Genomic DNA, 56,676 nt, shown 5'->3' with positions numbered 1-56,676 from the left:
TCTTTCGGCAAGACCGTGTCCCACTCCCACCGGCGCACGTCGCGCCGTTGGAACCCCAACGTGCAGCGTAAGAAGTTCTACCTCGCCTCTGAGGGGCGTCACATCACTCTGAATGTGTCCCCGAAGGGTCTGAAGACCATCGACAAGTACGGTATCGAGGCTGTTGTTGCTCAGATTCGTGCACGTGGGGAGAAGATCTAAAAAATGGCACGTAATGACATTCGTCCAATCATCAAGCTGAAGTCCACTGCGGGCACCGGTTACACCTACGTGACCCGTAAGAACAAGCGCAATACCCCGGACCGTATCACCATTAAGAAGTACGATCCGGTTGTCCGCAAGCACGTCGAATTCCGCGAGGAGCGCTAATTCATGGCTAAGAAGTCCAAGATTGCCAAGAACGAGCAGCGCAAGGAAATCGTCGCTCGTTATGCAGAACGTCGCGCTGAACTGAAGCGCATCATCAAGTCCCCGCACTCCACTGACGAAGAGCGCATGGACGCACAGTACGAGCTGAACCGTCAGCCGCGTGACGCGTCCCCGATTCGCGTCCGCAACCGTGACGCTGCAGATGGTCGCCCACGCGGCTACCTCCGCAAGTTCGGTCTGTCCCGTGTCCGCGTTCGTGAGATGGCCCACCGTGGCGAACTCCCGGGCGTCCGTAAGTCCAGCTGGTAAGTCGAGGAGCACCAATGAAGCGCAATCACTCTAACAAGAAGGCGCGGATGGAGCAGTCCCGCCGCCCGAAGAAGAACCCGCTCAAGGCCGCAGGCGTTGAGAAGGTTGATTACAAGGACATTAACCTGCTCCGCCAGTTCATCTCTGACCGTGGCAAGATTCGTTCCCGCCGCGTCACCGGTCTGACTCCGCAGCAGCAGCGCCAGGTCGCTACCGCTGTGAAGAACGCCCGCGAGATGGCACTCCTGCCGTTCACCAGCCGCTAAAGATGGCTGGTCGGCGGGAGCCGATCATTCGAACACCCGCCGAAAGGCCTTATTTACGCGCTGGCCGCATGACGATACATGCGATAACAGCGTAAAACGGACTCAGTCCTTCCCCACCGAGGGGATTGGATTGGGTCCGTTTTTTATTGTCTAAAATATGCACTTATGCCCGCTCTCACCGAAATATTCACCGGCTTTGGTTCCGTCGCAGTACTGATCATTGTTGGCTGGTTGTTTGGGCGCAGTGAGATCGTCGATAAGCGGGCATCTTTTACCCTGAACATGGTCGTGTTCTGGATCGCGATGCCGTGCATGCTCGCGCACACTCTCGCAACGGCGGATTCGGCGAGCATCTTCGGTTCGGCGTTTGGTGTCGCGGCACTGTCGGCGCTTGGCACGGCGGCGTTCTACCGGATTTTTGTGGCGCCCATGTTCAAACAGCGCGGCGCCGATGCTGTGGTCGGCGCGATGTCGACGAGTTACAACAACGTCGCTAATCTCGGCGTGCCCATCGCAGTCGCAGTGCTTCACGACGCTACCGCCGTCGTCCCGGCCCTTATCTTTCAGATTGCCTTCTATGCGCCCGCTTCCATGACGGTGCTGGAAATCCTCACCAACCGCGGCCATTTCCGACCGCGCAATGTCATCATGGCACCGCTGAAGAACCCAATCTTTCTGGCGGCGATGGTGGGGCTTGCGGTTAATGCGTTTGCTATCGAAGTACCTCAGTTCGTAGCGCATCCAGTGGGGCTATTGGGGCAAGCCGCAGTGCCAATGGCACTTCTGGCCTTCGGTATTAGCCTGCATGGCATGCCGTTTATGGAAGCCGGCCGCTCCCCTCGTCGCGCCGTCGTGGTGGCGTCTATGCTGAAGCTTTTCCTCCACCCCGCGCTCGCTCTGCTGTTCGGTCATTTCGTCTTCGGTCTCAACGGGCATGCGCTGCTGGCAGCTGTGATTATCGCCGGCCTGCCGACAGCCCAGAACGTCTACACCTTCGCCTCCCGCTTCGGCCGGAACCTTGAGCAGGCGCGCGATTGTGGCGTGATTACGACGATCGCCTGCTTGCCGACGGTCCTGTTGTTCACCCTGCTATTGAGTTAGGCGACTCTTCCCGACGGCCTGGAGAGAATCTCGTTACCCTTGGAGGCGTGGAGATTCTGAAGACACTTCTCGAGGCCGACCCGTCCGTGCCTCGTTTGACCTGTTATGACGAAACTACCGGCGGTCGTACCGATTTATCGGCCCAAACCCTGGACAACTGGGCCAGCAAGATCGCCAACATGCTGCACGATGAGTTCGACCTCGTCGCCGGAGACCAAGTATGGATTGACTTGCCGTTGATCTGGCAGTCCGCCTGCATCATCCTGGGCTGCGAGCGTGCTGGCGTCACCGTTAGCGATGAGGAGCCGCTGGTCGTATTCACCACTGTCAGCAACGTCAGCACGTGGGAAGAGAAGTTCCCAGATGCCTACCTCGCAGTGCTTACCGACGATCCCTTTGGCCGTGGTGTCGTGGAATGCGGTGATGATATTCCACCGGGAGTCATTGACTTTGGTCCGGAAGTTCGTTTCCACCCAGACGCATATCTAGGCGCAGGCCCGGACTCCGACCAAACCCCCGTTATTGGGGAGAAGTCGGCTGCAGAACTGCTTTCATCTGCTGGCGATTACGCGGACGAGATGCAGCTCACGACCGGTTCCCGCGTCGTTTCCGACGGCTGGCTGGTGCCTGATTCTTCACAGGTCACCGCAGATAAATGGGCACGTAATGTGCTGTCGGCTTGGGTTCGTGGAGGTGCTGCCGTCGTCGTGCGCGGTGGTGATAGCGAGCGTGTCACTGCTATTTCTACGGCCGAAAAAGCCCGTGTGATTTAGTCGCAGCTGTCCCGTCGAGAAGCGCTCTAAGTAGTCGCGATAACCTGGAAACCGTGATTACCCGACCATATATTCTTGCGATTCTCGCCCTCATCAACGTCTTGGGCGCACTGGCTGTATGGGATCTGAGCCCATGGTGGTGGATTCTGATGGCCTTCATCCTCTTCCTGGATGTTGTGGCTATCTATGACATGCTTCAAAAGAAGCACTCCATCTTGCGGAACTTCCCGGTCATCGGCCATCTGCGCTACATGGGTGAGACCATTCGCCCTGAGATGCAGCAGTATTTCATCGAGCGCAACTTCGACGGCGCTCCGTTCGACCGCGATACTCGTACCGTGGTCTACGAGCGTGCGAAGGGGCTGTCCTCGAAGAAGTCATTCGGTACTGAGCGAAAGATTAATGCGCCCGGCTACGAGTACGTCCGCCACTCGATGGCGCCGAGCCAGCACGTCATCGAGGATCCGCGCGTAGATATTGGCGGTCCGGACTGCGCCCAGCCGTACTCAGCGTCTGTCTTCAACATCTCAGCCATGAGTTTCGGCTCTCTGTCCCCTAACGCTGTCATGGCAATGAATAAGGGCGCGAAGCTGGGCAACTTCGTACAGGACACCGGCGAGGGCGCTATCAGCCCTTACCACTTGAAGTATGGCGCAGACCTCTATTGGCAGCTGGGGTCCGGATACTTCGGTGCACGTACTGAGGATGGCGACTTCGACCCGGAGCTCTTCCGCGAAAAGGCTAAGATTCCGCAGGTCAAGGCAACCTATCTGAAGGTTAGCCAGGGCGCAAAACCTGGACTCGGCGGCATGCTGCCAGGTCACAAGGTCAACGAAGAGATTGCGGCTACTCGCCACGTACCAGTTGGCAAGGGCGTGATGAGCCCTCCGTACCACCGCGTCTACTCCACCCCGCGTGAACTTGTTCGGTTTATGGGCACCATGCGTGAGCTCAACGGTGGCAAGCCGGTCGGTTTCAAGCTGTGTGTTGGCTCCCAGCTTGAGTTCCTCGCCGTGTGCAAGGCCATGCTGGAAGAGAACATCACCCCGGACTTCATCATCGTCGACGGCGCTGAAGGCGGCACCGGTGCTGCACCGCTGGAATACTCCGACCGCGTTGGCCTGCCGCTTACCGACGGCCTGATTCTCGTCCATAACGCGCTCGTAGGTGCCGGTCTGCGCGATCGCATTAAGCTCGGTGCGTCCGGCAAGGTCATTACTGGCTTCGATATTGTGAAGCGCATGTGCATCGGTGCTGACTTTGTGAACTCGGCTCGCGGCATGATGATGGCCACCGGCTGTATCCAATCTCAGCTATGTCATACAAACACCTGCCCGGTGGGTGTGGCTACCCAGGATCCGAGCCTGTGGAAGGCCCTGGATGTCGACGACAAGGGTCAGCGTGTGGCCAACTATCACAATGCCACGGTCGCGGAAGCAGCTAGCCTGTTGGCATCGATGGGCCTGAATAGCTTCTCTGAGCTGGGGCCGTCCCACCTGCTGCGGCGCACCAATGAGCAGGTCGGTGAGACCTACGCGGAGCTCTACAACTGGCTGCAGCCAGGCGAGCTGCTGAGCGGAACTCGCTTCCACAACTGGGCCGAAGCCTGGGAGACTGCCGACCCGGACACGTTCCACTACCCCGCAGTTCATATGCGCGGGTAGTTCGGGGCTGGTTGCGCGCCCTACTCACCCATCAGCTTCTTGCGCAGACGCTCGTCCTTCGCCAGAACTTCATCGCGCATGTTGGCCTGGTAGTTCTCCATCGCCACAATGAGCTCCGGGTAACCGGCCGAGAGAATACGCACAGCCAGCAGGCCAGCGTTCTTAGCGCCGCCCACACCGACGGTTGCCACCGGAACGCCGCCCGGCATCTGAACGATTGACAGCAGGGAATCGACACCCTCCAGGTTCTCCAACGCGCGTGGCACGCCGATAACCGGCAGCGGAGTGGCCGACGCAACCATGCCCGGCAGGTGTGCTGCACCACCGGCGCCAGCGATAATGCAGCGCAGCCCCTTGTCAGCGGCGGACTTTGCGTAGTCAATCATGCGTTCCGGAGTGCGGTGTGCAGAGACCACACCTACCTCAAAGGGAATTCCGAACTCAGCCAAGACCTCCGCTGCGGGCTCCATGGTCGGCCAATCCGAGTCCGACCCCATAATCAGACCGACCAGCGGACCGGTTACGTTGGCCAACTTCGGGCTTGCCACCTGGTTTGCTTCAGCCAATGTTGTCTCCTTGAGATAGCAATCTAATTCTTATACAGCGCCAGCCACCTATGCGGTGTAGCCGTCTGCCCACACGCCATCGACGATGTAGCCAGCAGCGAGGTTGGCAACCCGCCGGGTCTCCGCGATGCCTTCCGGGCTTGCGTCGTAGCCGCACAGGTTGACGTGCCCCAGCTTACGTCCAGGGCGCCAATCCTTCCCGTACCAGTGAATCTTCGCTGATGGGAAACGACGCCATACCTCAGCAAAACGCTGTGAAATAGGTACATCCGAGGCCTCATCGCCACCGAGCGTATTGACCATTACCGTCACCGGCGCAGTCGGGCGAGTGGAACCCAGTGGCATGTCAGCAACTGCACGCAGGTGCTGCTCAAACTGGCTGGTCTCACAGCCGTCCTGCGACCAGTGACCAGTGTTGTGTGGCCGCATGGCCAACTCGTTGACAAAAATCTCCGGGTTGCCGTCAGCATCGACGGTTTCGAACAGCTCAACTGCCAGCGCGCCGGTTACTCCCAGCTCGGAAGCGATGGTCACACTGAGCTTTTCGGCCGCTCTCGCAAGGTCGTCGGCAAGCCCTGGCGCCGGGCAGATTGCCTCAACACAGATGCCGTCACGCTGCACGGACTCGAGGACCGGCCAGGCCTTGACCTCGCCCGACGGCGTGCGCGCACACATGGCCGACAACTCACGAACCAGCGCGACCTTCCGCTCGGCCATCAGCGGCACGTCCTTGCCCAGCAGTTCGTCGACAAGCGCACGCAGATCCTCGCGGTCCTTCGGGAACCACACGCCGTGACCGTCGTAACCGCCGCGGCGAGCCTTCAGGCAGACGGCACCGTCAACGCGGTCGAAGAATGCTTCGGCATCCTCGGCGGACTCAATTGCAGCGTAGGCAGGTACTGGAGCGCCCAGTTCCTCCAGGCGCTGGCGCATCAGCAGCTTATCCTGCGCGTACAGCAACGCCGACGGCTGAGGCTGAACCGAGTAGCCCATCTCGGTCAGCTTGTTGAGGAATTCGGTGGGAACGTGCTCATGGTCGAAAGTCACGGCCTGCGCACCGGCGACAGCGCGCTCAACATCTTCCCAGACGTGGTAGTCGCCGATGATAACGTCCGCACACACCTGCGCTGCGGAAGCATCCGGCGAACCGGCGAGCAAACGGATGGACTGTCCCAGCTCAATGGCCTCAGTCTGCATCATACGAGCCAGCTGACCGTCACCAATCACCGCCACAACCGGCACGCCATCAGCATGCGCGGGATGCTGCGCAGCAGTTAGCGCTGCAGCGGAATTAGAAGTGGAATTAGTGGAGTTTTCAGGGGTATCCGAAGCAATCACACCCCTGATTGTAGGTTATGACCCAAAATTCTAAGTCAACCGGGAGACCAACTTAGCCACCTTGCGGGAGCTGGGAATATCTTCTACAGCCAGCGGCGGGCCGAAACTGCGGGTGTGCAGATACAACACGCCGCCCTTGCGATTGACCGCACGCACCGAACGCAGATCAATCGAGACCACCTGCGGGCGCAGAATGCCGCGGCGCAAAATAATCCGCCTATCAGTCAGCACAAACCGCTCCCCCAGCCAACTTAGTACCGGACGAACGACGCGCCAGAGAATAAGCCCCAGCCACGCGAAGAGCAGCAGCTGACGCACACCTTGCAGATCTCCCGGAGCAATCCCAGGGCCGTCGATAAAACCAATCAGCAACCAGCAGACGCCCGTGATAACCATGAGTTCCAAGAGCGGCCACACCAGCCGACCAAAAGTTGGATTGGTGTCCAGCAGAATTGCCTCGCGCGTGTCCAACTCATCATCGGGAAAGGCCATACAGCACTACCCCCGCTCCGAATCAGCCTGCGGGGACGCATAGCCGCCGTCAGTGGCACGAACATGGAACACGTCACCGGCCGCAACAAAGTGACTTGTGCCAGCTTCATCGGTGACGATCAATTCGCCGTCGGCACGCACGCCAACCGCCTTGCCCACCAGCACGCGATCCCCCGGCAACTCCACGCGCACGTTCGAACCGATGGTCGCGCACACCGCCTCGTAGTCCCGCAGCAGCTCCGCATCGCCCTTTCGCCACTGCGCTTGACGACGTCCCAGCGCACGCAGCACACCAGCGGAGATGTCGTCGCGGTCGAGGTTTTCCGCTCCCGCCAGGTATAGCGAAATGGCGTGTGGCACCGGCAGCTCATCTTCCTGCAGGGAAACGTTGATGCCGATTCCCGGAATGAGAATTGGCGGTGTCAGCGACGCGGCCTCCACCAGAATTCCGCAGAGCTTACGACCGTCAACCAGGACATCGTTCGGCCACTTCAGGGAAACGCGTTCAGGCGCAAGACCCGCAACTTCCACAACAGCATCGACAACTGCGAGGCCCGCGACTAACGGCAACAGACCCAGTTGCTCGGGTGCGAGCCCTTCCGGGCGCAGCAGCGCGCTGAGTGCAATGGACGCACCCTTCGGGGCCGTCCAACTACGACTCAGTCGACCGCGACCTGCGGTCTGCTCCGAGGCGATAAGCGCACTGAGATCTGCCACCTGCCCCAGTGCCGCCTGTTTCCGAAGATCAGCGTTGGTCGAACCAGTGGTTTCGACAACCTCAATGGAATTCCAGCCCGGCGCGGCTGCGCGCACACGCGTGGCGTCAAGAGGCTTGCGGGAAGCAACAATCCTGGGGTTGGTCATGCACAGCAGTCTAGCGCCATGGCCGGATTCACTGAGTCGTGACCTTTCTCAAGAGCTCGACAGCGTGAGAATCATCACAGCTCGCCTGCTTTACTATTTTCCTTCCCAAACACTACATTCCATAACATGACTATTTCCTCACGTTTGGCGGCGGAGCAACACACCACCGCTTTTCTCAATGAAGACCTTCTACGCCGACGCACTGCTGCACTGACTCCGATGGGGTCGCGGGGCTACGACAAGCTCAAACTGACTGAGCGCATGAATGCCCGCGAGCGCATTGACTACCTGCTGGACGAAGGATCTTTTGTCGAATTTGATGCGCTAGCCCGCCACCGCACTACCGCATTTGGGATGGAAGCCAAACGCCCCGTGACCGACGGAATCATCACCGGCTGGGGAACCATAGACGGCCGTGAGGTCTGCATCTTCTCTCAGGACGGCACAATCTTCGGTGGTGCACTCGGAGAGGTCTACGGCGAAAAGATGGTCAAGATTCAGGAACTTGCCATCACTACCGGCCGCCCCCTTATTGGCATGTACGAAGGCGCCGGCGCCCGCATCCAAGATGGCGCAGTCTCACTGGACTTTATTGCCCAGACGTTCCACCACAACGTTCGCGCCAGCGGCGTCATTCCGCAGATTTCAGTCATTTTTGGTGCCTGTGCGGGCGGAAATGCCTACTCCCCAGCACTGACGGACTTCGTTGTCATGGTGGAGGAAAGCTCCCGTATGTTCGTCACCGGCCCTGACGTAATCGAAACAGTCACTGGCGAAAAAATCAGCCAGCACGAGCTCGGCGGCGCCGACACCCATATGGAGATCGCCGGAAACTCCCACTACACCGCCACTAGCGAGCAGGATGGACTCGACTGGGTCTGCGATTTGCTGGACTACCTCCCCAACAACACAACCTCCCCCGCGCCCAGCTGGGATTCCGATGCCAGTGACGAAATCACCGACACTGATCGCACCCTCGACAGTCTCATTCCCGACAGCCCATCCACGCCGTACGACGTGCATGAAGTCATCTACGCGCTTTGCGACGATGCGGAGTTCCTGGAAATCCAGGAAAACCGGGCAGCCAATGTCGTAATTGGCCTTGGCCGTCTCAATGGTCAATCTGTTGGGTTTGTCGCTAATCAGCCCATGGAATTCGCGGGCTGCCTAGATATCGATGCAGCGGAGAAGGCCGCGCGATTCGTCCGAACCTGCGATTGTTTCAACATTCCACTCGTCTTTCTCGTAGACGTACCCGGCTTTCTCCCCGGTTCAAATCAAGAACACCAGGGAATTCTGCGCCGTGGCGCTAAATTGCTCTATGCGTATGCAGAAGCAACCGTTCCTAAAATCACCGTCACCATGCGCAAGGCCTATGGCGGTGCTTATTGCGTGATGGGGTCAAAGGGGCTCGGCGCGGATGTAAATCTGGCTTGGCCGACGGCACAGATCGCCGTGATGGGCGCCTCTGGCGCAGTACGCTTCCTCCATCGTGCCGAGATTCGAACCGCCACCGAAGCAGCTCTCGCAGCAGATCCAGCGGCCGATAGATTTGGCACTCCCGAGAGTGTGAAAGAACTCATTGCTGAACTGGAAATGGGATACGAGCAACACATGCTCACGCCTTATCGTGCCGCCGAACGGGGGTTAATTGATGAAGTCATCCTCCCCTCCGAGACACGAACTCGAGTGATAAAAAATCTGCGCCTGCTAACTTCAAAGAAAGTACCGTGGCCTGCGCGCAAGCACGGCAATATTCCACTGTAAGAGCAGGCTTTTTGCTGTACAACGAGCTAGTCATTACCCCTACTTTTGTTAACAGCGATTGCCCCCCCCAACTACCTCCCCCCGTTTTCGAAACGTAAACTAGTTGGTATGACGACTGCCGCAAATACATCAACCGGTGAAACCCCGGATTTGACCACTACTGCTGGAAAGCTGGCCGATCTGCGAGCCCGTCTCGCAGAGACCCAGGCTCCAATGGGCCAGGCCAGCATTGACCGCGTCCACGACAAGGGCAAGATGACCGCTCGTGAGCGCATCGAGTTCCTCTTGGACGAGGGCTCGTTCGTGGAGGTTGACGCTCTCGCACGTCACCGCTCCAAGAACTTCGGCCTCGACGCCAAGCGCCCTGTCACTGACGGTGTTGTGACAGGCTACGGCACCATCGATGGCCGCCAGGTCTGTGTCTTCTCGCAGGACGGCGCCATCTTCGGTGGCGCGCTCGGTGAAGTCTACGGTGAAAAGATTGTCAAGATCATGGATCTGGCCATCAAGACCGGTGTCCCAATTATCGGCATCAACGAGGGTGCTGGTGCCCGCATCCAAGAGGGCGTTGTTTCCCTCGGCCTCTACTCCCAGATTTTCTTCCGAAACACCCAGGCTTCTGGTGTTATTCCACAGATCTCCCTGATCATGGGCGCCTGCGCTGGTGGCCACGTCTACTCCCCGGCTCTGACCGACTTCATTGTCATGGTCGATGGCACTTCCAAGATGTTCATCACCGGCCCGGACGTTATTAAGACCGTCACTGGCGAAGAGGTCACACAGGAAGAGCTGGGTGGCGCTGGTACTCACATGAGCACCTCCGGTACTTCGCACTACACCGCCGCTGATGACGAAGACGCTCTGACTTTCGTTCAGGAATTAGTCAGCTACCTGCCGTCCAACAACCGCGCTGAGGCTCCTCGCATGGAGGCTGAGCCGTTCGAGGGCTCCATCGCTGACAACATCACTGAGACTGACCTCGAGCTCGACACGCTGATTCCGGACTCCCCAAACCAGCCGTACGACATCAAGGACGTCATCACCCGTCTGGTCGACGACGAGGACTTCCTGGAAATTCAGGAGGACTACGCACAGAACGTGGTCATCGGCTTCGGTCGCGTGGAGGGTCGCTCGGTCGGTTTCGTCGCCAACCAGCCGATTCAGTTCGCTGGCTGCCTCGACATCAAGGCATCCGAGAAGGCGGCTCGCTTCGTCCGCACCTGTGACGCCTTCAACATTCCGATCATCATGCTGGTTGACGTTCCAGGCTTCCTGCCGGGCACCAACCAAGAGTTCGACGGCATCATCCGCCGTGGCGCCAAGCTGTTGTACGCATATGCTGAGGCCACCGTCCCGAAGATTACCGTCATCACCCGTAAGGCCTACGGCGGAGCTTACTGTGTGATGGGCTCCAAGGACATGGGCGCTGACATCAACCTGGCATGGCCGACCGCTCAGATTGCGGTCATGGGTGCTTCCGGCGCTGTCGGCTTCATCTACCGCAAGGAGCTCAAGGCTGCTGCGGCCGAGGGCAAGGATGTCGTCGCACTGCAGAAGGAGTACGAGGCAGAGTACGAGGCCACCCTGGTCAACCCGTACATGGCTGCTGAGCGCGGCTTCATCGACGCCGTTATCCCGCCGAGCGAGACCCGCGGCCAGATCATCGAGGGTCTGCGTCTACTGGATCGCAAGGTTGTTAACGTACCCGCCAAGAAGCATGGGAACATTCCGCTGTGACCGATTCCAAAAACCCCCCAGCAACCGAAGACAAGGACGCCGCTACAGCCCCGGCTGCACCGTTCATGTCCGTCCTCAAGGGCAACCCGTCTGACGCTGAAACTGCCACGCTCGCGCTTTTGTTCGCAGGTATGGCAGCAGCCGGCGGCGCCCCAGAGGACCGCGGCCCGCGCAACAACTGGGGTCGGCTGGAAGAGGGTTTCCACCAGCCGCACCAGCACGTACCGGGCACGTTCCGCAACGTCCATTTCTACTAGTACAGCTACCGCTTAGCGCGTAGTCGTTACCGCACGCTAGCTGCGTCGATTCGCTAGCACAAAGCGCCACCATCGGGTTTTCCGATGGTGGCGCTTTGGTTTTTGTTACTGCCTTAGCCTTGACCACTGCTTATTACTAGCGTTGTTCACCCAGCGACTCGCCATCAAACTCGTCATCGAGCTCCCGGTCCAGCCGACGCTGATCACGGTTGCGAGCTACCGGCCACACCACCTTGAACAGGAAATACACAAACGCCAGACCGATGGCAGCACCCACCACAGCGCCGGCAATGAATCCCCACGATTCCGATAGTGCCCCACCAGCGCTTGCCTCAGAGAGCAATTGCACTCTGATAAAACCAATCAGCCACAGCCCAATGACGGCTACGAGTGCTGCAATCTCGCCTTTTGTAAGACCATTAATCTTCGGCATTGGCACTTGACGTCGCAACCACCGCTGCGAAAACAGGAGTCCAACCAGCGGCATCAAGATGATTGCCACTGTCACGCCCACCATCTTTGGCTCTGGAATGAGCCAAATCAGTACCGTTGCAAGCACGTAGTTAGCCCACATCATCATTGTGAACCCGTACGTGTAGGACTTATGCAGCAACATCTGCTGATACTCATCGTCCACCGTGGCGCTGTTGCGTTCAATTACGACATCCGCATAGGACATTGTCAGTATCCTTCCTCACCAAAAATTTCTTCGACTGTTTTTCCCAGGACCTTGCAGATACGCAACGCCAAATACACCGAAGGCGAGTAATTTCCCCGCTCGATATTTGCAATGGTTTGCCGCGAGACCTCCACCTGCGCGGCTAAATCCGCTTGGCTCAGCTCCAACCAGCGTCGGTATCTCCTGACCTGGTTCGAACGTTCTTCCCCACTCATCTGTGTACTTTCTTTAACTTGATGTCCACTTTACTTTACATCACTAGAAGGCAGCTGCCATCTAAAAAAATCTGCCTGTTCTTACAATCGGGCCAACCCCACGCATGTTTGCCACAAAAATTAGGCTTTACGATTCCGCCCTCACTAAAATCACTAACTATGAGCAGCCCCCGAATCGTCTTGGCTTCCACTTCCCCTTCGCGACTGCACATTCTCCGCTCTGCAGGCATCGAGCCCATCACAGTAGCGCCCAACGTCGACGAGGATGCCGTAATCACAGCCCTTCCGGACGCATCGCCGGTACGCATCGTCGAGGAACTCGCGCAGGCCAAGGCACACGCTGCCTCTCCGGCCTACCCCAATGACATTGTCATTGGCGGGGATTCAATGCTGCTTCTCGACGGGCAGTTGCAGGGCAAGCCCCACACGGAAGAAAAGACCATTGAGCGCTGGCATCAACAGAGTGGCCGGACGGCTGAGCTGATTACTGGTCACTGTGTCGTGACACCAAAGGGCGAGCACCTTGAGGTGGCGATTACTTCCCTCGATTTCGCTGAAGTCCCAGAAGAGGACATCCGTGCCTACGCTGCGACGGGCGAGCCGCTGAAGTGCGCTGGCGCGTTTACTTTGGAGGCTCTAGGCGGCTGGTTTGTCGATGGCATCAATGGCGACTCATCCAGTGTGATCGGACTGTCGCTACCTGTCGTGCGCCGAGCTCTGTATCGCTACGGCTATTCGGTCTCCCAGTTCTGGAATCGGTAGGCATCGCAAGAACCGTCGAAAAGCAAAAACCGCACCAATTTGGTGCGGTTTTCCTAGCTGTTGAGACTACTTGTTAGCAGCCTCAACGCGCTTGATGGCCTCCTGAGCAACAAGCTCCTGGATACCCATATCCAGCTCGGAGGTGAAGCCAACACAGGAGCAGTTGATCTCGCCGAGAACGTAGGTGTCCTCGCCGTTCTCGCCGTCTGCCAGCATGAAATCAGCGGTCCAGATCAGCGGGATATTGTCGCCACCGAGGTTCTCGGCAATGACCGGGCGAGCCTCAGCAAACATGTCGATGAGGTCCTGCCACTCTTCCGGCTTGTTGTAGGTGTACTTCGCGCCAGAGAACAAGGTTGCGGAGAAAGCGTCGCCGCCCTCGGCCGGCTTCTTGTGAACCACGAAGACCGGGTGCGGGCCGACCAGCAGAATGCGAATTTCGCCTTCGGTGATGCGCGGCATGAAGCGCATGTCCACAAGCATGCCGTTATCGCCGATGATGTACTGGTCGCAGAAATCCATGAACTCGCCGAGCTCACGAGTCTCAGTGTGATTGTCCACGGCCTCGGTGCACTTCAGCTTGGTGTTTAGCGGCAGCGGGGTGCCCGGCTCAACGTTCTTAGCAACCTCTTCGTCAGCGATGCGCACGCGCCAGATGCCGGATCCGGTGGAGCCACGGTTCTGCTTAAGGACGCGCTCGCCGTAGGACAGGGAGGTCGGGAAAGTGCTGTGGAATGCCTCGACGTCGTAGTAAGCAGCGGTGTCAGACGGAACCAGGTCAGTATCCTTGAGCTTGACCAGTGCGTCCTTTGCGCCGTAGGCCATCATCTCGCCCGGGGTGGACATACCAACCAAACCAGCGACCGAGAGACTGGTCAGAAGCTCGAAGTAGCCCCTCTCACCACCCGGGATGTTGCCCGGGTTTACGCGGGAGATGTAGCCGTCGAAGTTCTGGGAGACGTAGTCGTACAGGTCGTCCTTCCACTCCGGTCGGTAGTAGACGACCTCAGCGGACCAACCGGCTTCGCGGATAGCGTTGACGATTGGCATGGTGTCCTTGCGGTGTCCGTCGAAGTACTTGTCCGAGCCGCCCTCGATCTCGAATACAACAATGTTCTTGTGCACAGGCACTCCTTTTAAGAAAATACATGGACTTCCGGCACTCAATTGTCTCCGTAACGCAGCGAATACCCAGGCAGATAGCCCATTTCAGCCCATTTTCCAGTGATACGAATCAACACAGTTTTTGCGCTAACTCTCAGCTAAATTTTAGGGCACTACCTGGACTCCAAGCGCGCTGAAAACACTGCTTTTACCCCCAACTGTGAGGCGTATCCCAGGGTGGCCGCGGACGCAATTGTTGCCGTCGGAAAGCGCTCACACTGGGGACTATTCCGCCGTTCGCCACGCGACCCGTAAACTAGATATGCAATTGACGATAAACGTCAGAAAGTCCCACCCACCCAACTTGCGCCAAGGGAGTATCCGATGGCTGTTCCGCACGACCCGCACCCCCAGTTCCAGCAGTACGCCCACCCTGAGCGCCTCGTCTCTAGCTCCTGGCTTGCTGCCCGACTGGGCTCTCCCGGTCTGCGCGTTGTTGAATCCGACGAGGACTCACTGCTCTACGACATTGGACATATTCCGGGCGCGGTTCGCATCGACTGGCATCACGACCTTAACGATCCCGTGCGCCGCGACTATATCGACGCCGAAGGCTTTGCCGAGCTCATGCGCGAGAAGGGCATCTCGCGCGATGACACCGTCGTAATCTACGGCGACAAGTCCAACTGGTGGGCCGCCTACACACTCTGGGTCTTCGAGCTTTTTGGGCATCCCGACGTGCGCCTGCTTAACGGTGGCCGCGATGCCTGGATGACTGAAGAACGAGACACGAGCTTCGAGGTCCCCAATTACCCACGCACTGACTACCCTGTCGTCGAGCGCGACGACAAGACACTGCGCGCCTACTTCAGCGATACACGTGAGCTCATTGGAAAGGCTCCGATTATCGACGTGCGCACTCCGGAGGAGTATGCCGGTGCACGAACCCACATGGTCGATTACCCACAGGAAGGCGTCCTGCGTGGTGGCCACATTCCAACCGCGGTAAACATTCCATGGAATCAGTCCGTTCACCCGAACTCGCGTTTCCGCGATCGCGAAGAGCTCGAGCAGATTTACGCGCACGTCCAATTTGAAGATGAGGCGATTGTCTACTGCCGCATCGGCGAGCGCTCCGCGCACACCTGGTTTGTACTGCACCACCTGCTCGGCCACGAGAATGTTCGCAACTACGACGGCTCGTGGGTTGAGTGGGGCAATATGATTGGCATGCCCATTGCCCACGGTTCGGAGCCGGGAAGCCTGTAGGCGATCGACGCAACCGGTGGGCGCTTCCCCCACCGTTTTTCCAGCGTCAGCGGCTGACGCTACACCGGAGATTTAGTTTCCCCCTGCCGCCCCCAATCAAGGGGGCGGCTCTTGCACTCTTGGGTGATAATTTTAACCACAAACCTAGGTTTTTGGGCGGAAAATAGCCACTTCAGCTGCCCCCATAACCACTTGAACGCTGCTCAAGACCACAATCCCTACCCCCTTATGTAGCGAGCAAAAAGAGGTTGCTTACCGCACCTGTGACACAATGGAGACATTGGGTCACACGCTGTTAGCTACCGCGTGGTGAACCGCATTGCGGTTCACCACTCAGTTAACTGCAGTGCTGCTTGTGATTCCTACAAATGACTGTCGCAACCTTGCCCCGAGGGCCAATTCTCGGGGTGCCCACGAAAAATGGAGGATTTCGTGTCCGAGCAGACCACTGAAAAAATCACGAAGGTTCTCGTCGCCAACCGTGGCGAGATTGCCGTTCGCGTTATTCGCGCTGCGAAGGACGCCGGCATTCCTTCCGTCGCCGTTTACGCTGAGCCGGATGCGGACGCTCCTTTCGTGACCATGGCGGATGAGGCTTTTGCTCTCGGTGGCACCACTTCCGCTGAGTCCTACCTAGTTTTCGACAAGATTCTGGACGCCGCAAAGAAGTCCGGCGCTAATGCCATCCACCCGGGATACGGCTTCCTGTCGGAGAACGGCGACTTCGCTGAGGCTGTTGAGAACGCTGGCCTGATCTGGATTGGCCCGTCACCAGAGTCCATCCGCGCCCTGGGCGACAAGGTCACCGCTCGTCACATCGCGCTGAAGGCTGACGCTCCAATGGCTCCAGGCACCAAGGAGCCAGTTAAGGATGCAGACGAGGTCGTCGCGTTCGCTAAGGAGCACGGTCTGCCAATCGCCATTAAGGCCGCTTTCGGTGGCGGTGGCCGCGGCATGAAGGTCGCACACAAGATGGAAGAGGTCGCCGACCTCTACGAGTCCGCTACCCGTGAGGCCGTTGCGGCCTTCGGTCGCGGTGAGTGCTTCGTAGAGCGCTACCTGGACAAGGCACGCCACGTCGAGTGCCAGGTTCTCGCTGATAAGCACGGCAACGTCGTTGTCGCCTCCACCCGTGACTGCTCGCTACAGCGTCGTTTCCAGAAGCTCGTCGAGGAAGCACCCGCTCCGTTCCTGACCCCAGAGCAGGATGAGCGCCTGCGCCAGTCCGCTAAGGACATCTGCCGCGAGGCTGGCTACTACGGTGCGGGCACCGTTGAGTACCTGGTTGGCGCTGACGGTCTGATTAACTTCCTCGAGGTCAACACTCGTCTACAGGTGGAGCACCCGGTCACCGAGGAAATTACCGGCCTCGATCTGGTCCGCGAGCAGTTCCGCATTGCTGAAGGCAAGGAACTGTCCATCAAGGAAGACCCGGAGATGCGCGGTCACGCTTTCGAGTTCCGCATCAACGGCGAGGACGCCGGCAGCAACTTCATGCCGGCTCCGGGCACCATCACCAAGTACGTCGAACCGTCCGGCCCGGGTGTCCGCATGGACACCGGCATCAAGGAGGGCGACGTCATCGGCGGCCAGTTCGACTCCATGCTGGCCAAGCTGATTGTTTGGGGCGAGACCCGCGAAGAGGCCCTACGCCGCTCCGCTCGTGCTCTGTCCGAGTACCAGGTTGAGGGCCTGGCAACGGTCATTCCGTTCCACCGCCACATTGTGGAGAACCCGGCGTTTGTCGGCGATGGCGAGAAGTTTGACGTCTACACCAAGTGGATTGAAGAGGAATGGGACAACCCGATTGCTCCGTACGACGGTGACTCCGACGCTGACACCGACACCGTTCCGGCTCAGAAGGTTGTCGTCGAGATCGACGGTCGCCGCGTCGAGGTAGCCCTGCCGGGCGACCTGGCTCTGGGCGGCGGCAACGCTGGTGCCAAGAAGAAGAGCAAGAAGAAGCGCGCTGGCGGTTCCAAGAAGGCCGCTTCCGGTGACGCTGTGGTTGCTCCGATGCAGGGCACCGTCATCAAGGTCAACGTCGAAGAGGGCCAGGAAGTCTCCGAGGGTGACACCGTGGTTGTCCTTGAGGCCATGAAGATGGAAAACCCAGTCAAGGCTCACAAGGACGGCGTTGTCACGGGTCTGGCTACCGAGGCTGGCTCAGGTGTCGGCAAGGGCGATGTCCTGATGGAACTGAAGTAGTTCTAAAGCTCTAAGCGGGGCTGGTTGCGATGGGATTCGCAGCCAGCCCCGCTTGATTCTTTTCAGCCCCTCCCCCGGCGCCCTTAAACACTGTTCAGGACGTCTAGAGTGGACGGTATGGAACCCATGGAAGTAAATGCCGGCCGCTTCTACTGCCGTCCGCTGCGCCACGATTCCCGCGTCGATGACGCCCCGGTCGCAACCCAATTACTCACAGAATTGGCCCCTGACTCCGTCGCCGAGTTCCTTCGGAACTCCACCACCGAGTGGGAAAACGACACCGCCTACCGCTTTGCGGTTGCTGAGCAGACGAACGTCGAGATGCTCGCACTAGCAACCGTCGAGGTCATCAATGCCGACCACGTCAGCATCACCGTCCGTCCCGCAGGCGATCCCGCACGCGTGTTGCCTAACGACGATCAGGTCCTCACCAAGGTAACCGTCGCCGACGGCGTCGAAGCCGCCGAAAAAGCCCTCCACCGATGGGCAGAGGGCTTCTTGGGCAAGAAAGTCAGCTAGCCGAACTGGCACCGCTGCGACTGCTCAGTCCTAGGCGCCGGAACGCAGCAGGTAGATATCCATAATCCAACCGTGCTCCGCACGGAGCTTCTTTTTCAGCTCCGCAATCTCTTCGCCGACGTCGCCAACGCGACCACGGCGGAGCGTCTCCAGCTCCGTTCCCAGGAATGCACCCCAGAGAATCTCTTCCTCCGGGTCCGCGTGCTCGAGCCAGGCTGCACCGCCATCGAGCATCACCACCGCATCCATGCCAGGCGCACGCTCCCCCAGGCGCCGACCAGTGGTAATCAATACCGGCTTACCAATCTGGTTCAGGCACTCTCCATGCGCTGCGGTCAGCGCGGAAATCGCCGTCACACTGGGGATAACTCGCGAGCGCACGTCCAGCCCAAGGTCGCGGACGCGCTGCAAAATCCGCAATGTTGAGTCATACAAGGAGGGGTCACCCCAGACCAAGAACGCACCGCGGCGCTTGCCCTCTCGTCCGAGGTGAGCGGCGAAGGCGTCGGCAAGCAGCTCTGCACGGCGCTGATGCCAGTCACGGACGACTGCGCCGTAGTTATCGGGCGTGCGGTCACGTGGCGGGTCGGGAACGGTAACGAGTTCGACATGCGGCGCATGCTTATCGACGATCGCCTGTCGCGCAGCCAACAAGTCCGCTTTGGCATCACCCTTGTCGAGAGCAAAAACTACGTCGACATCAGCAAGAGCGCCGATAGCCTCGAGCGTAATGTGGCTCGGACTACCGGCGCCGATTCCGATGACGTCTACATCGACATATCCGCTGTATACAGGGCTCTCGGCCTGAGTGCGGGCGGCGTCGTTTCGACTAGTGATTGGTCGGATCTCCCTCGTAACCGAACTGTTCAGCCATCTCATCTGGAGACAGGCCAGCCATCGAACCCTGGAGGTTAGCCGAAGCGGCCTGCTTCAAGTAAATCTCGCAAGCGTTGGCCATGTACTTGGAGTCGTACACGTTCATCTCCAGAATCGGAGTCAAAGAGCCATCATCTTCCATGCGCGAAACCAAAAGGTGCGGCTTGTCCGAGTCCGTGGTCATGGAGCACTTAATCTTGACACCGTTGACATCCGTGAAAGTTGGCTTAATCATATTGTCATCCTCCTCCAAAACAGCGACCGGAAAATAAGTAGCGCTGTTGCGACCGCAAGCGCAAGAAAGTCGCTCGTTATAAACCATGTTAGCCAGATTCCGGGCGGCACCGCCGAGCACAAAAGCACATGGGGGTAATAGCGAGCTTCCTGCATGTTTGCGTGTCAGGTCGAGGACCCAATTGCCACTAGAGCTCGCAGATGCGTTAAAGTGATGAAGTAATTTTCCGGCCGCCGAGAATGTGTTTTCACGGCTGTTTTACCCGGAAGATGATTGCCCTAGTAGCTCAGTGGATAGAGCACGGCTCTCCTAAAGCCGGTGTCGGAGGTTCGATTCCTCTCTGGGGCACAAATACCCTCGTGACCTTTTACATATAGGGCGCGAGGGTTCTTTGTTTTTCTCACGACCGGCCACTACGCCCCCTCCTGAGAACGCATCACCCAGCAATTTCCAGAAACACTTGTGTTAGGCTTACCTAATCACGTGGCGTGTAGACTTCCGCCAGTACAAAACAGCCCAAGACTTGTTGAAGGACAGTGACAACTATGGCTGGCCTAGCTAAAGCAGCAGCACCGAAGCGTAAGCCCCGTAAGGCACACGAGGCAACAGTTACTGGACGTCGCCAGATTTCCCCAGACCTTGTTCGTTTGAGCATGAACTCGCCTGCATTTGTGGGCAAGGAGCTGGAGTTTACCGACCATTACATCAAATTATTGTTTGTGCCAGAGGACGCTGATTACTCCTGGCCGTTCGATATTGCGAAAATTCGCGCCGAACAGCCGCGAGACAAACTGCCAATCACCCGCACATACACTCTGATTAATGTGGACTCCGAAACCGGCGACTTTGACGTCGACTTCGTCACCCACGGCGATTCCGGCCTGGCTGGACCGTGGGCACGCGTAGCCGAAATCGGAGACAAGCGTGGCTTCTTAGGGCCAGGAGGCGCATGGGGACCTGCAGCAGAATATGAACACTTTGTACTCGCCGGAGACGAGTCCGCAGCGCCAGCTATCAGCGCCGGACTGAAGCACCTCCCAGCAGGCACGACCGCAACCGCATACATCGAAATCGAGTCCGAAGATCGGAAGTTTGAGCTCCCAACCCGAGAGGGTGTGGAAGTCCATTGGGTCCTCCGCAACGGCGCAACCCACGGCACAGAGCTATCCCGCGCAGTGCGCGAGGCGGGCATTCCAGAAGGTAAGAAAACTAGCTGGTTCATCCACGGTGTCGCCGAGATGATCAAGGAATTGCGCCGCTTCCTCTTCGTCGAATCTGAGATCCCGAAGAAAGACGTTTCCATTTCTGGCTACTGGCGTATCGGTATGACCGAAGACCAGTGGCAGTCTTCTAAACGAGAATTCAACGCTGAGGTTGAGGCCGAGGAGGAAAGAGCCAGGGCCTGACGCTTGCTCGAACGTTAGCGCTCGCTACGCCTTTCAACAACGACGCGTTTTCCTGCCAACCAGTCGAATGGGTGCCAGCGGCAAACAGCAACCCAAATCATCAGGACACCAAAAAACAGTTCAACGTTTGGCTCAAAACCCGTAGGCAAGAAAATCAGCGACAATAGGTAACAATTACGTACCGCTGCCCGCCAACCTCTGTGCCAAGAATCGTCTCCTGATTCGAGCTCCGATGTTCCCTCTGGCTGAGCGACTTCGAACGGAGTTGCCCCAGAGTCTGCTTTCCGCGCTGGAACAACGTGTAGCAAAAATGCGCTTTTACCAAACGTCTGTTCACCGCGAGCCTCTGCAACCACGCGCACAAAGAAAAAGACAGCTGGGAATATGACACCATACAAAATCCTGAACTCTGGCGGACTCGGCAGCGCCCAGTTCGCCATGGCTGCTTCCCACGCAAGTTTGCCAAGTGCCATAATGATGGCAACAAAGATTCCTACAAGGAACGAATCCAGTATCCACGCGCCACTGCGCCGAGCGAACAAATCCGCATTACTCTTTACGGGGAATCGATTCGGGGTGCGCCGATACATGGGACACACGCTATCAAAACCACTTATGACTTCACAGACGAATTGCCTTTCCCTACCGCACCCGTTCTGCCACGATTAGAAGCATCCAGTATGCAAATCGAAAAGTTGACTGTATAGTTGCCGGTTGAATCAACCTATCTATTGGGTGTCAGCAACTACCTTGCCAATAACTTGGCAAGTTCCCCTATAGCTGGCACCCCCAGTGGTTTTTCAGGAGACGCCGCCCCAGAAAGCCGAGAATTAAACCACGCGACGCAGGCCCGAGAAGCCCAGAAAGTGAGATGGATGTGAATACGCGAACTCAGCTGTCAGCCGTACAGCACCCTAAACTCACTGCCGTCCGGCGCAAGAACCGCCGGCAGCTGGCGCTGGCCTGCTGCTTCCTCACCTTCGCAGCCACGGCCACCAGCTGCGCCAACAGCGAAAGCGAGGAGGTTGCCGCGACGCAAACCTCGTCGTCAAGCCAACTTACTACGGTGTCGACGACGAGTTCGCCGACGACGACCGGACCAAAGGTTCGAGAAGGCGGTACGCCGCGCATCGGGCAGCTGTGCCCGAACCAGACCGGGGAAATACGAATGAGCGCCAACGGCCAGAATCTTGAATGCGCACAAGTCGGCGAGCAGGAAGTATGGACGGTGCTGCAGCAAACCCCCGCGAACCCGACATCGCAGCAAATGTGGATTTCCACTACTCCGACGACCACTGAGCCACTGCCTCAGGAACCTGAGCCGACGACTCCGAGCGAGAGCACAACGGAGACAAGTGAGACGGAGAGCTCGACGACCTCTGATACTTCCACGCCGCCCGATACTTCAACGACTCCGACAACCTCCGGCGAGCCGACAGAATCGGAATCGGAGCAGGAAGAGCAGCCAAGCGAAGATAATCATGGGCTCACCGGCCTGTTCCGCTAGGTTCGTCTCTGGCTGCGAGGTTCGTCGGCTCGGGACTTAGTTAGGTAAGGTGCGCTAGCTCGCCCTAAAAACCAAAATCCGCTGCAACAATACTGCAGCGGATTTTTTATTTACCCAACAGATACGAAGAGACGAACCTGAACAGATCTGAGCCCGCCACAATGCGGCGGAGCACCCGCGCTCCCCTACTTGCGGTGACGGCGATTGTAGAACGGCGTCGGAACGACGGTGGCGGTAATGTCGGCGCCTTCAACGGTCAGCTCCGTGCCAGTGGAGGACTGCCAACGCTGAACGTATGCAAAACCGATGGGGTGCCCCAAAGTCGGCGACACCTTGGCGGAAGTCAGCACGCCAACCTCGTTACCTTCCGCATCAATGAGCTTGGTGCCACGCTTGGGAGCTTCATCACCGGAGAAACGCAGACCAACCAGTAGCTCCTTCGACTGCGGACGATTAATCAGTGCGTTGCGACCAATAAACTGCCCCTTGGTCGGCCCCATGATGGACTTCAGGCCGGCCTCCAGCGGAGTGCGGTCGCGAGTCAGCTCGTAGCCATAGAGCGGCATACCAGCCTCAAGACGCAGGGTGTCGCGGCAGGCCAGACCACACGGCAGCAGGCCGAGGTCAGCGCCGTTGTCAGCCGGATCCTCCGGGTTTTCCACCTTGCCACCTGCTGCAATGATTGCACGCCAGACCTCGACGGCGCGGTCAGCCGGCGGGAAGATCTCGAAGCCGTCCTCACCGGTGTAGCCGGTTCGGGCAACAATCATTTCCACACCTGCGACCTCGAGCAGAGTGCAAGAGTAGTAGTTCATGCCATCGAGAGTCGCGTGCAGATCCTGTGGCAACAGACGGCGCAGAAGCTTCGCAGCCTTCGGCCCTTGAATGGCCAGGAGCACATTCTTGTCATTCATGCGCTCAACCTCGACGTTGTAGCCACCAACGCGCTCGCGCAGCGTCGAGTACACATCTTCAGCGGCTGCGGCATTCTGCACCAGCATGAATTCGTGACTACCGAGGCGGTAAATGATGAGGTCATCAATAATGCCGCCGTCTTCCTGCACAATCATGGTGTACTTGGCACGACCCAACGCCAGCGGCTTGATTGCCGAAATCAGGGAGTGTGCAAGGAACGCCGCCGCATCCTCACCAGTGACGCGGATGATACCCATCAGCGACAGGTCGAAAACACCAACGGCCTCACGCACTGCGTTGTGCTCTGCAATTTCCGAAGAGTAGCGGAACGGCACTTCGTAGCCACCAACATTGCGCATTTCTGCGCCAAGGCTTACGTGCTCATCATGCAGGGCGCTACGGAAAGAATTGTTGTTCTCAGAAGCGCCAGAATTGTCAGTCATACACACTCCAATTATTGCGGTGGGGCAAACCAGATTGTTACCTTCCCACCTTATATCTAAGACTCCGTGCTCGCTTCCGCGAGCCCCTGCGGAGCCAGGGCAACAGGCCCGTCCATTAACTATCATGCACTGATTCGCACACGCTTGACGACGACCCCGCGGCCACCACAAAGGCCCCGCTACCAGTGACGATAACGGGGCCCTTGCATTTGTCTATTCAGTTAATTGCGATTGGCTGAGCTGTTCGGGCAGCGTTGCCAGCCAAGGACGCAGTGGTTATTAGTGATCAACCGCAGCCTCGGTGCCAACACCGGTCAGGGAGCGAACTTCCATCTCAGCTGCCAGGTCATCGAAGTTATCCGGCTTGCCCATGTAGGTGGCGATGATGCCAGCCAGGAACGCCAGCGGGATTGCGAGCAGACCCGGCGACGTCAGCGGGAACCAGGAGAAGTCAACCGACGGAATCATCGAGGACTCGCTGCCGGAAACTGCCGGGGAGAAGATAATCAGAACCAGCGAGGCGATGACACCGGTGTACATGGAGGCAACTGCGCCTGCGGTGTTGAAGCGCTTCCAGAACAGGGACATCAGGATGGTTGGTACGTTTGCGGATGCTGCCACTGCGAAGGCCAGCGACACCAAGAAGGCGACGTTCTGCCCCATGGCCAGGATGCCGAGGATAATGGCGACAACGCCCAGCACGATTACGGTAATGCGGGAGACACGAACCTGCTCGGCTTCCGTGGCCTGTCCCTTGCGGATCACGGCCTGGTAGAGGTCCTGGCCGACAGACGCGGAAGCGGTAATTGCCAGACCAGCGACCACGGCCAGCACGGTAGCGAACGCCACTGCGGAAATCACTGCCATGAAGATGGAGCCACCGATTTCGAAGGCCAGCAGCGGAGCTGCAGCGTTGGCTCCGCCCGGGGCGGCGTTGATTCGGTCCGGACCAACAAGTGCGGCGGCGCCGTAACCGAGTACCAGGGTCAACAGGTAGAAACCACCGATGAGGATGATTGCCCAGGTCACGGACTTACGAGCTTCCTTTGCAGTCGGCACCGTGTAGAAGCGCATGAGCACGTGCGGCAGACCAGCAACACCGAGGACCAGTGCCAGGCCCAGAGAGACGAAGTCCAGCTGCTGAACGAAGGAGCCGCCGTACTTCAGACCCGGCTCAAGAATGGCGGAGGCTTCGTAGCCCTTCTCGGCGATGTGATCCGAGCTCGCGTGCATGTCCACTGCGTCCTGCAGGAGCTGGGAGAAGTTACCCTTAACGCCAACCAGGATGATCAGGGTCATGATGATGACAGCACCGACCAGCAGGACGGCCTTAATCATCTGCACGTAAGTCGTGCCCTTCATACCACCGATGAGAACGTAAGCAACCATGATGATGCCGACGACCGCGACAACGATGGACTGCTGAGTGGAGTCGTGAATGTTGAGCAGCACGGCGACCAGGGAACCTGCACCGGCCATCTGCGCGATGAGGTAGAACAGGGTCACCGCGAGGGTCGAGATAGCAGCCGCAGTACGTACCGGGCGCTGCTTAAGACGGAAGGACAGCACGTCGGCCATGGTGAACTTACCGACGTTACGCAGCGGCTCTGCAACCAACAGCAGCGCGACCAGCCAGGCTACGAAGAAGCCGATGGAGTAAAGGAATCCATCGTAACCAGTCAGCGCGATGGCGCCGACGATACCGAGGAAGGAAGCCGCCGAGAGGTAGTCACCTGCAATGGCAAGACCGTTTTGGGTACCGGAGAACTGTGCACCACCGGTGTAGAAGTCCGATGCTCCCTTGTTTCCGCCCTTGCCCACTCGAGTAACGATGAACATGGTCGCAACAATGAAGGCGACGAAGACCGCGATGTTGAGAATCGGGTTACCTGCTGCTGCAGTGTCATCTGCAGCAAAGAAACTGGTCAGCATGTCTATGCCTCCTTCTTTGCGACGATTTCAGCGATTTCTCCGCTTTCCAGTGCCTCGCGCAGCTCTGCCTGCATCGGCTCAAGCTTCTTGTTGGCGAAGTTGATGTACACCCAGGTGATGGCGAAGGTGGTCACGAACTGGAGCAGACCAAGGACGATGCCCAGGTTGATATTGCCCAGTACGGGAGTCGCCATGAGGTCTGGCGCGAACGTCGCAAACAGAACGAATGCGATGTACCACACCAGACCTGCGACGGTCATCGGGATGGCGAAAGAACGGAATGTAGAGCGGAGCTCTTGGAACTGCGCTGAGTTTTGCACGTAGCGGTACTCGGCCGCCTGTGGCTTATGCCGGTCTGCCGGCAAGGGAGTTGCGGACACGGGCTAATCCTTTCCAGGAAGTTATGCAGGTGTTCGTAATGAGGTCCAGCACAGCCACCCCGAGGGTGTGCCATGCACCACATTTTTCATTATGTGTGGAAACAAAGTTACCTGGAACACAGTTAGCAAAGAAGTTAAATGCGGCTAACTACTTCTCAGCGAGCCTTAAGGCACCCCCAAAAACGCCATTACCTGCATACTTAGGCGCCGTTTTTACTACCCCCATTTACGCCGTTGTACTCGTGTTCTCCGCTTCTTCCGGCAATGGCTTACTCTGACGCCACCACCACAGCGCTTCGATAATGACCGCGCCGATGGCCCCCACGATCAGCGCGGGAATCAACAGCTCCCGCCCTACCCAGTACAGATTAAGCACTGTGGCCACTGAACGAACCGAGAAGATGAACAGGTAGGCTCCTGCCGATACCGCCAGCAACAGAACCTTCCACCAGGTGTATGGCCTAGCCACGACCACCAAAACCCAAAATGCCGAAACAATCAGCACAATGAGGGTCGCAGTAGACGCCTCCCCTCGTGCCTCATCGCTGGCGTCGACTCCCGGGTTTGCCCACAACCAAAACATGAAGGTCAACAACCCCACCGTGATGCCCGCCGGTATCGCTAAGCGCAACACGCGCCGCACGAAACCATCGCGCGCACGCTCCAAGTTAGGAGCCAACGACAGCACGAACGCCGGGATTCCAATTGTGAACCAACCCGTAATCGTCACGTGAATCGGCTCGAATGGATAATCCATCCCCCACAGCCCCACAGCCAGCGCCAGCACCACCGAGTAGATGGTCTTCGTCAAAAAGAGGTTGGCCACACGCTCGATATTGCCAATGACGCGACGCCCCTCCGCCACAATCATCGGCATCATGGCGAAGCGATTATCCAACAGCACCAACTGCGCAACCGAACGTGTCGCCGGCGCCCCATCCCCCATAGCCACGCCCAGGTTCGCCGCTTTCAGCGCCAGCACATCATTGACACCATCACCGGTCATCGCCACATGATGCCCCCGCGACTGCAGCGCATGAACCATATCGCGCTTATTCTCCGCCGTGACACGGCCGAAGATCTGCCGCGACTCCACAATGTCTGCGAACTCGTTGCGGATCTCGGTGGGCTTGGCTTCGCTATTCTCATCGCGGCTGACCGGAAGCTCAGACGCATCGACAGGATTGTTAGCCCCCTCCATTTCCAGCTCACGTGCAACAGCCCCCACGGAGCGGTCATTGTCACCAGAAATGACCTTGACCTCGATGCCTTCTTCATAGAAGTAGGCCACCGTGTCCGCCGCATCGGAACGCACCTTCTGCCCCAGCACGACAAGTGCGACTGGCTCCAACTCCACCTCGCCACTCTTCCGCAGCGCACCGCCGGGCAGGTCATCTGCCCCAACTGAGGTCCGCGCGAGCAGGAGCACACGAAGTCCTTTCTCCATAAGCTCCCGAGCTTTCTGCATGCCGACCGCGGAGTCGTCGACAAGCACATCGGGCGCGCCGAAAACCCACGTCGCACCGCCGTGATACGTCAGCGCCGACCACTTATTCGCCGAGGTAAAGGGGCGGGTTTTGGTTTGTTCATGCTTTACGACGTCCCCTGCGTCCGCAAGTCCATCGAGCAGTGCACGAGCCGTTGCGTTGGGGCGATCGTCGAGCTTGCACAGATCGATGAGTGCGGAGTCGACCTCATCGCGGGAGGTACCGTCACCCGATACGATGTCGACTTCCACTAGCTGCATCGCATTTTCGGTGAGCGTGCCAGTTTTGTCGACACACACGGTGTCGACACGCGCGAGACCTTCGATGGCGGGCAACTCATTGACCAGCACGCGATGTCGCCCCAAGCGCACCACCCCAAGGGCAAATGCGATGGTGGTCATGAGGACAAGCCCCTCAGGGACCATGGGCACCAGCGTGGCGACCATCCCCAGCAGCGCATCGTTGAAATCATCGCCGGCGACAAAGAGCTGCGTATAGATTGCCAAGGCGCCGACGGGAATGAGAATCCAGGAAATGTAGGTCAGGATCTTGTTGATGCCGCGGAAGAGCTGGGAATCAGTCAGCGTGAATTTGTTGGCCTCAGCTGCGAGCTTGGCGGCGTAAGCCTCCTTGCCCACTTTGGTGGCCTGATATCGCGCCGACCCCACCACGACCGAGGAACCCGAGTAGACCATGTCCCCAACGCTCTTATCGACGGCATCGGATTCACCGGTGAGAGAGGACTCATCGACAGCCACGTCAGAGGCGTAGCGGAGAATACCGTCAACGACGATTTGGTCACCGGGACCAACCTCGATGAGATCGTCGAGGACGACGGACTCGCGGTCGATCTCGCGAGCAGGCTCCCCGTCGCGAATGACCATGGGTTTTGCACGGCCGACAATGGAAAGCTTGTCCAGTGTGCGCTTGGCACGCAGTTCTTGGATGATGCCGACGATAGAGTTGGCGATAATCAGCAGACCAAAGGCACCGTTGACGATTGAGCCGGTATAGAGCACGACTGCGAATAAAACAGCGAGAATACCGTTAATCCGGGTAAACACATTGGCACGGATAATGTCCCACACACTGCGCCCGGATGTTGGCGGCAGCTCGTTGACGTGCCCCAACTCGATGCGTTGCTGGACCTGCTGTTGAGTAAGACCACTGTCGGGAGTTTTCCACGAGCCCATGCCTGCCTACCCTATTCGCCTAATTGCTGAACCTATTCGACCTATTTGCCAATGAAATTTGGTTCGCGCTTTTCGGCTCGCGCCTTCGATGCCTCCGCAGCATCCTCGGAAGCCCACACCGTGTTGTAGAGCTCCTGCTGGTAGTCCTTCAACGGGCTATGCGTCTCATCGTCGTTGAGCACTGCCTTGTGGTAGGCCAGCGACAGGGGCGCGTAGGTGGCGATACGAAGCGCTACCTCCTCCGCCTTGTCCGGACCACCGAGGTAGGAAGCCAGACCGCAACCGCGGGCGGCTTCCTGATCCATGCGCTCGGCCGCCAACAGAATAGTGCGGGCACGGGCACCGCCGACGAGGACGCGCACGCGGCGAATTGTCCAGGCATCGACAGCGATACCGAGCTTGACCGGCGGAATCATAAACCAGCCGCGCTCACCCACGACGCGCAAATCGGCCGCCATCGCCAGCTGCATCCCAGCGCCGACAGCCGGCCCCTGCACATCCGCTATAACCACCAGACGGCTGGCCTCGATTGTGCGCAGCATTCGACGGAGCTGTTCGTGGAAGGAATCTTCATGGTGCTGGCCACTCAGGTCGGCGCCCGCACAGAAAGCGCGGCCTTCGCCGCGCAGCAGGATAACGCGCTGCTCTGGAACCTCAGCGGCAGCTTCCACCGCATCGGCGATGTCACGACACACGTCGGCAGTCAGGGAGTTGCGCTTATGATCTCGGTCGATGGTGATAGTGACAATTGCGCCGTCGGCTTCGACGCGGATTTCAGATGCTGGGTTCGTCATAGCATTTAGGCTACCCGCGAAACACCAATAGTGATGGGGCTATAAGCAAATCTAAATTCGCTTATTCGTTGCCGAATACCCGCGGGTCGCCGCTCAGGCGCCCGTCGGCACGCGCCATCGACGCAATCGTTTCCATGTCCTCGTCGGTGAGTTCAAAGTCGGTGACCTGAAAGTTCTCCTTGATGCGCGACGGCGTGCCCGACTTCGGGATGGCCACGATGCCACGCTGAAGGTGCCAGCGGATAGCAACTTGGGCGGGAGTTTTACCCAGGCGATCTGCGATTTCAGCAATCGGCGAGCCCTCAAAGTACTTCGCGCGCCCCAACGGCGACCAAGCCTGCGTGACAATACCGCGGCGACGATCATCTACAACCTGCTCATCCTGCGGGAACTGCGGATGCAGCTCAATCTGATTGACCACCGGAACCTCGGAGAGCTGGTCGAGGACCTCTGGGTAGAAGTTCGCCACACCAACCGAGCGAATCAGCCCCTCGCGCTTGAGCTCTAGCAGCGTGTCGAAGCACTGCCCAAACGTCCCCTGCTTCTCCACCGGCCAGTGCACAAGCACCAGGTCAACATAGTCAAGGCCGAGCCGCTCCAAAGATGCCTGCACGGATTCGCGCGTCGCCGCCGTCTCCTGCGCATCGTTCCAGACCTTCGTGGTCACGAAGATATCTTCACGCTTTACGACGTTCGCAGCGACCGCATCAGCAATACCCTGCCCAACCCCTCGCTCATTGCGATAGAGCGATGCGGTGTCGATGTGGCGGTAGCCGATTTCCAGGGCGTAGCGCACGGATTCGCGCGCCTGCTCATCGTCAAGCTTGTAGGTACCGAACCCCAGAATCGGGATGGCGTTGCCATCGACCATTTCCACGTTGGCAATTCCGGTTGTCGCTGCATCGTACTTCAGATTGAGTGTGGTCATGCCAACCGAGTGTACGGACTGAAAATTTTTTAGATTTTTTCTACCCCGCTGACCTGCGGTTTAGAAAGGTGAGTGCGCTTCATTTTGTTGCAAACAGTTGACGTAGCGTTGTGTTTATATAACACTTTGGAGTGTGTCCCCAAAGATTAAACCCAAAGAACCGATATTCAACAGAATTTCAGTGCTGCGGGCAGAACACGGACTCAGCCGAGCCGAACTAGCCAAACAAGTAGAGGTCAATCCTCAAACGATTGGCGCGTTGGAGCGAGGTGACCACTACCCCAGCTTGGATCTGGCATTTCGCATCTGCGCGGTGTTCGATCTCCCCGTTGAGGCGGTGTTTTCTCGCGAGGAATTCAAGCCCATGTCCTCTGCCCTATACCGAAAGGAAAGCTAACGATGCCAGCTATTCGGACTGAAGACGCAACACCGAACTTTTTCGAAAAGCTAGAAGCCCGGCGCGAAGCGAAGTACACAAAGCGTGTCGAGCAGATGTCGAGCTGGTTGCCCAAGTGGCGCAACCAGGCGGCGCGGCGGAAGCTGGTCATCGCATTCGAGGTGTGCCTTGTGCTGATGCTGCTGAGCGGCATCGCGCTTCTCGGTAGCCTGACCGATATTTTCCCGGGATGGCTTTCTCTGCTCTGGCCAGTGATTTCCCTCATTATGGTCGTCGTCTGGACCAGCCTCAACATCACAGTCGACATGGTTGACAGCGCACCGACCTCGCTACTGGACGAATACCAGCAGGAACAGATTCTGAACCTGCGGGGGCTGACATATCGCTGCTTCACCTACTTCGGCTTGGTGACCTTCCTCGCTCTCGTTCTGGTGGGCACCTATGTCCTGAACGCGCAACCTGACTGGGGACACTACATTCCGTACAGCTTCGGAATCTTCGGAATTATCGCTTTCCTCTACATTTCCACGCTGCCCACCGTCGTCTACGCCTGGAATCTGCGCGACGACTAGTACGGGCTCAAAAACTCATATCCCTCCTCTGCCCTTCACTCCTCAATCTAAGGATCACCATGAACAGCCTCATTATTGACGGGCTTGAGAAGTCCTACGGAGACCTGCAGGTTCTCCGTGGCATGAGCTTCCAAGTTCACCCTGGAGAAATCTACGGCTTCGTCGGCTCTAACGGTGCCGGCAAGACCACCACTATGCGCATTGCCCTGGGCGTGCTGGCCACCGATAAAGGCGAGGTACGCATCGGCGATACCCCGATGAATGACTCGCTGCGCCGCACGATTGGCTACATGCCAGAAGAACGCGGCCTCTACCCAAAGGATGAGGTCCGCAAGCAGCTGATTTACTTTGCTCGCATACACGGTGTGCCCACCAAGCGCGCGGAATCCAACGCCGACAACTTGTTGGAGCGCCTCGGTCTCACCGAGCGCGCCAACGACAAGGTCGACACGCTCTCGCTCGGCAATCAGCAGCGCGTGCAGCTGGCAGCCTCCCTCGTCCACGACCCAGAAATACTAGTCCTCGACGAGCCCTTCTCTGGTCTCGACCCAGTTGCGGTCAAGGTGATGAGCTCCGTACTCAAGGAGTACGCCGACCGCGGCACCCCGATTGTGTTCTCTTCCCACCAGCTCGACCTTGTCGAGCGCATGTGTGACCGCGTCGGCATCATCCGCGACGGCCGCATGCTCGTGGAAGGCACTGTTGATGAGCTGCGAGCACGGGGCCCACGGGCTTTCGTCGTCAAGCTCGATGGTGCGCCCCAGGATTGGGCGACCTCCGTCGAGGGCGTGACAAGCGTGGAGCGTGATACCCATGGTGCCACCGTCGTTCACCTCGATTCCAACGCCCCCGCCGACACCGACCAGAAGCTGCTACACAGCGCGATGGCAGCGGGAACGGTCCGTTCGTTTGGACCTCTGCAAATTCCACTTACCGAGCTCTACCAGGAGGCCGTACAGCAATGAGCACCAACACTTACAACGCCTCAACGGCCGTCAAGACTGTTTTCGTCCGCGAACTCCGCGAGCATCTGCTGAAGAAAAGCTCGCTAATCACGCTCATCATCATGGCAGTGGCGGCCGTCGGCGGTATCTTCGTTGCCGACTACATGACCTCCAAGTCCGATAATGACACCGTAAAAATCGCGGTCGTCGGAGAAGCGCCGTTCGCGGACTCTCTCGCCGACGCTACCGCCGAAATAAAGGATGCTGAAGGCGCGGATGCCGCAGCCGGCGCATTTGCCACAGCATCGCTCTCACCGTTGGAGATTACGTCCGCGGCAGACGACAAGGCCGCTCGCGCTGCCGTCACCGACGGCGACGCCGACGCCGCTCTCGTCCCCGACACCGCAGAAGGCAAGGAGGGCTCGTGGAAGCTGCTTGCCGACGACGCCCCATCCTGGCTGGCCCCAATGCTGCAGGAATCGCTGCAGAAACAAAATGAAGCCATGCTGCTCAGCGAAAACGGAATCAACCCCAGCGAGTTTTTCTCCAAGACTCAAAGCGCAGCCGTGTCGGTGGAGTCGCTGGATGAAGCCAAAGACGAGAAGATGCCCGCAGTGGTCATCACACTGATTGGTGTGATGGTCATGATGACCGCCATCCTCGTCTTCGGCGGCGCGGTGGCCACCAGCGTCATCGAGGAGAAGTCCTCCCGCGTCATCGAGATCATTCTCTCGACCGTTCGCCCGGCGCACCTGCTGGCTGGCAAGATCCTCGGCGCCGGTCTGGCTGGCATCATCATGATGAGCGTGCTGACCGCCAGCGCCGCAGTTGCCCTCATGATTACCGGATTGGCGGAGAGCTTCGATGTGCCGTGGTCCGCAGTCTGGCTGCTGGTCCCGTGCTTCATCCTCGGTTACTTCTTCTTCGCCGCGCTGTATGCAGCCTCCGCATCCTTGGTCAGCCGTATGGAAGATTTCCAGGGCGCACAGATGCCGGTACTGGTCTTCTCGCTGATCACGATGTATGTTCCGCTGTTTGGCTGGAGCAAGCTGGACTCTACCGTCATGCAGATTGCAGCGTGGATTCCACCGGTTTCCATCACCACTGCCCCGATGCAGTACGCCGTTGGCAACTTCTCCGCACTCCAGTTGGCGGCTTCGCTGCTAATCATGGTTGTGGGAGTAGCCGCAGTCATCGCACTCGCCGCCTGGATCTACCCGCGCAATGTCCTGCGCACCGGTGCCGCGGTCAGCTGGAAGAAGGCTCTGACAGCCAAGAGCTAGCCCCAGCCCTGCCCAAAAGAGCGTGGCTCCTTCGGCCACGGTCACCTAAAACCGAATAATCGTCAATCGCGTAGTTTGCTCAGCGCACCTTATAGGCCTTTGCGCAGCGCACCTTATAGACCATGGTCCGCCGCAAACTGCGCGATTTTTCCTGTCTCGCCATAGGAGGTCTGCGCCCCCACGCCTGTCGCCGCATGAGCCGAGACCACCGCCGCAAGACGAGCTGCCGTCACCACATCATCGCCCGCGGCCAACGCGGTGAGGACCGTACCCATGTACGCATCACCGCAGCCCGTGGTGTCCACGACCTCGATGGGCAGCGCTGGAATGCGAGTGACTGCCACCTCGCTTTCCGACGTCCTCAAGACCGCAGACCCCTCCCCGCCAAGTGTGACAATGGCCGTGGAAATCCCGTGTTCGTCGGCAAGCGCGCGCCCAACCGCATCCCACTGACCGTGCTCGCAACCGGCGACCGCGCGCTCGGAGCCGATGATGGCTGCGAGTTCGTGCTCGTTGACAATGAGGACATCGACCAGCGCGAGCAGATCCTCACTGACCGCCCGAATCGGCGACAGGTTGAACACCACCGGCACACCCGCATCGTGGGCAATCTGTGCGGCGGCCAGGACAGCCTCATCACAAATCTCCAGACACAGACCGAGGCACCCAGCCCGCTGAATCTTGTCCGCATGACTGCGCACCATCTCAGCATCGACTTCACCATTGGCGCCAGCGGAGATGACAATGAAATTCTCCGCCGCATCATCAACGACAATCATGGCTGTACCAGTGGCAGAGTCGACGGTCTCAACTGCAGAGATGTCCACGTGAGCGTCGGTAAGCGCGTCGCGCAGCAACTGCGCATTGGGATCCGAACCGACCGCGCCGACCAGTTCCACGGCCGCGCCCAGTCTTCCAGCCGTCGCCGCCTGATTCGCCGACTTACCGCCCGGCAGAATGCGCAGAGGACTGCCCTCGATAGTCTCGCCACCATGCGGCAGGCGCTTCACGGTGACGGTCAGGTCTGCGTTGATGGAACCGACGACACATACGTTTGGCCTCTGTTCAGCCAGCTCGGTGAGGCGCTCAGTAATCGGCATTGGTTCGACTCCTCGGTAGTGCGGACACGTTTTTTCCGACAATAGCGCTACCCCTTTCCGCCCACCATCAACTAAGCCGGTTTACCCCTTGTTTACTACCGTGGAGGTATGGCTAGAATCAGCGCCCAACAAGTAATAGATACCGTCCTCGACCACGGAAGTTTCACCTCCTGGGACGGCGCGCCCGAGCATGGCAACATCGACGAGTCCTACCGCGGCACACTGTCCCGAGCCTCTGAGAAGACCGGTCTCGATGAGGCCGTTATCACCGGTGAAGGCACCGTCGGTGGCAAGCGCGTCGCCGTCATCTGTTCTGAGTTCGGCTTCCTCGGCGGTTCTATCGGCGCCGCAACCGCTCGTCGTATTATTCGCAGCATCGAGCGCGCGACTGCGGAGCAGCTGCCGCTGTTGCTCTCCCCGACCTCGGGCGGCACTCGCATGCAGGAGGGCACTGCGGCGTTCGCGCTCATGATCTCTATTACCACCGCAGTGGCGCGCCACAAGGATTCTCACTTGCCATTCCTGGTGTACCTGCGCAATCCCACCACCGGTGGTGTCATGGCGTCGTGGGGGTCGGCAGGCCACTTCACCTTCGCAGAGCCCGGCGCACTTCTCGGCTTCCTCGGCCCGCGCGTCGTCGAGCTCGCTACCGGCGAACCCATGCCCGAAGGCGTTCAGACCTCCGAGAACCTGTTCAAGCAGGGCATTATCGACGGCATCATTCCGCTCGAAGGTCTGCGCGGCGCTGTCCGCCGCACCATCGACGTGCTTGCCGACGGAGACCCCAGCGAACCCACCCCACCGCCAGTAGCAGCCATTGATGGTCGCGATACCTGGGAAGCTATCCTGCGCACCCGCGATACTTCTCGTCCAGGTGGCGGCGACATTATCGATGCCCTTGTCGACTGCTCCGTGCCGATTTCCGGCACTGGCGATGGCCACAAGTCGCTGTCGGTTCGGGCTCGCCTGGCGCGGATTGGTGAGCGGCCGGTGATTCTGGTCGCCCAGGATCGCCATAATCAGCCACCCCTGGGCACGCATCCAATGGGTCCGGGTTCTCTGCGTTTTGCCCGCCGTGCGATGCGCATCGCGGAAAGCCTGAACATTCCGCTGGTCACGGTCATTGACACCCCAGGCGCTGAGTTGACCAAGGACGCCGAGGAAAATGCCATGGCCGGCGAGATTGCCCGCACCTTGACCACGCTGGTGAACTTGAAGGTTCCGACCGTGTCACTCATTCTCGGCCAGGGCTGCGGTGGCGGTGCGCTGGCCATGCTGCCCTCTGACCGCGTGCTGGCAATGCACGATGCTTGGATGTCTCCGTTGCCGCCGGAGGGTGCTTCGGCGATTATCTACCGAGACACCGAGCATGCCCCGGAAATGATGGAGGAGCAGGGCGTTGGCGCCGAGGCCATGCTGAAGACCGGGGTCATCGACGAGATTGTGGCCGAACCTGAGAATCCGGCCGAACTGCCCCGCCGTGCTCTGAGTGCTATCGAGCACGCCCTCTGGGAGCTGGAGAAGAATCCGGCTCGCGTTGGCCGTGAGCAACGTTTCGACCACTACCGTCGCTTCGCGCTGGGTGAGTAAGGGGTCTGGGCCTGGTTTGGGGCTGGCGTGGGGCTGGTTTGGGGCTGGTTTGGGCCTTCAGCCCCCACCCCAACCTCAGAAAGCAAGAAAGTGACTGAGTTTATGACACTTTTGGGCAATTTTTCACGCCTGAAGTGTCATAAACGCAGTCACTTTCTTCGCCGGAAATCCTGCAAACCGCCGACGGAGGGATGGGCAGGAACCGCGAAGCGAAGCTCAGCCGGCCAACAGAGCTAGCATGCGGACTTTTACTTAACGTCCAACAGGTCGATGACGAAGACCAGGGTCTTACCAGACAGGAAGTGTCCTGCACCAGCCGGGCCGTAAGCTTTCTCCGGCGGGCAAATCAGCTCGCGACGACCGCCGACCTTCATGCCCGGAATGCCTTCCTGCCAACCGGCAATCAGGCCGTTCAGCGGGAACTCGATGGACTGGCCACGGTTCCAGGAAGAGTCGAACTCTTCACCGGTTTCGTAGTCAACACCCACGTAGTGGACCTCGACACGAGCACCCGGGGTGGCCTCCTTGCCGTCACCGACAGTGAGGTCGTTGATGACGAGTTCCGTCGGAGCCGGACCGGACTTAGCAGTGAGTTCTGGCTTGGACAAGACAATCTCCTATCACAGTTGGCTTTTTCACAGTTGGTATTCAGCCCAACGTAAATGGACCCAACTTAAATGGGGTTTCTTAGAATTCTAGGAAAAATAAAAGGCGCGTACCAACCTTTCGAAGGCTAGTACGCGCCTTTTCGCGTTTTCAACGCTGGACTTTTCTATGCTGAGTTACCTGCGAGGAACCCCCTACGCAGTAATCGCTAGAAACCTTAGCGCTGGTCGCGCGGAACGAAGTCACGCTCGGTCTCGCCGGTGTAAATCTGGCGAGGGCGGTTGATCTTCGATGCCGGGTCAGTGACCTGCTCGTTGAACTGAGCGATCCAGCCCGGGAGGCGGCCGATGGCGAACAGGACGGTGAAGAAGTCCGTCGGGAAGCCCATGGCGCGGTAAATCAGACCGGTGTAGAAGTCAACGTTCGGGTAGAGCTTGCGGGAGACGAAGTAGTCATCAGCCAGTGCAATCTCTTCCAGCTTCATAGCCAGATCCAGCAGCTCGTCGCCGCCGAGGTGCTGGAGCACCTCGTGAGCGGTCTTCTTAGCGATAGCTGCACGCGGGTCGTAGGACTTGTAGACGCGGTGACCGAAGCCCATCAGGCGGACGCCCGGCTCCTTGTTCTTCACGCGGTTCATGAACTCGGTTGCGTCGCCACCGTGGTTCTGCTGGATGTCCTCAAGCATCTCCAGAACAGCCTGGTTAGCGCCACCGTGCAGCGGGCCAGACAGAGCGTTGATACCAGCAGCGATGGAGACGAACATGGAAGCGCCGGAGGAAGCGACCATGCGGACGGTGGAGGTGGAGCAGTTCTGCTCATGGTCAGCGTGCAGGATGAGCAGCTTGTCCAGAGCGTCAACCACTACCGGGTCAACCTCGTAGTCAGCGGTCGGGTAACCGAACATCATGCGCAGGAAGTTCTCGCGAGCGTTCAGGTTGTTGTCCGGGTACATGTACGGCTCACCCTTGGATGCGCGGTAAGCGTATGCAGCCAGCATCGGGACCTTAGCCATCAGGCGAACCGCAGCCAGGTTGCGCTGCTCTTCGTTCAGCGGATCCAGCTCGTCCTGGTAGTAGGAAGCCAGAATGTTGACCGAGGAAGCCAGGGTCTGCATCGGGTGTGCGCCACGCGGGAAGATGCTGAATGCGCGACGGAAGTCCTCGTCCAGCAGGGTGTGGTGACGAATGTCGTGGTTGAACTGCGCAAGCTCTTCCTCAGACGGAAGGTGGCCGTGAATCAGCAGGTAGGAAACCTCGTTGAAGGTAGCCTTCTCAGCCAGCTGCTCAATCGGGTAACCGCGGTAGCGCAGGATGCCGTTACCGCCGTCGATGTAAGTGATCTTGGACTCGGTAGAACCGGTGGCGGTGTAGCCCGGGTCGAAGGTGGTCAGTCCAGTTTCCTGGAGCATCTTGCCCAGTGCGATACCGTCGTTACCCTCGGTTGCCTTGACGATGTCCATCTCGAACTCGCCGCCCGGGTAGTGGAGTACAGCCTTGCCGTCTTTAGTAGCCACAACTTCCCTTTCACAGAAAAATTCTTCTTAACGACTCCAGAGTGCGGGGGAAGCAGGCACAGCGGAAAACAGCATGCTGCCTCCCAACTCCACGCCACCCCTTCGGGGTCGCATTGTTTTCAATGATTCAATTATGCGCGACATTTGCGTTCCATTGCATCTTGCCCAGTGAAAAAAGTTTGCTTAGTTCACATCGACCGTGTCGTAACCATAAAGAACCGACACCTGCAGTGGATTAGAACACACAATATCAAAGAGTGTGAGCAGTGCAACACCCTCTACCCCATTCGGGCAGCCTGGGCTTACCCAATCTTGACCCCTCTTCACCCCGAAATGCAAATGGAAAAACGGGTTTATTACGTTGTCACTGCTCATTTACTAATCAGGAGGTCAGGAGCACATTCAACAGCCAATGTCTTTAAAAGTTCAAAAGCCATCGAGCCGACGCCCGAAAACACATCGACTAAATCCACAATAATTCACCCCTCGCCGCCCGCCCGAGGCTCCACACCGCCAAGTTTTCAGCACCAACAAAACTGGAAAAAATTCTTCGCAAACTTTGCAAATACGCCAATCCACCCTGTTTTGTTATGCAAAGTACGGAAGCGGGGGCAATTGAACCCCACCCTTTTGCTATAAGTACCCCCGATTACCGCTAGAGTTTGAAGACAACGGCTGTATATCAAGCTTCACTTTGAATGCACTTTGAAAGGTTGCGCCTCATATGAGCGATCAATTCCCAGTCCTCCCTGAAGAGTTCCAGCCCGGCGACGGCCGCTTTGGTTGCGGTCCGTCGAAGGTTCGCCCGACACAGATTCAGGCAATCGTTGACGGCGGTACCTCTATCATGGGTACCTCCCACCGTCAGCCGGCAGTGAAGAACGTTGTTGGTGAGGTTCGCGAGGGTCTGGCTGAGCTCTTCCAGCTTCCGGACGGCTACGAGATTGTCCTGTCCCTCGGCGGCGCAACCGCTTTCTGGGATGCTGCCACCTTTGGGCTCATCGAGAAAAAGTCCGCTCACCTGACTTACGGTGAGTTCTCCTCTAAGTTCGCCAAGGCCTCCAAGATGGCTCCGTGGCTCGACGCTCCGCAGATCATCGAAGCAGAGCCGGGTTCCGCACCTGAGGTTGTCGCTGGCGAAGAGGACGTTGACCTTATTGGTTGGGCTCACAACGAGACCTCCACCGGCACCATGGTTCCGGTCACCCGCCCGGCAGGCTCCGAGGGCCAGCTCGTGGCTATCGATGCCACCTCCGGTGCCGGCGGCCTCCCGGTCGACATGTCCCAGGCTGACGTCTACTACTTCTCCCCGCAGAAGTGCTTCGCTTCTGACGGCGGCATCTGGTTGGCCGCAATGTCCCCGGCTGCCATCGAGCGTATTGAGAAGATCAATTCTTCCGACCGCTTCATCCCGGCTTTCCTGAACCTGCAGACTGCCGTTGATAACTCCCGCAAGAACCAGACCTACAACACCCCGGCCGTCGGCACTTTGCTGATGCTGGCTGATCAGGTCAAGTGGATGAACGCCAACGGCGGCCTCGACGGCATGGTTGCCCGCACCACCGAGTCCTCCTCCCACCTCTACAACTGGGCTGAGAACCGCGCGGAGGCAACTCCGTTCGTCACCGATGCTGCAAAGCGCTCGCTGGTCGTCGGCACCATCGACTTCGAGGACAACATCGACGCCGCACAGATCGCCAAGGTTCTGCGCGCCAACGGCATCCTCGACATCGAGCCTTACCGCAAGCTGGGCCGCAACCAGCTGCGCATCGGTATGTTCCCGGCCATCGACCCGGAGGACATCCGTCGTCTGACTGGCGCTATCGACTGGGTTCTGGATAACGGCTACGCTGCAAAGTAACAGCCAAATACCGGCCTCAGCCGCATAACTCCCGCGCCACGCGCAAGGGCATTGCCCCATTTGTCCGTGACGCGGGAGTTTTGTCGTTTACCATGATTAGTGAGCATTACTTATAACGTCGACCAACAAGGAGGTTCTCGCATGAGGGAGCTGAAGCCCGTTCTGGACGGCGATGTGACCGATTCACTGATTCTCGTTCCCGCCGATACCACCGAGCAGGAACGGCAGGAGGGACTTCGCTTCACGCTGCCTCTCGACGAGAACCTGCGCACTTTCCTGGTCGAGCACTTCGAGCTCGCCGATGCCGCCGGTTCCCCTGCTGCAGCTGATTCCGCATCGCTTGCCGACGGATCCAGCGCCGCCACCGCCACTGCCAGCGGTAGCTCTGGGGAGAGTGCTACCGCAGAGAGGGGCTCCACCGACGGAAGTTCCACTAGTGACAGCACAGCGGAAGCCACCACCGCAAGCGGCGACGCGGCCGAAGGCAACGAGACGACCGGCAACTCCGCTACAGCAGGCGGGGCACCGAAGAAGATTCCAACGGCGCCGAAGCCAGTTCTGGAAGAGCCCCGCGTAGTTTTGTCGCCGCGCGAAATCCAGGATCGCATTCGCAGCGGCCAGACGGTCGAGGAGCTCATCGAGTACAGCGGCATGCAGCCGCGCAAGATTGAGTCCTTCGCCTACCCGGTGCTTGCAGAGCGCGCACGTATTGCGGAGCTCGGCAAGCAGTCGAAGCCACGTCGCATTGATGGCCCGGCCAAGTTGTCCCTGTGGGAGATTCTCGCCACCGCTTTTGCCGCCCGTGGCCAGGAACTCGCCGATGCCTCGTGGGACGCCTACCGCGACCCGAGTGGACAGTGGATTGTGACGGTTACTTGGAATGTCGGCCATACCACCAACGTGGCCGAGTGGAGTTACCAGGCGGAGGGACTTTCCGCGCTCACCATTGCTCGCAATGAGCTGGCAGCAGAGCTGATCGACCCCGACTTTGCCCGCCGCAACCGAGACTTGGCTCCGCAGGCCAATCGAGCTGCTGATACCGCGGATACCTCTGAGATGCCAGCCGCATGGCAGTCTTCGGCGGAGCCGCAGCGAGGCCACGGGGAGCAGGACGTTCCGTCGCAAAGCGATGACGCCGACGACGATATTGACGAGACGGAGTTCTTGCAGCACCCGGACGCGGAGCAGCCGAAGCGCAAGAAGAAGACTGTCATGCCGTCGTGGGAGGATGTGCTTCTCGGCGTACGTCCGAACGGCCCGAAGAAGTAGGAGTTTCCCTCGACAATGAGCTCCATGACCAGTGGCAACGCTTCTGATTTCGAATTCTCCGCGATTCGCCGCGGTGTAGTCACAATTTGGTTTATCAGCACCAATGACCCTGCTGCGGCCCTGGAGACAGGTGTTCAGCACGACCGCGGTTTCGGGCGTCGTTTCCTAGCTCTCTATGACTCAACGCTGCCGGTAACACCGATTGGTGATTTCCCGCTCAACCGCTCGGCGGAAACCGGTGACGGTGAATACTACATCGGTGGATTTGAGGGCGTTGCCGTACTGCAGACGGTTCTCGATGATGTCTCGCAGCTGTCCAAGCTGTCGCCTCGTCTGCGCCAGGAGATTGCCGCCACGGACGTCTACGCGAGTGTGTCGAATAAATCCACGGGCTTCGGTGCCTTTGCGCATTGGCACGATGGTGAGCTCAAGCGTGCTTTCTCCGCTACTCGCTACCGCACACTGGAAGACATCGGTCTTCCCTGCCCCGCAGAGGGCAGCTTCTGGGCGGGCAAGCACCGCCCGCTGCCCGACGCTTTCGAAGATACGGGTTCACGTCCACGCGAGGGGGTCGGTTTGCCGTTCGTTCCAGCAGAGCTTGCCGACGCCGTCATCACCGACTGGCTCGGATTCGACCCGCATTCGCCCGCTACCGATATCCCTGTTAGTGGTTTTGCGGTGGATGGCCGTCGTGCGGCTCCCGGAGCTTCGTATTCGACGTCTCGTAGTCCACGCGGGCTAATGGGTGAGCCGGGTTCCTCCGAGTCTGGCGCAGAGCTTGACCGCGCCTACGACGACTACGAAGTTCACAACGCAGAGCCGAACCGAGACTTTCTGGAGGAGCTCAGTCGCTTTGGGGCTAAGGCCAAGAACTTCGCTGGCCGCACCTGGCGGCGGGCGCGAGGCAAGTTCGGGAAATAGTTTCTACCGCCCTGCGCGCTGCGACTGAACGCGCAGTCGCTCGTAGAACGCGATCGCCGCGGAGGTAGCCACATTCAGGCTGTCAGTTCCCGGTGACATGGGAATGCGAGCACGCACATCGGTGGCTGCCATCGCGTGCTCGGTAAGCCCCTGCCCCTCAGCGCCAACGAGAATCGCGACCTTGTCCGTGTCCATGGCATCCCACAGGTCCACCGTGCCCGCAGGGGTCATCGACACCACGCGGAAGCCCTGCTCTTTGAGCTGGTCCAGGCTTCGCTGCCAGGTGGTCGTAGTACCGGGCAGAGTCGCAAATGGGACTGTCAGCACATGCCCCATGGAAACGCGCACGCTGCGGCGATACAGCGGATCGGCGCAGGCCGCGCCGAAGACGACCCCATCCACGCCCATGCCCGCCGCGTTACGGAACAGGGCTCCGATGTTCTCGTGGTCACCGACTCCCTCCATCACGGCCAAGGTGGTGGCTCCGCTCAGAACTTGGTCCACCGATAGCTCCGGCGCGCGGTCAGCGGTGGCCAGAAGGCCGCGGTGAAGATCAAATCCGGCCGCTGCAGCCAGAACCTCGCGGTCGAGTTCAAACCAGGGCACCGTTTCCGCAATAGCGGCCTCGCTCGCGGTCAGTCCGTCGGCAAGCGATGCGAGCTTCTGGCGAGTACCAAAGACTGCGCGGAGCGGAAAGCGTGAGCGCACTAACCGCGGCACAATGAGCGTGCCTTCGGCGATGACCAGCCCCTTCCCACCGGGCAAATCGGGGCGGGAATCGGACTTGTTGAGGTTGCGGATGTCATCGAGACGGCTGTCGGCGGGATCGTCGACGACGATGGGCGCAAAGCGTTCGAGGGATGCGTTGGTACTCATGGAAACTCTTTAGCCGCCCAGCAGAGCGGTGAACGGATCGGCGGCGAAGTAGATGATGAACAGGCCGGAGACAATCCACATCAGCGGATGTACGGACTTGGCACGACCCGAGAAGATAGCCATCGCAGCAAAGGTGATGAAACCGATGCCGATACCATTTGCAATCGAGTAGGTAAACGGCATGGTGACAATAGTCAAAAATGCCGGCAGTGCGATGTCGAAACGGGTGAAATCAATCTCGGTAATCTGCCCGATCATCATGGCACCGACGATGACCAGCACTGGCGCGGCAGCCTCGATGGGCACGATTTCATAGAGCGGGGTGAAAAACATCGCTGCCAGAAAGAGGATGCCGGTGACAATGTTGGCAAGGCCAGTGCGTGCACCATCGGCGATGCCCGCTGCGGAGTCCACAAAGACGGTGTTCGACGAGGAGCTGACTGCACCACCGACAATGGCACCGGTGCCTTCGACAACCAGTGCGCGCTTCATGTCCGGCAGCACACCGTCTTCATCGACAAGTGCGGCCTGCTTGCCCAGACCAGTCATCGTGCCCATGGCATCGAAGAAGTTCGCCAGGACCAAGGTAAACAGCAGCATGGTGGCGCTGAGGGCACCGACGCGGGCAAAGGATCCGAAAAGATCCACAGCTCCAACGAGGGACAAGTCCGGCATGCCGCCTACGCGGTCCGGCAGAGTCGGTACCGCAAGATTCCAACCGGTCGGCACTGGCTTGCCATCAGCGAAGGAGGGGCCCGCATCCGTCAAGGCCTCGACTGCGAGCGCAATGATGGTATTCAGCACGATGCCGATGAACAGGCCACCTGGAATATTGCGGACAACCATGATGCCGCAGATAATCAGCCCGAGGACGAACACGGCGGTCGGCCACGAGGCAATCTGACCATTGATGCCGAGCTGCACCGGAACAGTCGTGTCAGCGGCATCGGGAATACGGCGAACCAGGCCACCGTCGACCAGACCAATCATGGCAATGAATAGGCCGATACCCACACTCATCGCGGCCTTCATATCGGACGGAATCGCGTGGAAGACAGCTGTGCGGAATCCGGTCAGCGCCAGCAGCACGATAATCACGCCGTCCAGCACGACCAGGCCCATCGCTTCTTCCCAGGCCAGCCCCTCGTTAGCAACGAATGTCACGGCAACCAGGGTGTTGATGCCCAGGCCCGTCGCAATGCCGAAGGGGTACTTGGCAAAGAGACCAAAAGTAATGGTCATGACACCCGCGGCGAGCGCGGTGACAGCGGCGACCTGTGGTATCCCCAGGCTATTGCCGTTGACATCCTCGATATTGCCGAGGATCAGCGGGTTGAGCAGAATGATGTAGGCCATCGCGAAGAAGGTCACTACGCCACCGCGAATCTCGGTCACGGTCGTCGAACCGCGCTCCGTGATGTGAAAATAGCGGTCCACTGCCGAAAGATGGCTCCCCTTCCGTGCAGGCTTGGAGTCCTTCGCCTCATCTGAGGATGTTGCAGAGGTGGACGTACCTTTGTCCATTTTTTATGCCTCTCTAGAGTCTCTTTACTATCCGTGTCACGTGTTTATCCGTGTCAGAGCGGAATTTTTGTGCCGAAAACCGTAACGGTGCAGTCTCTGGGGCCACGGTGGCGTCGAAACTGCACCTTCTTCGTCATCGCGTTTGCCTAGGTGGAAAGCTACAGGTGGGAATCCTGGTAGGGTTCCGCCACCGGTGCACCCTGCCCCGTTACTTCCGGGATAGCTGAGTGAGCACCGCAGCCGTGGTCAAAGCTTACGGCCGTGGCATCGAATGTCCATTCGTTAACGCACACGCCCCAGTTCTTACCGAGCGGCCCGGTCAGCGGGACCATAAAGGCGCAGGTTCGGCAACGGTGCAATGCTTCCCGAGCAAAGTCACTCTCGGGGCCGGTATCGCCCTCTTCCCAACGCTGCTCGGTGTCTTCCACACCACGCGCCGACAAGGTGCGGGTCTGCAAGTCATCGCCGTCGAGTCGCTCATCTCCCACTGCAGCCGGCAACAAATCGCGTGGACCGAGGTCACCGGGGCGCAGCCGCTCCTCGTAGGGCACCCATTCAGGCGCCTGCAGCGCGGTTTCGCCAGGGACAAGAGCCACTTCACTGACCGTCGCCTGTTGAGTGCCCGGCGCGCACGCGACCACCACATGCCACTCCCAGCCCCTGTATCCGGGCAGGTCAGCCGCAAAACGATGCACCGCAACGCCCTCGCCTACGACACTTACACCGGTGTGCGCGCCGGCAGGCCCCTCCCCGAGCTCTTCAATCGCGGTACGGGCAGTGTCGACCGCCTGGTGATTCATCACCTTCCCCCGTCGGCGGCTGTTTCGGGAACGTCGTCGATTTTCAGTCACGTTTCCTATCCTAGAGTGAAGCTATGGACAGATTCCCGTCGGGCGATGCAAAACTCGCCCGCCCTTTCCACTCATCACGCTTTACGACGGTCCGAGCTGCCATCCTCTCCGTGGCAACTGCCGCCCTATTGGCCGGCTGTGCGGCTGAAACTGGTTCAGGTGGCGATCCCTCAGGCGAGGCCCCTTCTAGTGGAGCTAGTGCGGACTCGAACTCCGGCACCGCCCCAAGGTCGACTTCGGCATCGGTTAATCCCTCCGAGCTGGTCGGTGCCGATAAGGTGCCGGGGCTCGGTGACGTTCCGACACTGAAACTGGCCATCGAGCAGTCCTATCCTGTCTTGGCTCCACCACTTCCCACGGAGAAGAATGTCGCTGCGCCTTTTGTCCAGGGCCTTGAGTTCGAACCCGATGGTTCTTTGTTGATGGGCACCGGCCTCTACGGTGAGTCCCAGATTTACCGATTACCGCAGTGGCTCGACAACTCTGCAGCCGAGCCGACCAACGTGGAAGATTTACAGCCTGAACTCTTCGGCGAGGGGATTACCCGTCATGGAGATACCGTGTGGCAGCTGACGTGGAAGGAAGGACGCGCCATTGAACGCGACGCGGCTACTCTCAAGCAGCGTCGCGAGGTTCCCTTCGACACCGAGGGCTGGGGCGCGTGCTCCTTCGATGACACCATCGTGACCTCCGACGGCAGTGGCACCCTCACTTTCCGCGCCCCCGATGACCTCTCTTCCCAGCGTCAACTGGCGGTCACTGCAGCAGGTACAGAGACAACGTGGCTCAACGAACTCGAGTGCGTCACTGTCAACGGCGACGCAGCTCTGGACGAAGTGCCGGACGAAGTACCAGCGGACACGAGCGATTCAAACAACCAGAGCAACGCGGACGGACCAAACTCCCCGCAATCGCACCGCGAGATTTGGGCCAACGTCTGGCAGAGTCCATTCATCTACCGCATCAACCCGGAAGACGGAAAGGTCACAGGCATCGTCGATGCCACCGAACTCTTCCGCGACTTGTACGCGCAGCTCTCCCCAGCAGAGCAAAACAGTATTGATGTGCTCAACGGCATTGCTCTAATGCCGGATTCTTCCTCTACCTCCCCCAATGGCCCCCGCCAGTTCCTGCTCACAGGGAAGAAATGGCCCACGGCCTACCGTGTTACCGTGAGTGAATAGCAGTATCTGGCCCGAAAACGGCTAGTGTGACTGAACGTAGCTTCAATTCCGTTACGAATGTCGGGAAGTGAGAGTTGATGGGATCGAGTAGGCGCCGCTGGCAACAGAATAGTAAGGCGTTCATGGTTGTCGGCGCTATTGTCGTGGTGGGTCTTGTCGTCACCGGCATTGTCCTTGCTGTCAATAAGTGGACCAACCAGGCAATCGACGACCCGCACGCGCTGTCCATCGAGGTCATTCAGGACGGCGAAACCACAGAGGTTCTTCCCTACCGTGTCTGCGACCTCTTTGAGAAGAATGCCTGCACCACGACTGAGGCCAACGCCGCCAAGATTTCTCTGGGCGAGCAGGAGACAGCTGAGGTTAACGTCGGCTCCACTGTTGGCTCTAACTCTTGGACTCTGCAGCGTTTCTTCTCCGACGATGCGGTCAACTCCACCTCTCGCAAGGATCCGGGCGAAGCCACGACCGAGACCATCGCCGGCTCCGCAGCTGTTGCCGGCAAACGCACCCCACTCGGGGTCGTGGAGGTTTCCACCGCGCTCATCGGAAAGAACTCCGAGGGTGAAGAGACCACCTACGGTATTACTTGGTCGATCGTCAACGAACCGTCGTAAAGCACAGCAAAACGCCCGCTCACTGAGGTTATCCACCTTCGTGAGCGGGCGTTTTTCACATCTTCTACCGACTTACGAGTCCAGCTCGCGCGCGACCGCACGCAGGACTTCAGCCATCTGGTGGCCGTCCTTACGCTCCGGGTAACGCCCGGCGCGCAGGTCACGCTGCACCGTCGACTCCAGCATGGAAATCATGTCCGAAATCATGCCGTTGAGATCGCTGGGGCTGTGCTTCTTTGCTTGACGACGGGCTCCTGCGCCCCCACCTGCCCCGCCACGGCGGTGACGGGCACCGCGCGGTCCCTCGTCGAGCACCTTGATCCGGAGGGCCTGCGGGCCTGGGCGGCCGTCAGCGTAGTCGTACTCCAGGCGCTGACCAGTTACGAGTTCTTCCACGCCTTTCGGCAGCACGTTCTTGCCGATGTAGACATCTTCACCGTCCGGATTCGAAACGAAGCCAAAACCGCGATCCTTGTCGTACCACCTGACCTTACCGATGGGCACTTTCCACCTAACCTTCCCGTGCCCTGTGACTGGGGGCACTCAACCTCGTTCCCCTTGTGCAGCGGTGACTGCCCTTCAGGGTCTTCGGATCGGAGATGCAATTCTTCCGCATTTGCCACCGTCCTCGCACGCACAAACGGCCAGAGTTAGAGGCTCGCTCGGGGCGAGCTTGGCCAGACAGGACCGCGAGGATATGCCAGGCCGGGTGCTGTCTTAATGGTGTTCCTTTAATTAAGGTGCGACCAAAACAGGACGCACTCCAACGGGGAACACATTATTTATTACTGCTTACTAGTGCGAAGTGGCGGCAGCGGTAGCGGCGTGCATGTGCACGTCACCTCCGATTACCTAAAGAACTCAATTATACCCATAGATGGGGACATAAAGGGAAGACGGATCTGCGTGAAGCGAACACTCTCGCGGATTGACGCACCGAGACGGCAACTAACTGCCAGCGTTGGTTCTTTATGGCTATCTCTTATGGCCATCCTTCTCAGTGCATGCGGCGCGCCAAAACCGGAAAAATAACAAGACGATAACGTGAGCTTTATCACATTTTGAAGTTTTAACTTACACAACACCAATAACAGTCACGTCTCTTACCTGCAGTTTCACCTACTTTTATGCATATTTCCCACCTGCGCTCAAAATTAAGAATCCGGCGATTCGCGTGACTATTTCGTTATCAACCGCTACGGTGTGCAATCGACGCGTTTAACGGACGAAGTCGCATAGATCGCCTTCATCTCACTCCAGTGCGATGACATCGGCCCGTTATCAATAACGTGAAGAACTTTCCATAAGAGTGAGATGGGGTTGCATTAGCCCCACTGGCGCCACAAAGAAAATCGACGAAAAGGAAATTTTCATATGGCTCGCCACGCAGCTAAGACCAACACCTTCGCTTCCACTTCGGCAAAGGTTGCACTGACCGGCGCAATCCTCGGTGCCGGTGCCGCTATCTTCGCACCGACCGCTTCTGCAGCTCCGGACTCCGACTGGGACCGCCTGGCACAGTGTGAGTCCGGCGGCAACTGGCACATCAACACCGGAAACGGCTACTACGGCGGTCTGCAGTTCTCCGCAAGCACCTGGAACGCTTTCGGTGGTAACGAGTTCGCTTCGACCGCTGATCAGGCTTCCCGCGAGCAGCAGATTTACGTTGCTGAGAAGGTCCTGGCTCAGCAGGGTTGGGGCGCATGGCCGGCTTGCTCCGCAAGCCTGGGTCTCTCCTCCGGCCCGACCGATCGTCCGCACCCGAGCCAGGGCTCCGCTCCTGTTCGCGCACAGGCCGCTCCGGCAGCTGCTGCTTCCGACTCCAAGACTGACCTGGTCCAGCAGTTCGCTGACCGCCTGTCCAACGTCGACAGCCTGTCCGACGCTCAGGCACTCATCGCTGAGTTCCGTGCACTGACCGGCGAGGTTGAGCTCCCGCAGGAACTGGTCGCAGCCATTCCGTTCGACCTGTCGAAGCTGCAGGGTCTGATTTAAGACTTTCGAGCTAGCCAGCTCATCACAGTAGCCCCGAGGGTAATCCCCCTCGGGGCTACTTTTTGGCTTCCGCAGGTTGGCGGTACCGACCCAACGCGAGTTAGTGACTGCGTGAGTTACTGCCTGCGTTTATGGCTAGCGACCGCGTGCCAACGCGAGTTAGTGACTGCGTTTATGACAAAAATGGCCCGAAAAATGGCTTGAAAGTGTCATAAACTTACACAGTTTCACATTTGCAGCCCGCATCCATGGGGCCATTCCGGTGGATTGGCCAAAAAACTGGGCTTGAATAAGCCCCCGCCCACTTCAAGCCCCCACTTCAAGCGCCCCTACTCAAGCCCCCGCCCCGAGGCCACTGATGTGAAAACCCGCAGCCATGGCTGAACTAGCAGTCACGGCTGCGGGCCTCCAGCAGAAGTAGCTCTGCTAAGAATCTAAAAGATTACTTGTTAATCACCGTGGTCGGGTGCACGTAACCCAGAGTCTCCGGATCAACCGGGAACTCAATGTCGCCGAAAGGCGAATCTGCACCAGCGTGGTGAGCAATCAGTTCAGTAACAGCGTGCTGACCAGGCTCGAGGTCCTTCGGCCAGCCGGGATCGACATAGGATTTCTTTGCAACGTTAGCCATGCTGAGATTATCCCAAAAATTTTCTCCCCAGTCACCTTCTCCCCTCCTTAAATCTCACTAAAGTGGGGATTGTCATGACTAGCACCACCCCCTTTGCACTCTTTTCCGACTGGCTGGCAGGTCAACCAGACCAATTTGTGGGCACTATCCTCAGCAATCGCCCCGATGCGCTGTCGCCACCGCCGAAGTCTTCCCAGGTGCTAGCGGCAAGGCTCCAGCTCCGCGCTTCTGTCTCCCGCGCGCTAACCAAACTGCCCGCACTGGAGCTCGCCTGCATTGAGGCCGCCGCCGACCTCGGTGCTGACGCCGAACCCGTCACTGCGGACGCCCTCATCGACTACATTCTCGACTTACTCTCTCGAGCAGAGGTTCCCGCCAATCAACGGCCCACGGCCACGCATATTCGGACAAGCCTCGATACCCTGCGCGAATACGGACTCATCTGGGGCAACGGTCCCGGCCCCCGCGGCACCTTCACCGGCAAGTCCACCCGCAAGAAACCTCTGCCCTGGCAGGACTACTTCTGTCTCAGCGATGAGGTCGCCACCTCGTTGCCACCTGGCTGGTATCTTCTGCCCAATCCCGATGGCCCAAGCCGCAGTCAGCTACGCACGGCACTCACCGAGGTTACAGACAGACAGCAGCGGCTTCTGGACACCCTCGCCAACTCCGGAGGTCTCGGCGTTACAAAGGACGCTCATCCGGATGCCGACCCTTCGCTGCCGGTCCCAGCGCTCATCAACGCCGGCCTGCTCGAACGCATCGACGAGGGCACCGTCCGCCTGCCCGCCACCGTTCGCGCGCTTATGCGTGGAGTCGGGCTTGCCGACGACGACGTCCCCCTGCGCCCCGAAACCCCCGCTACCCACGTGATTGCCAGCGGTAACGACCGTGCTGCCGCCACTGCCTGGGAAACTTTGCGACAGGCGACTGACCTGCTGGACTTGCTGGGAACCGACCCCGCGCCGACATTGAAAAACGGTGTCATTGGAGTGCGGGAAACCCGCAGTCTCATCGAGGAGCTCGGCGTCGACATCTCGGAGTTGGCTCGCGGCGTGGCTAACCTCAGTGCAGCGGGGCTGGTTCATGTCGGCACTCCGCATCCGCTGCCACTGCATGACACCGGTGGTGACTATTTCGCCCCCACGCTGGCAGCCGACGGCTTCCTCGACGCCGATCTGGTTGACCGGTGGGTGAGTTTGACGGTCGGCACTCGCACTAGCGACGCAGCTCCCTGGCGGGTCGACCAGCTCAATGAGGAAGGCAAGCGCATTGCTCTACTCTCCCCACAAGCTCGGCTCTCCGGGGTACCGTCAATCCGGGAAATGGTGCTGGCCTGCTGTGCGCAGGTGGCGTCGTCGGCAAGCGACAACGACATCGTTGCTCTGACTGACCTGCGTGAATGCGCCGCCTACTACTACCCGATTACCAACGCGAGGTGCACGGACGAGACGCTCAGTGGCGTGGTCGACGAGCTGGTCGCCCTCGGCATCGTCGTGCGGGACCCGGGCGTGGAAACGATTTCCGTCGGCCTTAGCGAGGTTGGCAAAGCCATGGTCGCGCTCATCGAATCCGGCACCGCCGAGGCCTTCGACGATCTGCGTGCCGCCTGCAACAACCTCTTGCCGCCGAACGCCTCGTACCTGATGGTCCAGGCGGACAACACCATCGTCGTACCGGGCCCCGCATCCCCGGAGATGGAACGCGTGCTCAGTTCGATTGCGCAGCTGGAATCTCCCGGCCTCGCCAGCGTCTACCGTGTGACCGAAGACAGCCTCCGCGATGCCCTCGACGCCGGCATCAACGCCGCCGATATCTCGGAGTTTCTTTCGCGCTACGCCGTCGGCGAGGTACCGCAGTCCATTACCTATTTGCTTGACGACGTCGCCCGCCGCCACGGTCGTCTCCGCGGTGGCCCCGCAGCTTCGTTTATCCGCTGTGACGATCCGGCCCTGCTGGCCTCATTCCAGAGTCACCAGGCTGGGCAAAGCCTGGCGTTGCGGAAGATTGCCGAAACGGTGCTAATTAGCCAGGCCCCGCTTGCCCAGGTGATTGAGACCGCTAGAAATGCGGGCTTTTCCATCATCGCCGAAGATGCAGAGGGTTTGGTGCTGGATCTCGGTCGCGCTCCCTGCCGCATTGAGGCGCCAGCTCCGGTGCCTACTGCGCGTACAACGATGCCCGAACCGGAACGCATCAGCCAGGCGTTGACGGCTATTGCCGATGGCAACCGTGCTGCTGAGCACGCTGGTAGTTCCAGTGGCACTGCAGCCAGTGGCAACACTGCTGGGGTCTCTGGCTCGGCTGCGGATTCGGCGACAGGTACGGGCACGGCTGCCGGTGCCAGCGCTAGCACCGGTGGCACGAGCGACTACGCCTCCGGCACCGAAGCGTTCAAGCTTCTGCAGCGCGCGGCTCGCCATGGCGACGACCTGTATTTGAGCTACGTTGACCGCAACGGCAAACCCGGCCGCAAGCGCGTGCGCCCAGTCACCGTCTCCGGTGGGCAGGTCGATGCTATCGACCCGGCCACCAGTCAAGTGCTGCGCTTCCTGCTGCATCGCATTACCGAAGTACATCCTGTCGACTAGGCGGCGGGCGCGCGGACCGTCGTAAAGCGATGCAGAAGCGAATGTGGCGGTTCGGGATGATTCGAGCCCGTGCCGCATCTTCTGCGTAATCGTGGCAGAATTGACCTTTAGCTTATTTTTGGTCGAATGTCTGCGAGGCGAGGAAATAATGGGTTTCGGCACGGGTCCGCTGATCGTCCAATCGGACAAGACGGTGCTGCTGGAGGTCGATAATCCGGAGGCGGATGCGGCACGCGCGGCGCTGGCACCGTTCGCGGAGCTCGAACGTGCTCCTGAACATGTGCACACCTACCGCATCACCCCGCTGGCGCTGTGGAATGCCCGCGCCGCCGGTCACGACGCGGAGCAGGTGGTCGATGTCCTCGAGCGCTTCTCCAAGTTCCCCGTCCCACAGCCGCTGCTTATCGACGTCGCGGAGACCATGGACCGCTACGGTCGCCTGAGCCTGACCAAGCATCCAGCTCACGGCCTTATTCTGGTTTCACACGACCCTGCGGTACTGGCCGAGGTGACCAAGCACAAAAAGATTCGTCCGATGCTCGGCGAGCAAATCGACGCCGACACCTGGACCGTGCACCCCTCCGAGCGAGGCCGAATCAAACAGGAGCTGCTGAAGGTCGGTTGGCCGGCCAATGACACCGCCGGCTACATCGATGGTGAGGCACACGCCATCGCTTGGCAGGATCAGGGCACCGGCGGCCACGACACCTGGGAACTGCGCGACTACCAACGCATGGCGGCTGATTCCTTCCGCGAAGGCGGCTCCGGCGTCGTGGTGCTGCCCTGTGGCGCAGGCAAAACAATCGTCGGTGCAGCGGCCATGGTAGACGCGCAGCGCACCACTTTGATTCTGGTCACCAACACCGTCGCCGGCAGGCAGTGGCGCGACGAGCTGCTGCGACGCACCTCGCTGACCGAGGACGAAATCGGCGAATACTCCGGCGAAAAGAAGGAAATTCGCCCCGTCACCATTGCGACCTACCAAGTGGTCACGCGCAAGACTAAGGGAGAATACCGCGCACTCGAGCTATTCGATTCCCGCGACTGGGGCCTCATCATCTACGACGAGGTCCACCTCCTGCCCGCTCCCGTGTTCCGAATGAGTGCGGATCTGCAGTCGCGCCGTCGACTGGGGCTCACCGCTACCCTGGTGCGCGAAGATGGCCGCGAGGGCGACGTCTTCAGCCTGATTGGCCCGAAGCGCTACGACGCCCCATGGAAGGACATTGAAGCCCAGGGCTGGATCGCACCGGCAGACTGCGTTGAGGTCCGCGTGACCCCGACCGAGTCCGAGCGCATGCTCTACGCCACGGCTGAGGCCTCCGACAGGTATCGTCTGGCCGCAACGACGCCGACGAAGATTCCCGTCGTCAAGCAAATCCTTGCCCGACACGAGGGCGAACCCGCTCTGGTGATTGGTGCCTACCTGGATCAGCTCGAAGAGATCGGCGAAGAGCTCGGCGTCGACGTCATCGAAGGAAAGACGTCCAACGCCAAACGCGAGGAGCTCTTTGGGAAGTTCCGGCGCGGCGAGATCAACACGCTGGTGGTCTCCAAGGTTGCGAACTTTTCCATCGACCTTCCCGAAGCCTCTGTCGCCGTGCAAATCTCCGGCACCTTCGGTTCCCGACAGGAGGAGGCACAGCGCCTGGGGCGTCTCCTGCGCCCGAAGTCCGATGGTGGTGGCGCCGTCTTTTACTCGGTGGTGACTCGCGATACGCTCGATACCGAATACGCAGCTCACCGCCAGCGTTTCCTGGCGGAACAGGGCTACGCCTACCGAATCGTCGACGCAGACGAGTACCTCGGGCCCTCCCTGCCCGGTGATTCCACCGCTAGCTCGGAATCCTAGAAAACTGGATAACTAAAGGACTGCCATGAACTTTCACTTCCCCGTCAACCGCGAGCACACCAACGCCAACAACGAGTACTACCGCGATGCCCGCCGACTGCTCATCTCCTCCGGCATTTTCTCTGCTCTGCTGCTCGTCGGCGCTGTGCTGGTTCTAATAGTTTTCGACCGCACGCCGTTTGTTATCGGCAGCGCGGTTGTGCTTTTCGCCCTCGCGGCTCTCTACGTCGGCGTTACCTTCCAGGTGCGACGCGCAATTAAGGATCCGCAAGAGCTTTACGACGAATCCCCGCTGGTTCCGGCCATGATTGCGCGTGTGGATGAGCGGACCATGGTGCTGATGACCCTGGTGGACATGCGTAAAAACCCCTCCGATGGCGAGCCCGTCCCGGCCCTGGCTACACGTACGGTCACCACGATTTCCGGTGTCCCCCGCCGCGTGGGCGCGAAGGTGCCAGCTGTTGCTGTGGCCGGTACACACAAGAGCCGCACCGAGTTCTACGACGAGATCACCCCAGTGCCGCTCGCGTGGTCCACTCCAGACAAGTCAATCATTGCCCAAGCCCAGCGCAATATTCCGGTCAACGATTGGAATGTGCTCGAACGCAACATCGACCGGGTGGAAGAGGTACACGCAACGAAGCGCAATCTCCTGCCGCTGCACTAGTCGGGGGCTGTTAGCCCCGACCTTTTGGCACTGAACTGTTCTAGACCCGCCCCCGATTTCCCTTAGCAGCGCCCCCTCCGCGGTGCTCACATGCACAGCGAGAGCGCCATTAGGAACTGAAACGGGTTGACTAGCTCTTACCCCAGGACTCTTCGTTCTGCCGGTCAATCGCTTCCTTATCGTATTCACCTGCCGGGTCCTCTGGCAGCTCACGTTCCGTGTGAGTGGCCTCTAGAATGAACCGCGCCGCGTCCGTAATCTGCTCTCGCTGAACCTTTGGAACCGCAATCTGGTGAGTCGCCAAGAATACCGCCTGAGTGGCGTCTCCACCTGCCTCCTCGACCTTCTTCAGGTACTCGGTAGCTGGCCGAACAACAGTATCGCGGGAGGCCGCCTGAACGTGGACACGCATGCTTCGCGACGGCTCATGCAATCCCGGTGACACTTCCTTTGCCGAATCATCAGAGGTGCCGAAGAATGCCTGCAACCACACCGCAGGAGCACCACGCAGGTCTAGAGCCGGGGCAACGAGCAACAGAGCAACCGGAGTGTCTTGACTAATCTGGTCTACCGCGGAAACAACGTTGTGGCCGCCTGAAGAGACACCATAAAGAACTAACGGGTTCTGATCACTGATGGGCATTGCACCCAATTTTTGAAGCTGCAACGAATCATCTGCGACAGATGCGACTACCCGCGCAATGTCATAGACGGCCTCAGATACCTTATTCTCTGGTGCGAGCCGGTAATCCACGTCCACAACAATTGCGCCCGATCGGGCTGCCAGGGCAGCCATATTTGGGCCGAAGGAATTCTCACGCAGACTGCCGTCACCCATCCAGAAAGCGCCGCCGTGTGCGGCAACTACCACAGACCTGGTTGGATCCTGTGGGACAAAAACCCGCACCGGAACGCTAGGACTATCCCCCACCGTCGTATCCGTCACCTCTACTTTGCCGTCGGCATACGCAAGGTATGGCGAGGAATGGTTGACGGCCGCCCCCAGGACCATCATTGAACCGTGAATGATGGCGTCTGGCATACGAGCGCCGCGGTCATTGACTGAAGCACGAGCCTTCTCAATGTCTTCCTCAGAGGCACCCAAGGGGACAACCTCGCTCAAGTAGGAATAGGCCGAGACGTGTTCTTCGAGCCATTCAATAAGCTGTTGTAGCTTACCTTCTTCGGTCGTTACGGGAGTGAAGTTGTCTTGAGCCTCGTCCTCAGAAGAAGCGAGGTTAACCACATCGGAGTTAGGTGTCTGATTAGTCATAGAGACAGTCTGCCACAGAGAGCCAACGAGGATTCACCAAAAGAGGAAACCGAGGATCCGATCGACGCTTAGTTAATTCTGTTCACTCGTGGGTAAAACAAAAGTGGGCCGCAGCAGCCCACCCCACACGGGAACTGGCTACCACGACCCACACAATAAACTTTTTATGCCGGCGGCGACCTACTCTCCCACACCCTCCCGAGT

Annotated in this window: 55 protein-coding genes and 1 tRNA gene (1 of these 56 only partly in view); 31 read left to right on the top strand and 25 right to left on the bottom strand. The window is 59.1% G+C overall.

Features of this window, described 5'->3' with window-relative positions:
- From rpmB to CRD13_RS08550, 7 genes are all read left to right on the top strand, one after another.
- On the top strand, positions 1-201 hold the 3' portion of the coding sequence (gene rpmB / locus CRD13_RS08580) for a 50S ribosomal protein L28 (RefSeq protein WP_016423274.1). Its footprint begins 36 nt before the window's first position; the window shows 201 of its 237 coding nt (coding positions 37-237); its start codon lies beyond the left edge, outside the window; the stop codon is at positions 199-201.
- A 3-nt stretch (positions 202-204) separates the two neighbouring features.
- Positions 205-369: a 50S ribosomal protein L33 gene (gene rpmG, locus CRD13_RS08575; RefSeq protein ID WP_005511413.1), complete on the top strand. Its 165-nt coding sequence runs from the start codon at positions 205-207 to the stop codon at positions 367-369.
- 3 nt (positions 370-372) lie between these two features.
- The gene (gene rpsN, locus CRD13_RS08570; RefSeq protein WP_005511414.1) at positions 373-678 is read left to right on the top strand and encodes a 30S ribosomal protein S14; all 306 of its coding nucleotides are present in this window, start codon (positions 373-375) and stop codon (positions 676-678) included.
- Between the two features lie 14 nt (positions 679-692).
- Positions 693-944, top strand: coding sequence for a 30S ribosomal protein S18 (gene rpsR / locus CRD13_RS08565; RefSeq protein ID WP_005511410.1), 252 nt, complete (start codon positions 693-695; stop codon positions 942-944).
- A gap of 165 nt (positions 945-1,109) precedes the next feature.
- A complete protein-coding gene (locus CRD13_RS08560; protein ID WP_049171304.1) occupies positions 1,110-2,045 on the top strand; it encodes an AEC family transporter in 936 nt (311 codons plus the stop codon).
- Between the two features lie 47 nt (positions 2,046-2,092).
- Positions 2,093-2,818, top strand: coding sequence for a TIGR03089 family protein (locus CRD13_RS08555; RefSeq protein ID WP_016423276.1), 726 nt, complete (start codon positions 2,093-2,095; stop codon positions 2,816-2,818).
- Between the two features lie 53 nt (positions 2,819-2,871).
- Positions 2,872-4,482, top strand: a complete 1,611-nt coding sequence (locus CRD13_RS08550) for an FMN-binding glutamate synthase family protein (protein ID WP_016423277.1) — start codon at positions 2,872-2,874, stop codon at positions 4,480-4,482.
- A gap of 20 nt (positions 4,483-4,502) precedes the next feature.
- Here the strand turns inward: CRD13_RS08550 and purE are convergent, their stop codons facing one another.
- The 4 genes from purE to CRD13_RS08530 all read right to left on the bottom strand — a co-directional run bounded on the left by purE (position 4,503) and on the right by CRD13_RS08530 (position 7,742).
- Positions 4,503-4,979 (bottom strand): 5-(carboxyamino)imidazole ribonucleotide mutase, encoded by a 477-nt coding sequence (gene purE, locus CRD13_RS08545; protein ID WP_042389458.1) that lies wholly within the window; start codon positions 4,977-4,979, stop codon positions 4,503-4,505.
- A 117-nt stretch (positions 4,980-5,096) separates the two neighbouring features.
- On the bottom strand, positions 5,097-6,386 hold the full coding sequence (locus CRD13_RS08540; RefSeq protein ID WP_016423279.1) for a 5-(carboxyamino)imidazole ribonucleotide synthase: 1,290 nt from the start codon (positions 6,384-6,386) through the stop codon (positions 5,097-5,099).
- A gap of 30 nt (positions 6,387-6,416) precedes the next feature.
- A complete protein-coding gene (locus CRD13_RS08535; protein ID WP_016423280.1) occupies positions 6,417-6,878 on the bottom strand; it encodes a PH domain-containing protein in 462 nt (153 codons plus the stop codon).
- Positions 6,879-6,884: 6 nt separating this feature from the next.
- The gene (locus tag CRD13_RS08530; RefSeq protein ID WP_016423281.1) at positions 6,885-7,742 is read right to left on the bottom strand and encodes a biotin--[acetyl-CoA-carboxylase] ligase; all 858 of its coding nucleotides are present in this window, start codon (positions 7,740-7,742) and stop codon (positions 6,885-6,887) included.
- A gap of 126 nt (positions 7,743-7,868) precedes the next feature.
- On the opposite strand from CRD13_RS08530, the gene CRD13_RS08525 reads away from it, so the two are divergent.
- From CRD13_RS08525 to CRD13_RS08515, 3 genes are all read left to right on the top strand, one after another.
- Entirely contained in the window at positions 7,869-9,509 is a 1,641-nt protein-coding gene (locus CRD13_RS08525; protein ID WP_016423282.1) for an acyl-CoA carboxylase subunit beta, read from the top strand.
- A gap of 108 nt (positions 9,510-9,617) precedes the next feature.
- Positions 9,618-11,246: an acyl-CoA carboxylase subunit beta gene (locus CRD13_RS08520; RefSeq protein ID WP_016423283.1), complete on the top strand. Its 1,629-nt coding sequence runs from the start codon at positions 9,618-9,620 to the stop codon at positions 11,244-11,246.
- Complete coding sequence (locus tag CRD13_RS08515) at positions 11,243-11,503, top strand: acyl-CoA carboxylase subunit epsilon (RefSeq protein ID WP_187401521.1); 261 nt, start codon at positions 11,243-11,245, stop codon at positions 11,501-11,503. Before CRD13_RS08520 ends, CRD13_RS08515 begins: the two co-directional genes overlap by 4 nt.
- 136 nt (positions 11,504-11,639) lie before the next feature.
- On the opposite strand, the gene CRD13_RS08510 is transcribed toward CRD13_RS08515, so the two are convergent.
- The gene (locus tag CRD13_RS08510) at positions 11,640-12,182 is read right to left on the bottom strand and encodes a hypothetical protein (RefSeq protein WP_016423285.1); all 543 of its coding nucleotides are present in this window, start codon (positions 12,180-12,182) and stop codon (positions 11,640-11,642) included.
- Between the two features lie 2 nt (positions 12,183-12,184).
- Positions 12,185-12,397, bottom strand: a complete 213-nt coding sequence (locus tag CRD13_RS08505; protein ID WP_042388872.1) for a helix-turn-helix transcriptional regulator — start codon at positions 12,395-12,397, stop codon at positions 12,185-12,187.
- A 159-nt stretch (positions 12,398-12,556) separates the two neighbouring features.
- Here CRD13_RS08505 and CRD13_RS08500 point away from each other — a divergent pair, with 159 nt between their 5' ends.
- Positions 12,557-13,159 carry a nucleoside triphosphate pyrophosphatase gene (locus CRD13_RS08500; protein ID WP_016423286.1) on the top strand — a complete coding sequence of 201 codons (603 nt, stop codon included), beginning with the start codon at positions 12,557-12,559 and terminating at the stop codon, positions 13,157-13,159.
- 66 nt (positions 13,160-13,225) lie between these two features.
- On the opposite strand, the gene CRD13_RS08495 is transcribed toward CRD13_RS08500, so the two are convergent.
- The gene (locus CRD13_RS08495; RefSeq protein ID WP_016423287.1) at positions 13,226-14,284 is read right to left on the bottom strand and encodes a Cj0069 family protein; all 1,059 of its coding nucleotides are present in this window, start codon (positions 14,282-14,284) and stop codon (positions 13,226-13,228) included.
- Positions 14,285-14,647: 363 nt separating this feature from the next.
- Here CRD13_RS08495 and CRD13_RS08490 point away from each other — a divergent pair, with 363 nt between their 5' ends.
- From CRD13_RS08490 to CRD13_RS08480, 3 genes are all read left to right on the top strand, one after another.
- Positions 14,648-15,532 carry a sulfurtransferase gene (locus CRD13_RS08490; RefSeq protein WP_049189714.1) on the top strand — a complete coding sequence of 295 codons (885 nt, stop codon included), beginning with the start codon at positions 14,648-14,650 and terminating at the stop codon, positions 15,530-15,532.
- 420 nt (positions 15,533-15,952) lie between these two features.
- A complete protein-coding gene (locus tag CRD13_RS08485; RefSeq protein ID WP_042388874.1) occupies positions 15,953-17,740 on the top strand; it encodes an acetyl/propionyl/methylcrotonyl-CoA carboxylase subunit alpha in 1,788 nt (595 codons plus the stop codon).
- Between the two features lie 117 nt (positions 17,741-17,857).
- Complete coding sequence (locus CRD13_RS08480) at positions 17,858-18,259, top strand: hypothetical protein (RefSeq protein WP_042388876.1); 402 nt, start codon at positions 17,858-17,860, stop codon at positions 18,257-18,259.
- A 30-nt stretch (positions 18,260-18,289) separates the two neighbouring features.
- Here the strand turns inward: CRD13_RS08480 and cobF are convergent, their stop codons facing one another.
- Complete coding sequence (gene cobF, locus CRD13_RS08475) at positions 18,290-19,138, bottom strand: precorrin-6A synthase (deacetylating) (protein WP_222866700.1); 849 nt, start codon at positions 19,136-19,138, stop codon at positions 18,290-18,292.
- The gene (locus tag CRD13_RS08470; RefSeq protein WP_016423292.1) at positions 19,089-19,370 is read right to left on the bottom strand and encodes a hypothetical protein; all 282 of its coding nucleotides are present in this window, start codon (positions 19,368-19,370) and stop codon (positions 19,089-19,091) included. Before CRD13_RS08470 ends, cobF begins: the two co-directional genes overlap by 50 nt.
- Positions 19,371-19,645: 275 nt before the next feature.
- Between CRD13_RS08470 and CRD13_RS08465 the strand changes: the two genes are divergently transcribed.
- Both CRD13_RS08465 and CRD13_RS08460 read left to right on the top strand, forming a co-directional pair.
- Positions 19,646-19,718: transfer RNA gene (locus CRD13_RS08465), tRNA-Arg, on the top strand.
- A gap of 197 nt (positions 19,719-19,915) precedes the next feature.
- Positions 19,916-20,776 (top strand): siderophore-interacting protein, encoded by an 861-nt coding sequence (locus tag CRD13_RS08460; RefSeq protein WP_016423293.1) that lies wholly within the window; start codon positions 19,916-19,918, stop codon positions 20,774-20,776.
- Between the two features lie 14 nt (positions 20,777-20,790).
- Here CRD13_RS08460 and CRD13_RS08455 read toward each other — a convergent pair whose 3' ends face one another.
- Complete coding sequence (locus CRD13_RS08455; protein WP_070545928.1) at positions 20,791-21,366, bottom strand: RDD family protein; 576 nt, start codon at positions 21,364-21,366, stop codon at positions 20,791-20,793.
- Between the two features lie 281 nt (positions 21,367-21,647).
- Here CRD13_RS08455 and CRD13_RS08450 point away from each other — a divergent pair, with 281 nt between their 5' ends.
- Positions 21,648-22,283: a hypothetical protein gene (locus tag CRD13_RS08450; RefSeq protein WP_048733659.1), complete on the top strand. Its 636-nt coding sequence runs from the start codon at positions 21,648-21,650 to the stop codon at positions 22,281-22,283.
- A 185-nt stretch (positions 22,284-22,468) separates the two neighbouring features.
- On the opposite strand, the gene gcvT is transcribed toward CRD13_RS08450, so the two are convergent.
- The 6 genes from gcvT to CRD13_RS08420 all read right to left on the bottom strand — a co-directional run bounded on the left by gcvT (position 22,469) and on the right by CRD13_RS08420 (position 30,355).
- Positions 22,469-23,641, bottom strand: a complete 1,173-nt coding sequence (gene gcvT, locus CRD13_RS08445) for a glycine cleavage system aminomethyltransferase GcvT (protein ID WP_016423296.1) — start codon at positions 23,639-23,641, stop codon at positions 22,469-22,471.
- Between the two features lie 279 nt (positions 23,642-23,920).
- Positions 23,921-25,573 carry a cation acetate symporter gene (locus CRD13_RS08440; RefSeq protein WP_016423297.1) on the bottom strand — a complete coding sequence of 551 codons (1,653 nt, stop codon included), beginning with the start codon at positions 25,571-25,573 and terminating at the stop codon, positions 23,921-23,923.
- A gap of 2 nt (positions 25,574-25,575) precedes the next feature.
- On the bottom strand, positions 25,576-25,953 hold the full coding sequence (locus tag CRD13_RS08435) for a DUF485 domain-containing protein (protein ID WP_016423298.1): 378 nt from the start codon (positions 25,951-25,953) through the stop codon (positions 25,576-25,578).
- A gap of 226 nt (positions 25,954-26,179) precedes the next feature.
- The gene (locus tag CRD13_RS08430) at positions 26,180-28,633 is read right to left on the bottom strand and encodes an HAD-IC family P-type ATPase (protein WP_016423299.1); all 2,454 of its coding nucleotides are present in this window, start codon (positions 28,631-28,633) and stop codon (positions 26,180-26,182) included.
- Positions 28,634-28,674: 41 nt separating this feature from the next.
- On the bottom strand, positions 28,675-29,427 hold the full coding sequence (locus tag CRD13_RS08425) for an enoyl-CoA hydratase (protein WP_016423300.1): 753 nt from the start codon (positions 29,425-29,427) through the stop codon (positions 28,675-28,677).
- A gap of 61 nt (positions 29,428-29,488) precedes the next feature.
- A complete protein-coding gene (locus CRD13_RS08420) occupies positions 29,489-30,355 on the bottom strand; it encodes an aldo/keto reductase (protein ID WP_187401520.1) in 867 nt (288 codons plus the stop codon).
- 133 nt (positions 30,356-30,488) lie between these two features.
- Here CRD13_RS08420 and CRD13_RS08415 point away from each other — a divergent pair, with 133 nt between their 5' ends.
- Genes CRD13_RS08415 through CRD13_RS08400 form a run of 4 tightly spaced genes read left to right on the top strand, consistent with a single transcriptional unit; the run spans position 30,489 to position 33,551 of the window.
- A complete protein-coding gene (locus CRD13_RS08415; protein WP_042388879.1) occupies positions 30,489-30,752 on the top strand; it encodes a helix-turn-helix transcriptional regulator in 264 nt (87 codons plus the stop codon).
- Between the two features lie 2 nt (positions 30,753-30,754).
- Positions 30,755-31,324, top strand: coding sequence for a hypothetical protein (locus CRD13_RS08410; RefSeq protein ID WP_016423302.1), 570 nt, complete (start codon positions 30,755-30,757; stop codon positions 31,322-31,324).
- 59 nt (positions 31,325-31,383) lie between these two features.
- Complete coding sequence (locus tag CRD13_RS08405) at positions 31,384-32,289, top strand: ABC transporter ATP-binding protein (RefSeq protein WP_187401519.1); 906 nt, start codon at positions 31,384-31,386, stop codon at positions 32,287-32,289.
- Entirely contained in the window at positions 32,286-33,551 is a 1,266-nt protein-coding gene (locus CRD13_RS08400; RefSeq protein WP_016423304.1) for an ABC transporter permease, read from the top strand. The genes CRD13_RS08405 and CRD13_RS08400 overlap by 4 nt, the downstream gene beginning before the upstream one ends.
- Positions 33,552-33,664: 113 nt before the next feature.
- On the opposite strand, the gene CRD13_RS08395 is transcribed toward CRD13_RS08400, so the two are convergent.
- Positions 33,665-34,651, bottom strand: a complete 987-nt coding sequence (locus tag CRD13_RS08395) for a ribokinase (protein WP_016423305.1) — start codon at positions 34,649-34,651, stop codon at positions 33,665-33,667.
- A gap of 108 nt (positions 34,652-34,759) precedes the next feature.
- Here CRD13_RS08395 and CRD13_RS08390 point away from each other — a divergent pair, with 108 nt between their 5' ends.
- Positions 34,760-36,241, top strand: a complete 1,482-nt coding sequence (locus CRD13_RS08390) for a carboxyl transferase domain-containing protein (RefSeq protein ID WP_070545912.1) — start codon at positions 34,760-34,762, stop codon at positions 36,239-36,241.
- 248 nt (positions 36,242-36,489) lie between these two features.
- Here CRD13_RS08390 and CRD13_RS08385 read toward each other — a convergent pair whose 3' ends face one another.
- Both CRD13_RS08385 and CRD13_RS08380 read right to left on the bottom strand, forming a co-directional pair.
- A complete protein-coding gene (locus CRD13_RS08385; protein ID WP_005511805.1) occupies positions 36,490-36,849 on the bottom strand; it encodes an FKBP-type peptidyl-prolyl cis-trans isomerase in 360 nt (119 codons plus the stop codon).
- Between the two features lie 215 nt (positions 36,850-37,064).
- A complete protein-coding gene (locus tag CRD13_RS08380; RefSeq protein ID WP_016423307.1) occupies positions 37,065-38,360 on the bottom strand; it encodes a citrate synthase in 1,296 nt (431 codons plus the stop codon).
- A gap of 724 nt (positions 38,361-39,084) precedes the next feature.
- Here CRD13_RS08380 and serC point away from each other — a divergent pair.
- The 3 genes from serC to CRD13_RS08365 all read left to right on the top strand — a co-directional run bounded on the left by serC (position 39,085) and on the right by CRD13_RS08365 (position 42,411).
- On the top strand, positions 39,085-40,221 hold the full coding sequence (serC, locus tag CRD13_RS08375; RefSeq protein WP_049189721.1) for a phosphoserine transaminase: 1,137 nt from the start codon (positions 39,085-39,087) through the stop codon (positions 40,219-40,221).
- Positions 40,222-40,362: 141 nt separating this feature from the next.
- Complete coding sequence (sepH, locus tag CRD13_RS08370; RefSeq protein ID WP_049189722.1) at positions 40,363-41,490, top strand: septation protein SepH; 1,128 nt, start codon at positions 40,363-40,365, stop codon at positions 41,488-41,490.
- A gap of 15 nt (positions 41,491-41,505) precedes the next feature.
- The gene (locus CRD13_RS08365) at positions 41,506-42,411 is read left to right on the top strand and encodes a hypothetical protein (RefSeq protein ID WP_187401518.1); all 906 of its coding nucleotides are present in this window, start codon (positions 41,506-41,508) and stop codon (positions 42,409-42,411) included.
- A 3-nt stretch (positions 42,412-42,414) separates the two neighbouring features.
- Here the strand turns inward: CRD13_RS08365 and CRD13_RS08360 are convergent, their stop codons facing one another.
- From CRD13_RS08360 to CRD13_RS08350, 3 genes are all read right to left on the bottom strand, one after another.
- Complete coding sequence (locus CRD13_RS08360; RefSeq protein ID WP_069359664.1) at positions 42,415-43,287, bottom strand: RNA methyltransferase; 873 nt, start codon at positions 43,285-43,287, stop codon at positions 42,415-42,417.
- Positions 43,288-43,296: 9 nt separating this feature from the next.
- Positions 43,297-44,811: an NCS2 family permease gene (locus tag CRD13_RS08355; RefSeq protein ID WP_016423312.1), complete on the bottom strand. Its 1,515-nt coding sequence runs from the start codon at positions 44,809-44,811 to the stop codon at positions 43,297-43,299.
- 158 nt (positions 44,812-44,969) lie between these two features.
- Positions 44,970-45,662: a DUF3027 domain-containing protein gene (locus CRD13_RS08350; protein WP_224433761.1), complete on the bottom strand. Its 693-nt coding sequence runs from the start codon at positions 45,660-45,662 to the stop codon at positions 44,970-44,972.
- A gap of 23 nt (positions 45,663-45,685) precedes the next feature.
- Between CRD13_RS08350 and CRD13_RS08345 the strand changes: the two genes are divergently transcribed.
- On the top strand, positions 45,686-46,846 hold the full coding sequence (locus CRD13_RS08345; RefSeq protein ID WP_070429967.1) for a glutaminyl-peptide cyclotransferase: 1,161 nt from the start codon (positions 45,686-45,688) through the stop codon (positions 46,844-46,846).
- A 122-nt stretch (positions 46,847-46,968) separates the two neighbouring features.
- Positions 46,969-47,463 carry a DUF2771 family protein gene (locus tag CRD13_RS08340; protein WP_016423315.1) on the top strand — a complete coding sequence of 165 codons (495 nt, stop codon included), beginning with the start codon at positions 46,969-46,971 and terminating at the stop codon, positions 47,461-47,463.
- Positions 47,464-47,535: 72 nt separating this feature from the next.
- On the opposite strand, the gene CRD13_RS08335 is transcribed toward CRD13_RS08340, so the two are convergent.
- Entirely contained in the window at positions 47,536-47,967 is a 432-nt protein-coding gene (locus tag CRD13_RS08335) for a cold-shock protein (protein ID WP_005511873.1), read from the bottom strand.
- A gap of 870 nt (positions 47,968-48,837) precedes the next feature.
- Here CRD13_RS08335 and CRD13_RS08330 point away from each other — a divergent pair.
- On the top strand, positions 48,838-49,458 hold the full coding sequence (locus CRD13_RS08330) for a transglycosylase family protein (protein ID WP_016423316.1): 621 nt from the start codon (positions 48,838-48,840) through the stop codon (positions 49,456-49,458).
- A 442-nt stretch (positions 49,459-49,900) separates the two neighbouring features.
- Here the strand turns inward: CRD13_RS08330 and CRD13_RS08325 are convergent, their stop codons facing one another.
- Complete coding sequence (locus tag CRD13_RS08325; protein ID WP_016423317.1) at positions 49,901-50,089, bottom strand: hypothetical protein; 189 nt, start codon at positions 50,087-50,089, stop codon at positions 49,901-49,903.
- Positions 50,090-50,163: 74 nt separating this feature from the next.
- Between CRD13_RS08325 and CRD13_RS08320 the strand changes: the two genes are divergently transcribed.
- The 3 genes from CRD13_RS08320 (at position 50,164) to CRD13_RS08310 (ending at position 55,199) form a co-directional block, all read left to right on the top strand.
- The gene (locus CRD13_RS08320) at positions 50,164-52,680 is read left to right on the top strand and encodes a helicase-associated domain-containing protein (RefSeq protein WP_187401517.1); all 2,517 of its coding nucleotides are present in this window, start codon (positions 50,164-50,166) and stop codon (positions 52,678-52,680) included.
- Between the two features lie 148 nt (positions 52,681-52,828).
- Entirely contained in the window at positions 52,829-54,532 is a 1,704-nt protein-coding gene (locus tag CRD13_RS08315) for a DNA repair helicase XPB (RefSeq protein ID WP_016423319.1), read from the top strand.
- Positions 54,533-54,557: 25 nt separating this feature from the next.
- Positions 54,558-55,199, top strand: a complete 642-nt coding sequence (locus CRD13_RS08310) for a DUF3239 domain-containing protein (RefSeq protein WP_187401516.1) — start codon at positions 54,558-54,560, stop codon at positions 55,197-55,199.
- Positions 55,200-55,329: 130 nt separating this feature from the next.
- Here CRD13_RS08310 and CRD13_RS08305 read toward each other — a convergent pair whose 3' ends face one another.
- Entirely contained in the window at positions 55,330-56,472 is a 1,143-nt protein-coding gene (locus CRD13_RS08305; RefSeq protein WP_187401515.1) for an alpha/beta hydrolase, read from the bottom strand.
- Between the last annotated feature and the right edge of the window lie 204 nt (positions 56,473-56,676).

The sequence above is a fragment of the Corynebacterium sp. LK26 genome (genome assembly GCF_014335085.1).
GTDB lineage: Bacteria > Actinomycetota > Actinomycetes > Mycobacteriales > Mycobacteriaceae > Corynebacterium > Corynebacterium jeikeium_D.
The sequence above is the reverse complement of the archived record's forward strand: the minus strand, read 5'-3'. Positions and strand labels throughout refer to the sequence as shown.

What these genes read in the sequence shown, in the direction of transcription:
- CRD13_RS08420 (WP_187401520.1), bottom strand. Translation starts at nt 30,355, where the DNA reads ATGACCACACTCAATCTGAAGTACGATGCAGCGACAACCGGAATTGCC.
- CRD13_RS08490 (WP_049189714.1), top strand. Translation starts at nt 14,648, where the DNA reads ATGGCTGTTCCGCACGACCCGCACCCCCAGTTCCAGCAGTACGCCCAC.
- CRD13_RS08470 (WP_016423292.1), bottom strand. Translation starts at nt 19,370, where the DNA reads ATGATTAAGCCAACTTTCACGGATGTCAACGGTGTCAAGATTAAGTGC.
- CRD13_RS08395 (WP_016423305.1), bottom strand. Translation starts at nt 34,651, where the DNA reads ATGCCGATTACTGAGCGCCTCACCGAGCTGGCTGAACAGAGGCCAAAC.
- rpsR (WP_005511410.1), top strand. Translation starts at nt 693, where the DNA reads ATGAAGCGCAATCACTCTAACAAGAAGGCGCGGATGGAGCAGTCCCGC.
- CRD13_RS08530 (WP_016423281.1), bottom strand. Translation starts at nt 7,742, where the DNA reads ATGACCAACCCCAGGATTGTTGCTTCCCGCAAGCCTCTTGACGCCACG.
- CRD13_RS08425 (WP_016423300.1), bottom strand. Translation starts at nt 29,427, where the DNA reads ATGACGAACCCAGCATCTGAAATCCGCGTCGAAGCCGACGGCGCAATT.
- CRD13_RS08560 (WP_049171304.1), top strand. Translation starts at nt 1,110, where the DNA reads ATGCCCGCTCTCACCGAAATATTCACCGGCTTTGGTTCCGTCGCAGTA.
- CRD13_RS08410 (WP_016423302.1), top strand. Translation starts at nt 30,755, where the DNA reads ATGCCAGCTATTCGGACTGAAGACGCAACACCGAACTTTTTCGAAAAG.
- CRD13_RS08455 (WP_070545928.1), bottom strand. Translation starts at nt 21,366, where the DNA reads ATGTATCGGCGCACCCCGAATCGATTCCCCGTAAAGAGTAATGCGGAT.
- CRD13_RS08365 (WP_187401518.1), top strand. Translation starts at nt 41,506, where the DNA reads ATGAGCTCCATGACCAGTGGCAACGCTTCTGATTTCGAATTCTCCGCG.
- CRD13_RS08500 (WP_016423286.1), top strand. Translation starts at nt 12,557, where the DNA reads ATGAGCAGCCCCCGAATCGTCTTGGCTTCCACTTCCCCTTCGCGACTG.
- CRD13_RS08400 (WP_016423304.1), top strand. Translation starts at nt 32,286, where the DNA reads ATGAGCACCAACACTTACAACGCCTCAACGGCCGTCAAGACTGTTTTC.
- CRD13_RS08480 (WP_042388876.1), top strand. Translation starts at nt 17,858, where the DNA reads ATGGAACCCATGGAAGTAAATGCCGGCCGCTTCTACTGCCGTCCGCTG.
- CRD13_RS08535 (WP_016423280.1), bottom strand. Translation starts at nt 6,878, where the DNA reads ATGGCCTTTCCCGATGATGAGTTGGACACGCGCGAGGCAATTCTGCTG.
- gcvT (WP_016423296.1), bottom strand. Translation starts at nt 23,641, where the DNA reads ATGACTGACAATTCTGGCGCTTCTGAGAACAACAATTCTTTCCGTAGC.
- CRD13_RS08390 (WP_070545912.1), top strand. Translation starts at nt 34,760, where the DNA reads ATGGCTAGAATCAGCGCCCAACAAGTAATAGATACCGTCCTCGACCAC.
- CRD13_RS08340 (WP_016423315.1), top strand. Translation starts at nt 46,969, where the DNA reads ATGGTTGTCGGCGCTATTGTCGTGGTGGGTCTTGTCGTCACCGGCATT.
- rpmG (WP_005511413.1), top strand. Translation starts at nt 205, where the DNA reads ATGGCACGTAATGACATTCGTCCAATCATCAAGCTGAAGTCCACTGCG.
- CRD13_RS08360 (WP_069359664.1), bottom strand. Translation starts at nt 43,287, where the DNA reads ATGAGTACCAACGCATCCCTCGAACGCTTTGCGCCCATCGTCGTCGAC.
- CRD13_RS08460 (WP_016423293.1), top strand. Translation starts at nt 19,916, where the DNA reads ATGGCTGGCCTAGCTAAAGCAGCAGCACCGAAGCGTAAGCCCCGTAAG.
- CRD13_RS08405 (WP_187401519.1), top strand. Translation starts at nt 31,384, where the DNA reads ATGAACAGCCTCATTATTGACGGGCTTGAGAAGTCCTACGGAGACCTG.
- CRD13_RS08450 (WP_048733659.1), top strand. Translation starts at nt 21,648, where the DNA reads ATGGATGTGAATACGCGAACTCAGCTGTCAGCCGTACAGCACCCTAAA.
- CRD13_RS08505 (WP_042388872.1), bottom strand. Translation starts at nt 12,397, where the DNA reads ATGAGTGGGGAAGAACGTTCGAACCAGGTCAGGAGATACCGACGCTGG.
- CRD13_RS08440 (WP_016423297.1), bottom strand. Translation starts at nt 25,573, where the DNA reads ATGCTGACCAGTTTCTTTGCTGCAGATGACACTGCAGCAGCAGGTAAC.
- CRD13_RS08520 (WP_016423283.1), top strand. Translation starts at nt 9,618, where the DNA reads ATGACGACTGCCGCAAATACATCAACCGGTGAAACCCCGGATTTGACC.
- cobF (WP_222866700.1), bottom strand. Translation starts at nt 19,138, where the DNA reads ATGAGATGGCTGAACAGTTCGGTTACGAGGGAGATCCGACCAATCACT.
- sepH (WP_049189722.1), top strand. Translation starts at nt 40,363, where the DNA reads ATGAGGGAGCTGAAGCCCGTTCTGGACGGCGATGTGACCGATTCACTG.
- CRD13_RS08355 (WP_016423312.1), bottom strand. Translation starts at nt 44,811, where the DNA reads ATGGACAAAGGTACGTCCACCTCTGCAACATCCTCAGATGAGGCGAAG.
- CRD13_RS08315 (WP_016423319.1), top strand. Translation starts at nt 52,829, where the DNA reads ATGGGTTTCGGCACGGGTCCGCTGATCGTCCAATCGGACAAGACGGTG.
- CRD13_RS08345 (WP_070429967.1), top strand. Translation starts at nt 45,686, where the DNA reads ATGGACAGATTCCCGTCGGGCGATGCAAAACTCGCCCGCCCTTTCCAC.
- purE (WP_042389458.1), bottom strand. Translation starts at nt 4,979, where the DNA reads ATGGGGTCGGACTCGGATTGGCCGACCATGGAGCCCGCAGCGGAGGTC.
- CRD13_RS08310 (WP_187401516.1), top strand. Translation starts at nt 54,558, where the DNA reads ATGAACTTTCACTTCCCCGTCAACCGCGAGCACACCAACGCCAACAAC.
- CRD13_RS08320 (WP_187401517.1), top strand. Translation starts at nt 50,164, where the DNA reads ATGACTAGCACCACCCCCTTTGCACTCTTTTCCGACTGGCTGGCAGGT.
- CRD13_RS08430 (WP_016423299.1), bottom strand. Translation starts at nt 28,633, where the DNA reads ATGGGCTCGTGGAAAACTCCCGACAGTGGTCTTACTCAACAGCAGGTC.
- CRD13_RS08485 (WP_042388874.1), top strand. Translation starts at nt 15,953, where the DNA reads ATGGAGGATTTCGTGTCCGAGCAGACCACTGAAAAAATCACGAAGGTT.
- CRD13_RS08305 (WP_187401515.1), bottom strand. Translation starts at nt 56,472, where the DNA reads ATGACTAATCAGACACCTAACTCCGATGTGGTTAACCTCGCTTCTTCT.
- CRD13_RS08330 (WP_016423316.1), top strand. Translation starts at nt 48,838, where the DNA reads ATGGCTCGCCACGCAGCTAAGACCAACACCTTCGCTTCCACTTCGGCA.
- CRD13_RS08510 (WP_016423285.1), bottom strand. Translation starts at nt 12,182, where the DNA reads ATGTCCTATGCGGATGTCGTAATTGAACGCAACAGCGCCACGGTGGAC.
- CRD13_RS08525 (WP_016423282.1), top strand. Translation starts at nt 7,869, where the DNA reads ATGACTATTTCCTCACGTTTGGCGGCGGAGCAACACACCACCGCTTTT.
- rpsN (WP_005511414.1), top strand. Translation starts at nt 373, where the DNA reads ATGGCTAAGAAGTCCAAGATTGCCAAGAACGAGCAGCGCAAGGAAATC.
- CRD13_RS08325 (WP_016423317.1), bottom strand. Translation starts at nt 50,089, where the DNA reads ATGGCTAACGTTGCAAAGAAATCCTATGTCGATCCCGGCTGGCCGAAG.
- serC (WP_049189721.1), top strand. Translation starts at nt 39,085, where the DNA reads ATGAGCGATCAATTCCCAGTCCTCCCTGAAGAGTTCCAGCCCGGCGAC.